This is a genomic window from Lentzea sp. NPDC055074 (assembly GCF_053608005.1).
Genome location: NZ_JBSGUQ010000026.1, coordinates 1 through 56910, shown reverse-complemented (window position 1 = coordinate 56910; position 56910 = coordinate 1). Strand labels below are relative to the sequence as shown.

The window sequence follows — 56910 nt, the reverse complement described above, 5'->3', positions numbered from 1 at the left end:
GGTGCGGGCGAACACGAGCGCGACGTCGGCCCACGTGCCGTTGGTGATGAAGACCTTGCGGCCGTTGATGCGGTAGCCGTTGTCCGTTCTGGTGGCTTTGGTGACGAGGCTGCCGGCGTCGCTGCCGGTGCCGGGCTCGGTGAGGGCGAAGCAGCCGAGCTGACTGCCTCGGGTGAGACCCGGCAGCCAGCGTTGCTTCTGCTCCTCGGTGCCGTGCTGGGCGATCGACTTCGCGACCAGGCCGAGCGACACGGAGATGATCCCCCGGACCGCGCTGTCGCCTCGGGCGATCTCCTCCAGCACGAGGCAGTAGGCGAGGTTGTCGCCGCCGCTGCCGCCGTAGCGCTCGTCGATGCCGAGCCCGAGGAACCCGACCTCGCCCAACGCCGGTACGAGCTCCTTGTCGATCGCCTCGTCGCGGTCCCAGCGCTGGGCGTGCGGCACGATGCGGTCGTCGGTGAACCGCCGGGCCAGCTCCCTGAGCTGCCGGTGTTCGTCCGAAAGCGTTAGATCCACTGCCCCTCCCGACTTACCGAACAGTGTTAGGTTAACTCACATGCCCCGGCCGAGCACCCCCCTGCTGAGCCCCGACCGCATCCGGTCGGTCGCCCTGGCCATCATCGACCGCGACGGCCTCGACGGCCTGTCCATGCGCAAGCTCGCCGCGTCCCTGGGAGTGCAGGCCGCCTCGCTGTACGGGCACGTCCGCACCAAGGACCAGCTGCTGAACGACATCGCGTCCTCCGTTCTGTCCGCGGTCGACGTCTCGGGCTTCTCGGTGGACTGGCGCGAAGGCCTGATCAGGTGCGCGCGCTCGTACCGTGCGGCCCTCTCGACGCACCCGAACATCGTGCCGTTCCTGGCCTACGGCCCGGCCGGCCGCGAGGAGTCACTGCAACGCCTGGACCTGCTGCACGGCGCGTTGGTCGACGCGGGCTGGTCGCGCCGCGAGGCCACGATGATCGCCGCGGGCCTCATGTACATCGTGTTCGGCTCGGCCCTGAGCTCGTTCTCGAGCGGCTTCTCCTCGGACCCCGCCGACTACACCGACCGCTACCCGCACCTCGACCGCGCCCACCTGCTGCCGGGCGTCGCGCGCGAACTGGACCGCGACAGCTTCGAGCTGGCGCTCGCGGCGTTCGTGCGCGGCCTTTAGTGTGCTGGCGTGGCTTCCAAGGCGATCGAGCTCGAGGTCGGTGACCAGCTGGTGCGGGTGTCCAACCCGGACAAGCCGTACTTCCCCGCGCGGGGCATCACCAAGGGGCAGGTGGTCGAGTACTACCGCACCGTGGCGCCGCATCTGCTGTCGGTGCTGCGCGACCGCCCCGTGGTCCTCAAGCGCTACGTGGACGGCGTCGAGGGCGAGGCGTTCTACCAGAAGCGCGTGCCCAAGGGGGCCCCTTCCTACGTGGAGACCGTGCAGGTCAAGTTCCCGTCCGGCCGTCCCGCCGACGAGATCTGCCCGACCTCCGAGGCCGTGATCGTGTGGGCCGCGAACCTGGGCACGTTCGACTTCCACCCGTGGCCGGTCCGCCGTGCCGACGTCGACCACCCGGACGAGCTGCGCATCGACCTCGACCCACAACCCGGCACCGACTTCTCCGACGCCGCACGCGTGGCCCTGGTGTTGCGCGAGGTCCTGGCCGACGCCGGTCTCGTCGGCTACCCGAAGACCTCCGGCGGCCGCGGCATCCACGTGGCCGTCCGAATCCGCCCCGAATGGGACTTCGTCGACGTCCGGCACGCCGTGATCGCCCTGGCCCGCGAGGTGGAGAAGCGGGCACCGTCGCAGGCCACCTCGGCCTGGTGGAAGGAAGAACGCGGCGAGCGCGTGTTCATCGACTTCAACCAGGCGGCCCGCGACCGCACCATCGCGTCGGCCTGGTCGGTGCGAGGCACCCCGCGCGCGACCGTGTCCACGCCGGTGCGGTGGGACGAACTGTCCACTGTGGACCCAGACGACTTCGACGTGCTGACGGTGCCGAAGTACCTGGAGGAGCGCGGCGATCCGCATGCCGCGCTGGACTCGGAGGCGTTCGGGATCGAGACGTTGCTGGAGTGGTACGCGGCTGATTCGCGCGGGGAGATGCCGTACCCGCCGGACTACCCGAAGATGCCGGGCGAGCCGTTGCGGGTGCAGCCTTCGCGGGCCCGCAAGCAGGAGTGACGGAGCCGGACGCCGAGTCGTACCGCGACCGGCTCGGGTTGCGCGGCGACGTGGTGCGGTTCGAGGGCGGGTCGCTGCCCGTCTTCGCCATCGGCGAAGACCTGGTGCTGAAGCTGTTCCCGCCCGAGTACCACTCCGAGGTGCCGGTCGAGGTCGTGGTCATGGAGGCGTTGCACGGCAGGCTGCCGGTGCCGACTCCGCGGCTGCTGGGCGTCGGGTTGCTCGACGACTGGGCGTACGTGCTGATGTCGCGGCTGCACGGTGAGGAGCCCGTGGTGCCGGACGTCGAGGTCGGTGCGCGGGTCGGGGAGGTGCTGAGGGCGTTGCACGCGATCGAGCCGCCCGCGGTGCTGGGGCCCGCGGACTGGGCGGCGTTCGTGGGGGAGCGTCGGGCGGTGTGCGTTGAGCAGCAACGGAAGCGCGGGCTGTCCGGGCGGTGGCTGGAGCGGATTTCGGTGTTCCTCGACTCGGTGGAGCTCGGGCAGGAGCCCTCGGTGTTGTTGCACACCGAGGTGATGAGCGCGCATCTGTTGCGGCGGAACGGTGTGTTGTCCGGGTTGTTCGACTTCGAGCCGGCCATGCGCGGCGCGTTCGAGTACGAGTTCGTCAGTGTTGGGCTGTTTGTGACGAAAGGCGACCGCGCGTGCTGGCGGGCCGTGGTGGAGGCGTACGGGCGGGTGCCTGATCCTCGGCGCGTGATGGCTTACGCGCTGTTGCACGTGTACTCCAACATGCCGATGTACATGCGTGAGATGCCTGAAGGGGACTCGTTCGACGAACTCGCTGTGCGGTGGTTCGGGGCGTGAGTGAGCCAACCGGCTGTATCGGGAACGGATCCAGTCCGCGACCTCGTAGAATGGACGAAACGCGAGAGGAGGTCGTCATGTCCCAGCCATATGTCGTGCGGTACGTCGGCGGTCCCCTCGACGGCAGGGTCGACTCGTTGCCGTCCACGCCCGACGACCCCAAGCAGACCGTGACGTACGTGCATCTGCACGGTGGCCCCAAGATCGTGCACGTGTACGACCTGTCGTACGCGGTCGAGTACGGGTGCGAGTACCAGTTGCGCGTCGAAGAGGTCGAGCGGGCCGAGGAGTCCTGAGAGCGCTCTCATGCGCCGTCCGCCCTGTTGTTGATCTTGTTGCCCACCCGGTGCTCAGAATTGTCGGGGGTGTAGGGCATGCTGGGGCACAGGTGTTCGATTGGGGAGGCAGCGCGATGGCGAAGAAGAGCGGGCTGTCGGTGGAGGACGTCGCCGATCTGCGCGCGCAGTTGGACGAAGGCACTCAGCCGATGGTGTGGTTCACGGCGGCCGCGGTCGGCATGGAGGAGGGCAGGTCGGCGAAGCTGCTGGCCGTCACGGATCCGCCCGAAGGTGATTTCATCCAGGTCCGGCCCACGGGGTCGAAGGACGAGATGTCGTTCTCCCTGGCCGAGCTGACGCTCGAGAAGCCGCCGCCGCGCAAGAAGCCGGCGACCCCGCCTCCTGCGCCGGTGGAGCCGCCGCGAGAGACTGAGATCATCCATCCCTACGTCCCGGAGGCGCCGGTGAAGCCCGCGGCCCCCAAGCCGAAGCCCGCGCCCGCAGAGCAGGCGCCGCCGCCGGCGAAGCCCGCCGCGCGCAAGCAGGCCGCGAAGGCCACGGTCCCCGAGGTCACCATCACGCTGGTGACGACGGGCGAGGGCGAGTGGAGCGTCGAGGTGCTGCAGGGCACCCGCAGGGCGGTCCGGCCGACGCCCGTACCACCGGCCGCCGTGGCCCAGGCCTCGAAGCTGCTGACGCCCGAGGTGGCCGAGATCGTCGAGGGCGTGCTGAACGCGGCGCGTGCCCAGCAGCTCGCCCGGGTGGAGCAGCTGCGCGCCGAACTGGAGGCAGCCCAGAAGGCCCTGGACGACCTGGGCGCATAGCGCGATCACGTGCTGCGACGCCCCGGTGGTTGTCCACACGCGTTCGGGTGAGAGGGGTTCCCAGCACTGGTGCCGGGGCGGACCGTGGGGTGCGCGGATGTCCCGCGCTGGTCCGGCTTAGGACGGGGAGGCCCTGATGGGTACGTGTGGGTGCTGTTCCGGGTGCACGGGGCCCGGCTGCGGCTGTTGTTCGAGCTGCTGACACGAAGATTCGGGCGGGGAGCCTCGTCGCGCCGTGGTCGCGCGAGAGGCTCCCCGTGCCATGTGCGGACCGTTTCTGTCAGACCCGCTGAGTACGGTGAGATGTAGGGGTTCCCGGTTCGGGGGGACGCCTGCGAAAGCACGCGCGCTCGTGCTGGACACGGCTCTGAACGCCTGCGAAAGCAGGCGGGCACGCGCTGCACCAGCCTGCGAACGCAAGCGCGTTCGCGCTCGGCCCAGCCTTGAACGCCCGCGAAAGTACGCGGGCACGCTCAGGCCCAGCCGTGAACGCCTGCGAAAGCAATGGGCGCGCGAGTACGGCCCCGACCCAGCCTTGAACGACTGGCGGCCGAACAGCGCCGCCTGCTGAGATCAGACCTCGGCGAAGCCGTGCCACTCGCAAGCGCGGCACAACACCCCCGCGCCGTCGCGGATCAGGGCGGGCAGACGGTGCCGTTCGACGGCACCTTCGCGTCGATCAGGTAGTCCCGCACCGCCGTGGTCGCGCACCCCGACAGCGTCAGCGCCCCGTGCCCGCTGCCCTGCCACCCGATCAACGACGACCCCGGCAGCCGCTGCGCCGTGTGCTCCGTGCCGGGCGCGGGGGTGGACGGGTCGTTGGCCGTGCTCAGGACCACGATCGGCGGCGCGCTCTTCAGGGCGTCCACCTTCTCGGCCTTGGGCGGCGGGAACGGGTTGCAGTGCAGCAGCATGCGGGCGAACAGGGCGCCGAACATCGCGTGCTTCGACTGCCAGTCCGCGGTGAGCGCCTTCACCCTGTCCGGCGGGATGCGGGTGGCGGTGTCGTTGCAGCCGACGATGAGGCCCGCGTCGAAGCGCGGCGGGTTCTCGTCCAGGTCGTTGACCAGCGGGTCCAGCAGGGTGAACAGGCCGCTGCCGTCGCCCGCGCGCGCCTTCACCACGGCGTCGGCCAGGGCCGGCCAGCGGTTGCGGTCCGAGAGGCCCGCCAGGATCGCGTTCAGGGCCGAGCCCGGGGTCAGGTCGACGTACTCGCCGCGCACGCGGGTGGTGCGGAGCTGGGTCAGGAGGGCGGTCACGTCCTCGCGCGGGTTCGAGAGGGCGCAGCCGCGGGTCTTGCAGTCCCGGGCGAACGCGTCGAACGTCGCCTCCGCCGCGACCGCGCGGGACTCCAGGACGCCCACCTGGTCGAGCGTCGGGTCCGGGGCGCCGTCGAGGACGGTGCGGCCGATGCGGTTCGGGTAGCGCTGGGCGTAGGTCGTCACGACGCGGGAGCCCTCGCCCAGGCCGATGGCGTTGAGGCGGTCGGTGCCCAGGTAGTCGCGGAGGCGTTCCATGTCGGCGGCGGCACGCCACGAGTCGAACGCGGTCAGCCTGCCTTCGAGGTCGAGCACGCACTCCTGCGACGCCTCGCCCGCGGCGACCACGAGGTTCGACTGCTCGGTCTCGGCCGGGTCGTACTCGACGAGCTGGGCGCGCGTGGCCGGCGGTACGCACGACATGCCGTCCGAACGGCCCGTGCCCCGCCTGTCCATGCCGATGATCGTGAACGTGCTGAGGAGGTCCTTCGGCAACGCCGCCGCGAGCCGCGCGGCCTTCAGGGTGCCGGGCTCGCCGCCGGGGTCGTTCACCACGACGAGTGCGCTCTTGCCGGTGCCGACGCGCGTCAGCGCGATGCCGAGGGTGCCGCGGCCGGGACGTCCCGGCGGGTCGAGCACGACGGTCATGCGCGCGCATTCGTACTTCTGCTCGCCCGCGGGAGCGTCGGCGCCGAGGCGGTCCTTCATCTGCTCGTTGCACGGCGACCACGGGAGCGAGTCCCTCTTGAACTCGCCCAGCGGGGGCACTGGCTGCGGCCCGGCGAGCGCGCTCTGGTCGACGGGCTGGTTCTCCTCGCCCCTGACCGCGATCACCGGCCTGTTCGAGGGACCCGCGCTGCACGCCGTCAGCACGCTCACTGCCAGTAGGGCCAAGGCAGCGCGACGCACAGATTTCCTCACTCTCGTTCACATACCGGGAGCCTGAGCCTCGCACGCGTCAGGTGAATTGAAGGTGAGTCAGGATGGGGGACATGGATCACGCCGATCGGCTCCCCGCCGCCCGTCTGATGGGCGGCGTACCGCCGACGGCGCTCGTCCTGGCGGGCATCGTCAGCGTGCAGGTCGGCGCGGCGTTCGCGAAGCAGCTGTTCACGGTCGCGGGCGCGGCGGGCACGGTGACGTTGCGCCTGGTCATGGCCGCTCTCGTCCTCGTCGTGATCTGGCGGCCCTCCCTCAGGCTCGACCGCCGCACGCTCCTCACGGTCGTGGTCTACGGCGCGGTGCTCGCCGCGATGAACCTCTGCTTCTACGCCGCACTCGCCCGCATCCCGCTCGGCGCGGCCGTCACGATCGAGTTCCTCGGGCCGCTCGCGGTGGCCGTCGCCGGGTCACGGCGCTGGCTCGACGCCGTGTGGGTGCTGCTCGCGGGCACCGGCGTGGTGCTGCTCACGGGGGTGCAGGGCGGTCTGTTGTGGACGGGCGTGCTGTTCGCGCTCGCGGCGGGCGCGTGCTGGGCCGCCTACATCCTGGTGACGGCCAAGCTCGGCAGCCAGACGAGCGACGGCAAGGGGCTCGCGCTCGCGATGGTGGTGGGGGCGGTGATCGCGCTGCCGTTCGGGATCGGGTCGGCCGGCACGGCGATGCTCGACCCGCTGGTGCTCGCGGCGGGGTTCGCGGTCGCGCTCATGTCGTCGGTCGTCCCGTACTCGCTGGAGCTGGAGGCGTTGCGCCGCATGCCCCCGCGCGTGTTCGGGATCCTCATGTCGATGGAACCGGCGGTCGCCGCGCTCGCGGGCCTGCTGCTGCTCGGCGAGCACCTCGCACCGGCGCAGTGGGTCGCCGTCTGCTGCGTCGTGATCGCCTCGGTGGGGGCGACGCGCTCGGCGAAGCCGGACGTCTAACGGGCCCGGAGCTCGCCCTTCAGCACCGACGCCACGTCGTAGCGGGCCGGGATCTCCAGCTGGTCGTAGCGGCACGACAGCGGCTCGCGGTCCGGCCGCCACCGCGCGAACTGGCCGTTGTGCCGCAGCCGCACCGGCTGCTCGCCCTCGGTCTGGGTGTAGTGGATCTCCAGCACCCGTTCGGGACGCAACGCCACGTACTCGGCCTGCTTGCCGCGCCACCGGTTGATCTCGCCCGGGATCCGTTGCCCCGGCACGGGATCCGCCCACGGGTGGTCGCCCGTGGTGATCAGCGGCGCCAGCTCGGCCGCCAGCTCACGGCGTTCGGCCGCCTTGAACGAGCCGCAGACCCCGATGTGGTGCAGCACGTCGGAGGTGTCGTAGACCCCGAGCAGCAACGAGCCGACGGCCGTGCCGGGTTCGGTGTCCTTGTGCCAGCGCAACCCGGCGAGCACCACGTCGGCGGTGCGCGCGTGCTTCACCTTGATCATCGAACGCTTGCCCGGCGTGTACGGCCCGTCCGACGGCTTGCCCATCACGCCGTCGAGCCCCGCGCCCTCGAACAGCGTGAACCACTGCCGCGCCGTCTCGACCGACGTCGTCGCGGGCGTCACGTTCAGCCCCGGCAGCTTCAGCAACGCCTCGCGCCGCGCGACCGTCGGCGACTCCAGCAGCACCTCGGACCCCAGTGCCAGCAGGTCGAACGCGACGAACGTGGCCGGCGTCGACTCCGACAGCATCGTCACCCGCGAGGCCGCAGGGTGGATGCGCTCGGACAACGCGTCGAAGTCCAGCTCGTCGTTCTTGGCCACGACGAGCTCACCGTCGACCACCACCCGGTCGGGCAGCACGTCGAGCATGGACGCGACGACCTCGGGGAAGTACCGGTTGAGCGGTTTCCCGCTGCGCGACTGCAGCAGCACCTCGTTACCGGAGCGGAACACCACGCACCGGAACCCGTCCCACTTCGGTTCGAAGAACAGGTTCGCGTCGTCCGGGATCCCGTCCACCGCGGTGGCGAGCATCGGCTGCAGAGGTGGCGTCAGCGGTAGGTCCACGCGCACATCCTGCCTCTTCAACTGGAATTTCGCCGCTGGTACCGCAGCAACAGCACGTCGTCCGCGCGCAGCACCGACGCCAGCGTCAGGTCCACGGGCGGGGTCGCGGTGCCGTGCGCGATCCGCGCCGAGTCACCCACCGCGAGCACCGGCGAGACCGTCAGGTTCAGCGCGTCCACCAGCCCGGCGGCCACCATGGACCCGAACAACCGCGGCCCGCCTTCGAGGTCGACGTGCCGCAGCCCGCGCGCCGCGAGCGCGGCGACGGCGACCTCCAGGTCGACCTCGGTCTCCCCGGCGATGATCACCTCGGCCGGCAGCGACGGCATCCGGGCGGCCTCGGTCGTGATCACGATCGGCGGCACGGCGGTGTCGGTGAACAGCGGGAGGTCCGGCGTGAGCGACCCGCGAGCCGTCACCACGGCGATCGGCAACGGCCGGGCGCGCCTCGCACCCCGGTACCCCTCGGTCAGCACGGTCGTGGCGCCCACCAGCACGACGTCGGCGAGCTCACGCCCCAGCAGGTAGATCTTCCGGTCGGCGGGAGACCCCAGGCCGGCGGACCGGCCGTCGACCGACACCGCGCCGTCCACGCTGGACACGAAGTTCGCCGTCACCCACGGCCGGTCCTCCGGGTAGCCGTAGAGCGACGCGAGGGCTGTGTCGGTCATCTCAACGCCCGGTGAGGGCCACAACATCTCCACCGAGCCATCCCATCACGCCGATAAGCTGCGGGCATGCGCTTGTCCGACCGGGATCCCCAGATCGGTGCCGACGAACTGATCGAGAGCCTGGTGCCGCCACCGAGGTTCGACACCGTCAGCTTCGACACCTACATTCCGAACCCGGACGAGCCCAGCCAGGCCGCCGCCGTCGAGGCCGGCCGCCTGTTCGCCGCGCGGGTCAGCGTCAAGCGCAGGAAGTGGTCGCTCTTCGGCTCCCGGGAAGAGGACGAGGGCAAGCTCGGCCTCTACCTCGACGGGGGCTTCGGCGTCGGCAAGACCCACCTGCTCGCCTCGCTCTGGCACGCCGTGCCGGGCCCGAAGGCGTACGGCACGTTCGTCGAGCTGACGAACATGGTCGGCGTCCTGACCTTCCCCGAGGCCGTGAAGCGGCTCTCGGGCCACAAGCTGCTCGCGATCGACGAGTTCGAGCTCGACGACCCCGGTGACACCATGCTCGTCACCCGCCTGATCAAGGAGCTGATGGCGGCCGGCGTCCACGTCGCCGCCACCTCGAACACGCTTCCCGACAAGCTCGGCGAGGGCCGCTTCGCCGCCGCCGACTTCCTGCGCGAGATCCAGTCGATGTCGTCGAAGTTCGACGTCGTGCGCGTCGACGGCCCCGACTACCGCCACCGCGGCCTGCCGGACGCCCCGTCACCGATGTCGGACACCGATCTGATCGTTAGAGCCTCTAACACGGAGGGCTCGACGCTCGACGACTTCGACGACCTGTGCAAGGCGCTCGCCCGCATCCACCCGTCGAAGTACGGGCGGCTGCTCGACGGGGTCACCGCGGTGCACCTCAAGGACGTCAAGCCCGCGCCGGACCAGAGCGTCGGGCTGCGGCTCGTCGCGTTCGGCGACCGGCTCTACGACCGCGACATCCGGGTCGCCGTGTCGGGGCAGCCGCTCTCGGACCTGTTCACCGACGAGATGCTGCGCGGCGGGTACCGCAAGAAGTACCTCCGCGCGGTCTCCCGGCTCGTCGCGCTGAGCCGCTGAGCCTGTCCGCGTTCCGGCAACGGCGTGAGATCCGGCTGAAGCTAGTTTGACTACAGCGGCGTTCGAGTATCCACTGGGTGACGGGCGGGAATGATGACGTCCCGACGTCCTCCGGAGGCACCGATGCTCAGTGAAGCCGAACGCCGCTCGCTCGAGGAGATCGAACAGCGGCTGCTCGCGGACGAGCCGAGACTCGCCCGCACGATGAACCGCCAGGTCCGCCCCTGGCTGATCTACGCCCTGCTGGTCGTCTTCGGCGGCCTCACGGTGCTGCTGACGGTGATCGGCGCGTTCGGCCCCGCGTTCCAGTGCCTGCTCGTCACCGCGGGTGTCCTGGTGTTCCGCAGGTACCCGCTGCGTCTGCGCTGACCCGAAACTCACTGGCTTTCCCACCCGGCGACCCCGACCATTCCCGGCGTGGGATATCTGGAAGCGAACGGGCTCGCGTACGCCCTGCCCGACGGCAGGGAACTGTTCCGCGACGTCTCGTTCAAGGTGAGCGGCGGGACCGTGGTCGCGCTCGTCGGTGCCAACGGTGCCGGCAAGACGACGCTGCAACGGATCCTGTCGGGTGAGCTCAGCCCGAAGCAGGGCAGCGTGCACGTGCAGGGCGGGCTCGCGGTGATGCCGCAGTTCATCGGCTCGGTCCGCGACGACAGCCTGGTGCGCGACCTGCTGCTCTCCGTCGCCCCCGAGGCGCTGCGGCGCGCGGCGCAGGAGCTCGACGACGCCGAGCTCGCGCTGATGGAGGTCGACGACGAAGCCGCCCAGATGCGGTACGCGACCGCCCTCACGAACTACGGCGAGGCCGGCGGGTACGACGTGGAGGTCCTCTGGGACACCGTCACCGTCGCCGCCCTGGGCCTGCCCTACGACCGGGCCCGGTTCCGCGAGGTGCGCACGCTCTCCGGCGGTGAGCAGAAGCGCCTGGTCCTCGAAACGCTGCTGCGCGGCCACGAGCAGGTCCTGCTGCTCGACGAGCCCGACAACTACCTCGACGTCCCCGGCAAGCGCTGGCTCGAAGAACGGCTGAAGGCCACCGACAAGGCCGTTCTCGTCGTCAGTCACGACCGTGAGCTGCTGGCCACCGCCGCCACGCACGTCATCACGGTCGAGGCGCATTCCGCGTGGACGCACGCGGGCTCGTTCGGGACGTGGCACGGCGCGCGGGCGAAACGCATCGAGAGGCTGCTGGAGGACCACCGGCGCTGGAACGAGGAGCACGAACGGCTCAAGGACCTCGTCCGCACGCTCCAGCAGCTGGCCAAGTCCTCCGAGGTCATGGCTCAGAAGTACCGGGTGATGGCCGCGCGCCTCGAACGGTACGAGCAGGCGGGACCGCCACCGGAGATCCCTCAGGACGAGAAGGTGCACCCGAGGCTCAAGGGCGGCCGCACGGGCGTTCGCGCGATCACGTGCGAGCAGCTGGAGCTGACCGGGCTGATGGAGCCGTTCTCCCAGGAGATCTTCTTCGGCGACCGGGTGGCGGTCCTCGGCGCGAACGGCTCCGGCAAGAGCCACTTCCTGCGGCTACTCGGCGGGGACGACGTGCGCACCACCGGCAGGTGGAAGCTCGGGGCACGGGTCGTGCCGGGCCTGTTCGCGCAGACGCACGAGCACCCTGAGTGGCTCGGGCGCACGCTCGTGGACATCCTCTGGCACGGCGAGGGGCAGCGGGCCGGCAAGGAGCGCGGTGCCGCGATGTCCGTGCTGGGGCGCTACGGGCTCGACAAGGCGGGCGACCAGCGGTTCGAGAACCTCTCCGGCGGCCAGCAGGCGCGGTTCCAGATCCTGCTGCTGGAGCTGTCCGGAGCGACGTTGCTGCTGCTCGACGAGCCGACGGACAACCTCGACCTCGCTTCCGCGGAGGCGTTGCAGAACGCGCTGAACGACTTCGAGGGCACGGTCGTCGCGGTCACGCACGACAGGTGGTTCGCGAAGTCCTTCGACCGGTTCCTGCACTTCAGGGCTGACGGCAAGGTGTCCGAAGTGGACGAACCCGTCTGGACCTAGACCAGTTCCCAGCTGACGAAGGCGCCGTCGTCGATCGACCCGCCCGCCTTCTTGTACGTGGCCTGCGCCGCCGTGTCGCCCGCGGCGGTGCCGGTCCACATCGCGTAGCAACCCCGTTCCACCGCAAGGGCTTTCAACGCCTCCACCAGCGCCGTGCCGATGCCGCGGCGGAGGAACGCGTCGTCCACGCCGAGCTCGTAGAGGAACATCTCGGTGCCCTTGTCCGGGTGAGTGGTCTCCACCCCGGACACGAACCCGGCGGGCTGGTCGCCGACGTACGCGATCAGCAGGTGGCTGTGATCCTGCGCCAGGAACCGAGCGGTCGCGTCCGGTCGCGGCGGCGCGTCGAACAGGTGCGCGGCGGCGAACACGTCGTCGGGGGAGGCGGCGCGGCGGATCTTCATACCCGCCAGGCTAGGTCAACTTCGCGGGAGGAGCCCGAAGGCGCGTCAGCGGTCCTCGTGGATCGCGGGCAGCTTCCCGTTCCTGACCAGCTTCGTCAGTTCCTCGTGGTCGGCCTCGGTCTGGTCGGCGTAGTCGAACGCGTACTTCGCGAACGCCTCGTCGAGGTCGTCGCCGCCGCCGTTCTGGAAGTACCCGGCGAGCAGCCGCGGGTCGAGCGAGCGCGTGTGCGCGCGGGCCAGCAGGGCGCCGGCGAACCGGCCGTAGTCGTCGAGGTCGTCGCGCTTGAGCGTGGTCGCGTCGATCTCACCCTTGCGGTTGCGGAACTGCCGCACGATGAAGTGCCGGCCCTCGATCGTCGTCCAGCCCAGCAGGATGTCGGTCTCCGCCTGCACCAGCCGGGCGCCGTGCACGATCCGCTTGCCCTCGTGCTTCGCGGGCTCGACGGGCAGGAACGGCTGCAGCGCGGACGGCCTGGCCTCCTTGGCCTGCAGGACCAGGGCCTCGGAGCCGTTGCCGTGCAGCAGGATCAGGTAGTTGCGCAGGCCGACGCTGCCGGTGCCGACGACGCGGAACGCCACGTCGGACACGCCGTAGCGCATGATCAGGTTCCGCCGCGACTCGCGCAGGGTGTCCACGTAGGACGGCAGCGAGGCGATCACGGCCTCGGCGGTCGGCGGGGTGGCCTCCGTGAAGGTCGGCGGGTTCGTGATGAACCGCCACTTCTCGCCGTCGTGCGCGGTCCACTTCGCGGCGAACTTCGCGCTGGTGTTCTTGCGCGACTTCTCGGCGGCCTTGGAGAAGTCGTTGATCAGGTCGTCGGCCTTCACCTTCGACAGCGTCGACTCGTCGCCCAGAGCGGTCCACGAGTCGAGGAACGGGATCTCCGCGAGGTGCTTGATCGTGCCCCGGTAGGCGCTCACGGCGTCCTCGGCGGCGTCGCGGCAGCCCTTGTCCGACACGCCACCGACGCGTCCGGCCAGCACGAGCGAGGCGACGAGCCGCTTGAGGTCCCACTCCCACGGGCCGGGCAGCGTCTCGTCGAAGTCGTTGATGTCCATGACGATCTGGCCCTCGGGCGTGCCGTAGAGCCCGAAGTTCGCTGCGTGTGCATCACCGCACAACTGAGCGTGAAGACCGGTCGCGCACCCGGCGGCGAGATCGCCCGCCTGCAGCCCGGCCGCACCGCGGAAGAACGCGAACGGGTTCTCGAGCATCCGCCCGATCCGCAGCGGGATCAGGTTCTCCAATCGGCCCTTGTTGGTGGCGTGGAGGAACTCCAGCACCGACGGCCGCGAGGACGCCAGCGACATGGCGCGGTGCGCTTTGAAGTCCACTGAGGACCGCAACGCGCGCCCCTCGGCGTAGACCTCTTCCGGCTCAACCCATCTGCCCAAAGCGGCAGCGGCCTCAGCACGCACCCGTTCACCCATAAGAGTCATGATGCATGCGGCGGACGAACCAAGGGGCTCGTCCGCCGCATTTGTGACCTAGCCACGAATGAGAATCACCCTAAACGGGACGAACGACCTCGGCGATCGCCCGGACACCCAGGTCGATCTCGTCCCGCGTGATCACCAACGGCGGCGCGACGCGCAACGTGGACGCGTGCGTCTCCTTGCACAGCACCCCGCGCGTGGCGAGGGCCTCCGACGCGGCACGCCCGACCGGGCCGCCGGGCGCGATCTCGACACCGGCCCACAGCCCGCGCCCGCGCACCTCCGCCACCCCGTGGCCCACCAGCTTGTTCAGCTCCGCGTGCAGGTACGCGCCCAGGTCACGCGACCGCTGCTGGAACTCACCCGTCGCCAGCAGCCGCACGACACCGCGACCCACCGCGCACGCGAGCGGGTTGCCGCCGAACGTCGACCCGTGCTCGCCGGGCTTCAGCACGCCCAGCACCGCCCGCGACCCGACCACCGCGGACACCGGCAGGATGCCGCCGCCGAGCGCCTTGCCGAGCGTGTAGAGGTCGGCGCGCACACCCTCGTGGTCGAGGGCGAAGAGCTCACCGGTGCGGCCGAGCCCGGACTGGATCTCGTCGGCGATCATCAGCACGTCGTGCTCGTCGCACAGGCGGCGGATTCCGGCCAGGTACCCGGCGGGCGGCACGACGACGCCGGCCTCGCCCTGGATCGGTTCCAGCAGCACGGCGGCCGTGCGCGGGGAGATCGCGGACTCGATCTCGTCGAGGTTGCCGTACTTCACGACCTTGAAGCCGGGCGTGAACGGCCCGAAGTCGTTGCGCGCCGTGTCGTCGGTCGAGAACGACACGATCGTCGTGGTGCGGCCGTGGAAGTTGGACCCGGCGACGATGATCTCCGCAGTCCCCTCCGGCACGCGCTTGACCTGGTAGGCCCACTTGCGCGCGACCTTGATCGCGGACTCGACGGCCTCGGCGCCGGAGTTCATCGCGAGCACCATCTCGGTGCCGGTCAGGGCGGCCAGCTCCTGGCAGAACAGGCCGAACTGGTCGTGGTGGAACGCGCGGCTGGTCAGCGTGACGCGGCCGAGCTGCTCGACGGCGGCGGCCACCAGGGCGGGGTGGCGGTGCCCGAAGTTCAGCGACGAGTAACCGGACAGGAAGTCCAGGTAGCGGCGTCCCTCGACGTCGGTGACCCACGAGCCCTCGCCGTGCGAGATGACCACCGGAAGAGGGTGGTAGTTGTGCGTGCTCCATTCCTCGTCGAGGGCCACGAAGTCCGCGCTGGTGGTGGAGTTGTGCTCAGCGATGGCGGTCATCCTCCAAGGCTAGGGTCCTGGACAAGCGATTTCGACCGTGAAGCATTGCGTACTGCCTCAGTTCGTTGCGTAGATTCACCGATCAGTGGACGTTTCGTGCACAGCGGGCGGACTGGGCGGTGAATCGCTACGGTCAGTTGATGGCGAAGAAGTCGGTTCGTGACGCCCTGCGGCTCGACGAGGTGGATCTGTCCACCCTCGACCCGGCGGGCAGGCCCGTCGGCCCCAAGACCAAGAAGGAGGCGGCCGAGGACCTGGTCGGCACCGGGACCGAACTGGACGGTCTGCAGGAGGCGCTGTACGCGGAGGACTCTCGCGCGGTGCTGCTGGTCCTGCAGGGCATGGACACCTCGGGCAAGGGTGGCGTGGTCAGGCACGTCATGGGCCTGGTGAACCCGCAGGGCGTGCGCATCGCGTCGTTCAAGAAGCCGACCCCCGCCGAGAGCCGCCGGCACTTCCTCTGGCGTGTCAGGAAGGTGCTGCCCGAGAAGGGGCGCATCGGCGCGTTCGACCGTTCCCACTACGAGGACGTCCTCGTGCCCAAAGTAGAACGTCTGCTCACGGCCGCGGAGCTTCGCGGCCGTTACAAGGAGATCAACGCTTTCGAGCGGGAGCTCGCGGACTCCGGCGTGACGGTGATCAAGTGCTTCCTGCACATCTCGCCCGAGGTGCAGAAGGAACGGTTGCTCGCGCGCCTGGACGACCCGAGGAAGAACTGGAAGTACAACCCGGCGGACATCGACGTCCGCTCGAAGTGGTCCAAGTACCAGGACGCCTACACGCAGGCGTTGAAGAACTGCCGGGACACGCCCTGGTACGCCGTCCCGTCGGATCGCAAGTGGTACCGGAACTGGGCGATCGGCCGGTTGCTGCTGGAGACCATGCGCGAGATGGATCCGAAGTTCCCGCCGCCCGTCTTCGACCTCGAGGCCGAGAAGGCCCGGTTGATCTCGAACGATCCGTTGCGCTAGACGCAATCTTGATTGCACCTATTGCCTGGCCGTAGTGGTCTGGGCCAGTGTGGGCTGTGCCGCCGCCGCGAAGTCAGACCGGAGGTGTGCAGTCGTGGGTGTGGATCGGCGACGTTTTCTCGGAGCCATGGGCGTAGGAGCTGGACTGCTGATGACCGGAGGAACCGCTGAGGCGGCCGCCGCCACCCGGAGAGTGTTCTTCGGTGCCTACACGACGTGGAGCGGCGGTGCCAAGGGCATCGGCATCGGCACCTACGACACCGCGTCCGGGCAGCTCAGGACGACCGGCGTGATCAGCGGCGTGGTCAACCCGTCGTTCGTGATCGAGTCGCGGGACGGCAGGTTCCTCTACGCCGTCAACGAGAACACCAAGGGCGAGGTCACCGCGATCAACGCGGCCACGCTCAAGGTGATCAACAAGCGGGCGACCGGGGGCGCGGACCCGTGCCACCTGACGCTCGACCCGTCCGGGAGGTTCCTGATCACGGCGGACTACTCGTCGGGGTCGCTGAGCGTCTTCCCCGTCAACGCGGACGGCAGCCTCGGCGCGCGCACGCAGAAGGTGCAGCACAAGGGCTCCGGGCCGAACGAGGAACGCCAGGAAGGCCCGCACGCGCACCACATCGTGTTCGACCCGGCCGGCAGGTACGCCGCGGCCGTCGACCTCGGCGCGGACTCGGTGTTCGTCTACTCGTTCACCGGCGGGAAGCTGGTCCAGGTCTCGCAGGCCAAGGTCGAGCCGGGCGCCGGGCCGCGGCACATCGCGTTCCACCCGGACGGCAGGACGGCGTACTTCGCGAACGAGCTGAACTCGACGATCGTGACGTGCTCGTACGCGAACGGGGTGCTCACGCCGGGGCAGGTGCTCGACACCGCGCCGACCGGCGGCCCGACGAACTACCCGGCCGAGGTGCTGGTCTCCGCCGACGGCAAGCACGTCTACCTGTCGAACCGCGGGCACGACAGCATCGCGCACTTCTCGGTGAACTCCGGCGGGCTGACGCTGGTCGGCCACACGGCGGTCGGCGGCAGGTACCCGCGGCACATCACGTTCGACCCGACCGGGTCGTTGCTGTTCGCGGCCAACCAGAACTCGAACAACGTCACGTCGTTCAAGGTCGACGAGGTCACGGGCGAGCTGACCCCGTCCGGTACGGCCCTGCAGACCGCGATCCCGGTCTGCGTGCTGCCCACACGACTGGGTTAACGCACTTCAGCTCGACCGTCCACAGTGGTACTCCGGCCTCATGAGTCTCATGGCCGGAGTCCTCGCCGTCGCTTTGCTGGCACCCGCACCGATCGCACCGGAGTACGTCGCACTCGGCGACTCCTACGCGTCCGGGGCGGGTGCCGGTTCCTATGTGGACGGCTCGTGCCGCCGCAGCTCGAACGCCTACCCGGCGTTGCAGGGCGAGGAGTTCCCGTCGTCCAGGTTCGTCGCGTGCAGCGGGGCGACCACCAGGTCGCTCGAGTCCCAGTTCCGGGCGCTCTCGGCGAACACCACGTTCGTCACGATCACCATCGGCGGCAACGACCTCGGGTTCGCCGACGTGCTGACGACCTGCACGCTCAGCGGCGACCGGGTGTGCGCGAAGAGGGCCGCCACGGCCGTGGACTTCATCCACTCCGAGCTGCCCGGCCGGCTCGACACGACGTACGCCACGATCAAGGACACGGCACCACACGCGAAGCTGGTCGTCCTCGGCTACCCGCGGCTGTTCACGCCGGACGACGAGTGCCGCACCCTGTCCCGGTCCAAGCGCCAGGTGCTCAACGACGCCGCAGACCAGCTGTCCGACGAGGTCTCGCGGGCGGCCGAACGCGCTGGTGCGCGCTACGTGGACGTGAGGGAAGCGTTTGCGGACCACGGCGTGTGCTCGTCGCAGCCGTGGATCAACGGCCTGGTCAGCCCGACCGACGACTCCTACCACCCGAACCGGGCCGGGCAGGCTGCGTACTTCGAGGCGCTGACCTCCAGTCTCAGGTGAGGCCGGGTCGCGGGCGGTGGGGGAGGAGTCAAGACGGAGGTCAGGCGGTCCGTGCTGGTGAACGCGGGCGCGGACCACGCGTTCAAGGTGTTCACGGACGAGTTCGCCGATGTGGTGACCACCCGCGCACCACATCGGCGAGGGGGCCGGGGCGGAATTCTGGTCGGCTTCCGGCAGGTGTTCGTGTGATCATGCGCGGGTGAGTCTTCTGAGGGAGGTCACGGCCACCCGCTATGTGACGCCGTTCCGCGAGGGCGGATCGATGCCGGGACTGGTCGAGGCCGACGACCTGGGTATGTACGTGGTGAAGTTCCGCGGCGCGGGGCAGGGCGTGAAGGTCCTGGTCGCCGAGATCGTCGTCGGTGAGCTCGCGCGGCGGCTGGGCTTCCGGATACCGGAGATCGTCCTGGTGCACCTCGACCCCGAGCTCGCCCGGGCGGAACCCGACCAGGAGGTCCAGGAGCTGCTCCGCGCGAGCGGCGGCCTCAACCTCGGCCTCGACTACCTGCCCGGCTCGTTCGACTTCAACCCGGTCGTGCGCGACCCCGGCGTCGACCTCGCGACGCGGCTGCTCTGGTTCGACGCGCTGGTGCTCAACGTCGACCGCAGCTGGCGCAACCCGAACATGCTGCTGTGGCACCGCGAACCGTGGCTGATCGACCACGGCGCCGCGCTGTACTTCCACTACTCGTGGAGCGAGGAGCGCCCGGCCACCAAGGACTACCGGTACGACTCGTCGGACCACGCGATGCTGCCCAACGCGGGTGCTCTGTCCGAAGTGGACGGGCAGCTGGCCGCGATGGTCACGCCGGAGCTGCTCGACGAGGTCCTCGCCCTGGTGCCCGACGAATGGCTCGAGGGCGATCCGGTAGAACTGCGGCAGCGTTACAAGGACTTCTTCACCTACCGCCTGGACAACCGCGGCTGGGTCGACTCGCTGGAGGCCGCGCGTGCCGCACGTGTTTGAGTACGCGCTGCTGCGCGCCGTGCCGCGGCAGGAGCGCGGCGAGTTCATGAACGTCGGCGTCCTCGTCTACTGCGCGCCGCTGGACTTCCTGTGCGCCAAGACCTTCGTGGACGGTGACCGGCTGCGGGTGCTGGACCCGCACCTCGACGTCGAGATGCTCGAGTCGTCGCTCGCGCACCTGACCAACTCGTGCGACGGCAGCGACGCGGCCGGCCCGGTCAGCCGGACGACGATCGGGCAGCGGTTCCGCTGGCTGACCGCGCCCCGCAGCACGATCGTGCAGACCTCACCGGCCCACACGGGCTGGACCGACGACCCGTCGGCCGAGGCAGACCGCCTTTTCGAGGCGCTGGTGCTCCCACCCAGGTAGGTTTCCTCGCAACCTGAACGGACGAACGGCGTCCATAGGTGCAAAGCGAAACTAATGCGATCGGGGTTGGCGACACATGAGCGCTGGGTATCACCACGGCTACCAGCAGCCGCGGCGTCCCATGCCGCCGCAGCGGCCGATGAAGAAGAAGAGGCGTCCGGGACGCGTCATTCTGGTGCTGCTGCTCGTCCTGGTTCTGGGCACCGTCGGGTTCGGGTTCTACGTCGACTCGACGTTGACGCGGATCGACGCGCTGCCGGAGTACGAGGGCCGTCCCGCCGAGACGCCGGGCACCACCTGGCTGCTCGTCGGATCGGACGCGCGGGAGGGGCTCACCCAGGAGCAGAAGGACGCGCTCGCCACGGGTGACGCCGCAGGTCGGCGCACCGACACCATCATGATGCTGCACCTGCCGGACAACAGCGCGGCCAAGCCGGTGCTGCTGTCGATTCCGCGTGACTCCTACGTCGCGATCCCGGACAACGGCCGGAACAAGGTCAACGCCTCGTACGCGTTCGGCGGGCCGCAGCTGCTCGTCAAGACGGTCGAGGGCGCGACCGGCGTGCGGATCGACCACTACATGGAGATCGGCTTCGGCGGGTTCTCCGACATGGTCGACGCGGTCGGTGGCGTGGACATCTGCCTCGACGAGCCGATCAAGGACCCGCTGGCCGGCATCGACCTGCCCGCGGGCTGCCAGGAGCTCGACGGGCCGCAGGCGCTCGGGTTCGTGCGTACCCGTGCGTTCGCGACGGCCGACCTGCAGCGCGTGCAGAACCAGCGCCAGTTCCTGAACGCGCTCTTCACGAAGGTGAAGAGCCCGGCGACGCTCGCGAACCCGTTCCGCGCCATTCCGCTGATGAACGCGGCTTCCGGGTCGGTGTCGGTCAACCAGGACGACCACCTGTGGCACCTGCTCGGCGTCGCGCTCAACATGGGTGACGCGACGAGCGGGACCGTGCCGGTCGGGGGTACCCCGACGATCGGCGGCCAGTCGGTCGTGCAGTGGAACAAGGAGAAGGCGTCACAGCTGTTCGACCTGATCAGCAAGGACCAGCCGGTGCCCGCCGAGCTGATCGCCCCTCCGAAATAGCTCCCCCTGGAGCAGTTACGACTTGACGGGCTCGGGAGTGGGCTCCGAACTCGTCGAACCGGCCTCCTGCGCGATGCCTTCAAGCTCGCGCAGGAGGTCGTCGTAGATAGGCGTTGTGGACATGGTGTAGCCCCCTCGTGCGGATCTTCCCCCGTTCAGGTGACGGGAGCTTACGCCCCTTTACCCGATCTTCTGGCCACATATGCGTCAGAGACGCTAAATGTTCGCTAAAGCCATCTGATGACCAGGCGTTATGTGGGTGCACCACATGTCGATCACGCCGTGTGACGCCTACCGTTTCCGGACATGTCGAGTGTCACGGGTCACAGCGCGTTGGTCACCGGAGCCGCCAGCGGCATCGGCCTGGCCTGCGCCCGCGCACTGGCCTCAGCGGGTGCCAAGGTCCATCTGGTCGACCGCGACCCCCAGGTCCTCCCTCTCGCGGAGGAACTCGGCGGCGTCGGTCACGTCGTCGACCTGACCGGGTCCGTCGCCGCGTTGCCCGATGAGATCGACGTCCTCGTCAACAACGCCGGCGTGCAGCACGTCGCGCCCATCCACGAGTTCCCCGCCGAGCGCTTCTCGGCGATGGTCGAGCTGATGCTGGGGGCGGCGTTCCGGCTAACCCGGCACGTCCTGCCGCACATGTACGACCGCGGCTGGGGCCGGTTGGTGCACATCTCCAGCGTGCACGGGATGCGCGCGTCCGCGTTCAAGTCCGCCTACGTCGCCGCGAAGCACGGCCTGGAGGGGTTCTCCAAGGTCGCTGCCCTCGAAGGCGCCCCGCACGGCGTGACGTCGAACTGCGTGGCGCCCGGCTACGTGCGGACTCCGTTGGTGGAGAAGCAGATCGCCGATCAGGCGCGTCTGCACGGCATCTCCGAGGCCGACGTCTCGTCCCAGATCTTCCTGCAGCGCAGCGCGGTGAAGAGGCTGATCGAGCCCCCCGAGGTCGCGGACGCCGTGCTGTGGTTGTGCGGCAACAGTTTTGTCACCGGTACGTCGTTGGCCGTCGATGGCGGCTGGTCAGCTCAATGAGGAGTTGTCGATGATCAAAAAAGTGGTAGGCGCTTCGCTCATCGGGACAACTGTCGAGTGGTACGACTTCTTCCTCTACGGCTCGGCAGCCGCCCTGGTGTTCAACAAGCTGTTCTTCCCGACCGCGGACCCGTTGACGGGCACGCTGCTCGCGTTCACCACGTACGCGATCGGCTTCCTTGCACGGCCGTTGGGTGGTCTCGTCTTCGGTCACTTCGGGGATCGCCTGGGGCGCAAGAAGTTGCTGGTGCTGTCGTTGCTGCTGATGGGTGGCGCGACGATGCTGATGGGCGTGCTGCCGACGTACGCATCGGTCGGCGTCCTGGCACCGGTGCTGCTGACGCTCCTGCGGCTCGTGCAGGGCTTCGCGCTCGGCGGCGAGTGGGGCGGGGCCGTGCTGATCGTGTCGGAGCACGGTGACCCGAAGCGGCGCGGGTTCTGGGCGTCGTGGCCGCAGGCCGGTGTGCCGTGCGGGAACCTGCTCGCGACCGGTGTGCTGGCGGTGCTGGCGGCCGTGCAGTCGGACGCGGACTTCCTCGCGTGGGGCTGGCGGATCCCGTTCCTGCTCTCCGGTGTGCTCGTGGTGATCGGGTTGTGGATCCGGCTGTCGGTGTCCGAGTCGCCGATCTTCCTGGCGGCGCAGGCGAAGCGTGCCCAGGAGCCCGTGGAGGAGAAGGCGCCCGCACTGGAGCTGCTCAGGCACAACTGGCGCGAGGTCCTGATCGCGATGGGTGCCCGGTTCGCCGAGAACGTGTCGTACTACGTGATCACCGCGTTCATCCTGGTCTACGTCGTCACCGGGCTCGGGCTGTCGAAGTCGGTGGGGCTCAACGCGGTGCTGATCGCGTCGGCCGTGCACCTGGTGACGATCCCGGTGTGGGGTCATCTCTCCGACCGGTTCGGGCGGCGGTCGATCTACCTGGTCGGCGCGGTCGGCATGGCCGCGTGGATCTTCGCGTTCTTCGCGCTGCTCGACACCAGGGACCCGGTGCTGATCACCGTGGCGACCACGGTCGGCCTGGTGCTGCACGGCGCGATGTACGGGCCGCAGGCCGCGTTCTTCTCGGAGCTGTTCGGGACGCGGGTCCGCTACTCGGGTGCGTCGGTCGGCTACCAGCTCGCGTCGATCGTGGCCGGTGCGCTGGCCCCGCTGATCGCGACGGCGTTGCTGCAGGCCTACAAGTCCTCGTTCCCCATCGCCGTCTACGTGCTGATCACGTGTGTGATCACCGTGGTCGCGATCGCGTTCGCCAAGGAGACCCGTGGTGCGGATCTGGAGGAACGTGACAGGGTTGGGGTGTGACACGACGGCGTGAGGCCGAACTGGCGGCGTTGTTCGACACCGCGTCCGAGCTCGCGGGCATGCGAGACCCGGACGCGGTGCTCCGCTCGATCGTGCGCAGAGCGCGGACGCTGCTCGGCACCGACGTGTCCTACCTGTCGATGAACGACCCGGCCGGCACCTACATGCGGGTGACGGACGGGTCGTTCTCGCCGTTGTTCCAGAAGGTCAGGCTCGGCCTCGGCGAGGGCCTCGGCGGACTGGTCGCGCAGACCGCCCGCCCGTACGCCACCGCCGACTACTTCGCCGACGCCCGGTTCAACCACACGAACCCGATCGACTCGGCGGTGCACGACGAGGGCCTGACGGCGATCCTGGGCGTGCCGCTGAAGCTCGACTCGAAGGTCATCGGCGTGCTCTACGCGGCCGACCGGACCTCGCGCGAGTTCCCCGCCGAGGAGGTCGCGTTGCTGCAGTCGCTGGCCGACCACGCGGCGATCGCGATCGACACGGCGTCGTTGTTCGCGACCATCCAGTCCCACAACGAGGCCATGAAACGGGCCGAGGAGGCGCACGACCGGCTCACGGACCTGGTGCTGCGCGGGGGTTCCTCGGCCGAGGTCGCCGCCGCGGTGGGGGAGCTGCTCGGCGGACCGGTCGAGGTGCTGGACGCCGTGCCTCCCGCAGCCGTGCGCGCCAACGGACGTGCTGTGCTGCTCTCCGGGGTGTGGGTGTGCGCGGTGCTGGCCGGCTCGGAGCTGCTGGGAGGGATCGCGCTGTCGGGCCGTCCGGACCTGACCGACGCGGACAGGCGGGTGTTCGAGCGGTCGGCGGCGGTGACGGCGTTGTTGTTGCTGCTGCGGCGAACCGTGGCCGAGGCGGAGAACAAGGTCCGCGGCGAGCTGATCACCGACATCCTGGACGGGCGGGACGCCACCGGGCTGCTGGCGCGAGCGCGGCGCGTGGGTGTCGAGCTGAGCGACCCGCACGTCGTGCTGGTCGCCGACGGAAACCTCTCCGGGGCGACGCACTACGCGTCCGTCCACAGGGGACTGGCCGGGTCACGTGGCCGGGACGTCGTGCTGGCGCTGCCCTCGTTGTCCACGCACGTCGCGCGCGAGGTGGCGAAGGCGCTGGACGCGACGGTGGGCGCCTGCGGGCCCGTCGCGGGACCGGTGGCGATCGCGGCGGCCTACGAGGAGGCGCGGCGGTGCCTCAAGGCGTTGCGGCAGCTGGGCCGCGAGAAGGACGCCGCGACGATGGACGACCTCGGGTTCGTCGGCGTGCTGCTGGGCGACCGGGCCGACGTCTCGGGCTACGTGCGGTCGGTGCTCGGCCCGGTGCTCGACTACGACACCGAACGCGGCACGGACCTGGTGCACACGCTGGAGGTCTACTTCCGCTGCGGCGCGAACCTCAGCCGTGCCAAGGCGGAGCTGCACCTCCACGTCAACACGGTCACGCAACGGCTCGACCGGGTCACGTCGCTGCTCGGCGACTGGCAGTCGCCCGACCGCGTGCTGGAGGTGCAGCTCGCCCTGCGGCTACTTCGTCTGCAGGGCTAGGTCGTCCTTGGCCGGCACGGCGTCGCCCGCCGCCGCGTCGGAGTTGCCGAACGGCTTGGCGATCAGCATGTAGACGAGGCCGATGCCGACCACGAGCGTGCCGCTCAGGATCACGACGTAGTTGTCGTACCAGGGCGCGCCCGGGGTGCGCGGCCACACCATGTTCACCATGGCGGCGACGCCGTACGCGAGCGCCAGCACGTTGACGACCAGGCCCCACCGGCCGAGCGTGAACTCGCCCGACGGCGTCCAGCCCTTGAGCCTCGCCCGCAGCGCCGCGAACACGACCATCTGGAAGCCCAGGTAGATGCCGAGCGTCGCGAACGACACGATCTTGTCCAGCGCGTTCGTGGACAGCATCGACGCGACCACGATGACCGCCGGGACGATCCCGGCCAGGGCCAGCGCGTACGGCGGGATGTGGCGCTTCCTGTTGAACTTCGCCAGCGCCTTGTGCCCGAAGATCATCTTGTCGCGGGCGTAGGAGTACGTGAGCCGGGAAGCCGCCGCCTGCAACGACATCGTGCAGGACAGGAACGAGATCAGCACGACGCCGATCACGATCTTGTAGCCGACCGGGCCGAACGCGTTCGTCAGGATGTTCGTGACCGGGTCGGCGTCCTCGCCGCTGATGACCCTGCCGAAGTCCGGCACCGCCAGCAGCAGCGACAGGCACGCGAACGTGGCCGCCGCGCCGCCGATGTAGATGGTGCGGCGCATGGCCTTCGGGATGACGCGGCCGGGGTCCTTGACCTCTTCCGCGGTGTCCCCGCACGCCTCGAAGCCGTAGTACTGGTAGAGGCCGATGATGCCTGCCGCGAAGAACGCGGGCAGGTAGCTGCCGGAGCCACCCGCGCCGAAGCTGTCGAACAGCACGCCCAGGCCGTGCACGCGGTTGTCGACGAGCAGCCAGATGCCGACCACGAGCGCACCGATGATCTCCGCGGCGAACCCGAAGATCGCGGCCCAGCTCAGCACCTTCGTGCCGGCGTAGTTGATGAGCGTCGAGACCACGATGATCGCGATCGCGCACAGCACCGTGTTGCCGACGTTGGCCGTGTAGCCCAGGAGTGTTGCCAGATAAGGGCCGGCGCCGTAGCTGACGGACGCGATGGTGACCAGCAGGGCGATCATGTACACCCAGCCGGTCATCCACGCCCAGCGCTTGCCCCACAGGCGGCGCGCCCACGGGTACACACCGCCCGCCACCGGGTACTGCGCCACGAGCTCGCCGAAGATGAGCGCGACCAGGAACTGGCCGATGCCCGCGACGACGAAGCTCCAGATCATCGGCGGGCCGCCCAGGGCGAGTGCCACGCCGAACAAGGTGTACGTGGAGACCACGGGGGAGAGGTAGGTGAAGCCCAGCGAGAAGTTCGCCCAGGGACTCATGTCCCGCTTGAACTCCGAGGTGTAGCCGAGATCCTTGAGCCTGTCTTCCGCTGTGGCGGTCATGTCACGCCTCCTTGATCAGGTCCGCGGCGCGTTCTCCCATCATGAGCACCGTGACCATGGGGTTCACGGTGGGCATGGTCGGGAACACGGACGCGTCGACGACCCGGAGGCCTTCGAGTCCGAGAACCTTCAGGTCACCGTCCACAACGGATCCGATGGCACAGGTGCCCGCCGGGTGGTAGACGGTGTGGGCCGCGCGCCTGCCGTACTCCGACAGGGCCTCGTCGCTCGTGACGTCCGGCCCCGGCGCGATCTCCCGCTTGAGCCAGGACTTGAGCGGCTCCTGCTCGGCGATCTCGCGCGCGATCCTGAAGCCGTCGACGAGCGTCTGCTCGTCGTAGCCGTCGGGGTTCATGAAGTAGCCGAAGTCGAGCTCCGGCTTCTCGGCGGGGTCGCTGGACTTCAGCCACAGCCTGCCCTTGCTGTGCGGGCGCGGGATGTTCGGCGTCATGCAGACCCCGTGCTCCACCGCCGGGTAACCGAGGCGTTCCGTGTTGGTGGTGAACGGGATCTGGTAGAAGTGGAACATCAGGTCCGGCCTGGGGTCGGACTCGTCGCGCCGGATGAACAGACCGGCGTCCGAGTCCATCACCGAGTTCTCCGGCAACGGTTTCGTGGTCTCCCAGACGATGACCGACTCCGGGTGGTCGAGCAGGTTCTCGCCGACACCGGGCAGGTCGTGCTTGGGCTCGATGCCGATGCTGCTCAGGTGCTCGGCGTCGCCGACGCCCGAGAGCATCAGCAGCCGCGGGGTGTCGATGGCACCCGCGCAGAGCAGAACCTCTTTGTTGGCCTCGACGTAACCCTTGTCGGTGTGCACGCCGATCGCGCGGTCACCGTCGAACTCGATCTTGCTCGTCCAGGTGTTCAGGAGCAGCGTGAGGTTCCTGCGCTCCAGGATCGGGTGCACGTAGGCCGTGGACGCCGACGAACGCTGGTTGTTCTTCTCCGGGTGGTACGCGATGGAGAAGAAGCCCACGCCGTCCTGGAACGGAGCGGCGTTGAAGTCGTCGATCTCGGGGACGCCCGTGGCCTGCCGCGCGGCGGCGACGAAGTCCTCGGCGATCGGGTTCCTGTCCTTCTCCGCCACCGGAATGATGTTGAGCTGGACCTTGTCCCAGTACGGGCTGAGCGCGTCCCACGTCCAGCCGTGGCCCCAGCCGTCGAGGTCCTGCGGCAGCGGCTGGAAGCAGATCAGCGTGTTGTGGCTCGAACACCCGCCGAGCACCTTCGCGCGGCTGTGCCGGATGTGCGAGTTGCCGCGCGGCTGCTCGACCGTCGGGTAGTCGTAGTCGTACTCGGTCTCGAGCAGGTTGATCCAGTTGCGCAGGTTCAGGATCTTCTCGTCACCGACGTCGGACGGGCCGCCCTCGATGACCGCGACCGTGACGTTCTCGTCCTCGGTGAGCCTGGCCGCGAGCACGCAGCCCGCCGTGCCTCCGCCGACGATCACGTAGTCGTATGCGGTCACTTGGCGTCCCCCCGTGCGAACCAGTTCTGGGCTTGTGGCTTGAGGTTCTGGTACACGTGCTTGGGCTCGGTGTACTCGTGCAGGCCCGCGGTGCCGAGCTCGCGGCCGACACCGGAGCGCTTGAACCCGCCCCACTCGGCCTGCGGCAGGTACGGGCCGAACTCGTTGATCCAGACCGTGCCGTGACGCAGCTTCTTCGCGACGCGCTGCGCCTTGTCGAGGTCCTGGCTCCAGACGCCGCCGGCGAGGCCGTACTCGGTGTCGTTGCCGAGCCTGATCGCCTCGTCCTCGGTCTCGAAGCGCTCGGCGGTGATGATCGGGCCGAACGTCTCGTCCTGGACCAGCTTCATGTCCCGGGTGCAGTCCGCGTAGACGGTGGGGCGGAAGAAGAAACCGTTCTGCAGCTCGGGTTCGTCGGGACGCCCGCCGCCGGCCTTGAGGGTCGCGCCCTCCTGCCTGGCGACCTCGACGTAGCTCTCGACCTTCGCGCGGTGCTCGGCCGAGACGAGCGGTCCGGACTCGGTGTCGGGGTCGAAACCGTTGCCCAGCTTGATGAGGTCAGCACGGCGGGCGACCTCGTGCACGAAGTCGTCGTAGACGCTGCTGTGCACGATGAGCCGCGTGCCGGACGAGCAGACCTGGCCTGCGTGGAAGAACGCGGCGGTGAGCGCGTAGTCGACGGCGACGTCGATGTCGGCGTCCGCGAAGACGATGTTCGGGTTCTTGCCGCCGAGCTCGAGCGCGACCTTCTTCACGGTCTTCGCGGCCGAGGCCATGATCCGCTGGCCGGTCGCGAGGCTGCCGGTGAACGAGACCAGGTCGACGTCCGGGTGTTCGGACAGCGGCGCGCCGACCTCGGGCCCGGTGCCGAGGACGAGGTTCGCGACGCCGTCGGGCAGCCCGGCCTCCTCCAGGAGCTCGAACAGCTTGATCGTCGACAGCGGGGTGATCTCGCTGGGCTTGGCCACCAGCGTGTTGCCCGCGAGCAGGGCCGGCGCGATCTTCCACGACATCTGCAGCAGCGGGTAGTTCCAGGGAGCGATCAGGCCGCAGACACCGACGGGCTCGTAGTCGACGCGGCTGATGACGTCGTCCGGGACGCCCGGCACGATCTTCGGGTGCAGCAGCCCGGCGAGGTTGCCGTAGTAGCGGAACACGGCGGCGACGTCGTCCACGTCGATGCGGCTCTCGACCAGCGTCTTGCCGGTGTCGAGCGTCTCGGTGCGGGCGATGTCCTCCTTGTCGCGGTCCAGGAGGTCCGCGACGCGGTTCAGCACGGCGGCGCGGTGCTCGGGGCTGGAGTGCTGCCAGTCGCCGTGGTCGAAGGCTTCTCTCGCTCGGGCGATCGCCGCCACGGCCTGGTCGCGGGTCTGCTCCTCGACCTCGGTGATGACGCTCTGGTCGAAGGGGTTGATGATCTGCCGCACCGGCGACACGGACTGCCTCCCTGAATCATGTGTCCACGAAGGACACTCGGGTATATCCGATCGCCGGTGGCGGTAAACCGTGACGACCGTTACTTCAGAGTCCGGCGGAGCCGGGTGAAGAGTCGTGCGTTGCTCATGGCCACGATGCCGACCACGTCGTCGGGGTTCTCATCGTCTCGATAGGTCGCCACGAACTTCCTGTCCTCGATGGACCCATCTTCGACGCGAACGTCGTTCGTCGCTCGCCCGATGAACTGGATTCGCACTCCGTACTGATCGGACCAGACGTATCCACCGCTGGTGTGCGTCGCGACGGTTTCACCCGCGAGGAGGTTGCACGCGGCGACCTGTGCCTGTTCGGTCGCGCTCGTCCAGTGCTCGGCGCGGTGTCCCGCGCAGTTCGCGACGTCGCCGACCGCGACGATGTTCCGCACGTTCGTCACCCCGCCCGCGTCGCACAGGACGCCGTTGCCGATGTTGACGGGTCCACCCGTCAGCCAGTCCGTCGCCGGGCGCGCGCCGATGCCCGCGACGACGACGTCGGCGTTGACGATCCGTCCATCCGCGAGGTTGATTCCGCCGTCCACATTGACCGAGTCAACGTTGATTCCGGTGATCAACGTTGATCCGTGGTCGCCGTGCAGATGTCCACATGCGGCACCCATCTCGGCGCCGAGGACACGCGTGAGAGGCGTGGGGAGTGCCTCGACGACGGTGACGTCCTTGCCCAGAGCGCGCGCACTGGAGGCGATCTCGGCCCCGATGAAGCCGGCGCCGATGATGCCGACGTGGTGCGCGGTGCCGAACGCCTCGCGGAGCTTGATCGCGTCGTCGAGCGTGCGCAGGACGTGCGTGCCGGGGATCGTGCGCGGCAGGCCACCCGTCGCGATGACGATGCCGTCGGCCTCGATCGTCGAGTCGTCGCTGAGCGAGACCTCGCGGCTGGACGGCAACCCGGTCGCCCGCACGCCGAGGCGCCACTCCGCGTTCAGCGCGTCGAGGTCCTCCTGGTCCGCGAGCGGCACCGCCTCGACCTTGCCGAGGAGGAAGTCCTTCGAGAGAGGTGGCCGGTCGTAGGGGAGGTGGACCTCGTCGCCGACGACGACGATCCGTCCGTCGAACCCCTGCTGGCGCAGTGCCTGCGCCGACCTCAGACCGGCGAGTGAGGCGCCGATGATCGCGATGGTCTTCACGCCACGTCCTCGTTCACTTCGACATCGACATAGACCACTCCATCTTCCACACGCACCGGGTGAGTCCTCACCGGTCGTTTGGCGGGCAGACAGGTGGGCTCGCCGGTGCGAAGGTCGAAGCTCGCGGCGTGCAGCGGGCACTCCACGAAGCAGCCTTCGAGCCAGCCCTCGCTCAGGGACGCGTCCTGGTGGGTGCAGGTGTCGTCGATGGCGTAGATGACGCCGTCGGCGTTGAACACGGCTATCGGCGCGTGAGGGCCGACGATGCGAACCGCCTCCCCTGGGGGCAGGTCCATGAGAGCGCAGGCGCGGATCATCGTCGGCCTCCGTTGCGTGACGCGCTACACGTTCCGAATGACGCAACACAATGTGCGGCTCTGGAGACCTGCCGTCAATAGTCCAGCAGGTTGTTTTGCCTGTCGATTACTGTTGCGCGATGAGCAACTCCGACTCGGCAGCTCAGGTGCAGTCCGTGGACAGGGCCATCAGCGTGCTCGAGCTCCTGGCCCAAGGCGAGGCCGGTATCACCGAAATCGCCGGTGAGCTGGGCGTGCACAAGTCCACGGTGTCCAGACTCGTCTCCGTGCTGGAGTCGCGCGGCCTGGTGGAGCAGCTCGGTGAGAGAGGCAAGTACGCCATCGGTTTCGGGGTGGTCCGGCTGGCCGGTGCCGCCACCGGCCGCATGGACCTCACCAAACTGGGCCAGCCCGTCTGCCAGACCCTCGCGGACTCCTTCGGCGAGACCGTCAACATCGCCGTGCACGACGCCGGCGTCGCCATCAACATCACCCAGGCGCGCGGCTCCGCCGCCGTCTCCGCCGTGAACTGGATCGGCCAGCGCACGCCCCTGCACGCCACCTCGTCCGGCAAGGTCCTGCTCGCATACCTGCCGTCGGACGAGCGCGCGCGCCTCGCGTCGTTGCCGCTCGACTCCTACACCGAGAACACGGTCGTGGACGCGTCACGGCTGCTCTCGGAACTGGAGGAGGTCGCGTCGCAGGGGTACGCGGCGTGCTTCGAGGAACTGGAACTGGGCCTGCACGCCGTGGCCGTGCCGGTGCGCGGGCACCGCGGTGAGGTCGTGGCGGCGATGAGCGCGTCCGGGCCGTCGTACCGGTTGTCGCGGGAACGGGTCGGCCAGATCGTGCCGACGATGTCGACGGCCGCGGCGGACCTGTCGTCCCAGCTCGGTTACTTCGCGGGGTAGGTGTGCGGCCAGGCCGCCCTCGGGCGGTCTGGCCTCCTGATCTCGCGCACTCACCTCCGGCGCACCCTCGGCGGTGAGTCCCGTTTGCCCGGTTCCGCGGACGCCCGGCCACTGATCGCGCGAACGGCGGTATTGACAGCCGGACCCGCGAGCCGCAATTTGTTGCTGATAGCGGAACGAGTTCTGTTACTCGCAACTGCGGCGAAGGGGTGTCCTGATGCCTGGTGCAGTGCCTCGCGTGGTGCTCGTGGGGGCGGGGATCGTCGGGTGCGCGCTGGCCGACGAGCTCACCGAACGGGGCTTCACCGACGTCACGGTCCTCGACCAGGCCGCGGGACTCGCGGTCGGCGGCTCCAGCTCCCACGCCCCCGGCCTGGTCTTCCAGACGAACTCGTGCCGCAGCATGACCCAGTTCGCCCGCTACACCGTCGACAAGTACACCGCGCTCGGCTGCTTCGACCAGGTCGGTGGCCTGGAGATCGCGACCTCGCAGACCCGGCTCGCGGACCTGAGCCGCCGGCACGGCTGGGCCACGTCGTGGGGTGTCCACAGCCGCCTGGTCGACGCGGACGAGGTCGCGCGGCTGCACCCGTTGCTGGACCGCGACCAGGTGCTCGGCGGGTTCCTGATCCCGAGCGACGGCCTCGCGAAGCCGGTGAAGGCCGCCGAGGTCCAGGCACAGCGCGCGATCGACCGCGGCGCGCGGTTCGAGTTCGGGCAGAAGGTCGTCGCCGTCGAGACCACGGGCGACCGTGTCACCGGGGTGCGGACCGAGACGGACGTCTTCCCCGCCGACGTCGTCGTGTCGTGCGCCGGGATGTGGGGGCCGGTGCTCGGCGAGATGGTCGGGCTGACCGTGCCGCTCGTGCCCATGGCCCACCAGTACGTGTTCACCGGCGACCTGAACGCCGACGCGGAAGCGTTGGCGCGTCAGCCGATCCTGCGGCACCAGGAAGCCGACCTGTACTTCCGCTCGCACGGCCAGGCGCTGGGCATCGGCGCGTACGGGCACAAGCCCATGCCCGTCGCGGCGCGTGACATCACCGGGTCGGAGCTGCCGTTCACCAAGGAGGACTTCGAGCCGTCCTGGGAGTCGGCGGTGAACCTCGTCCCGGCGCTGGCGGAGGCGGGGGTCTCGAGCGGGTTCAACGGGCTGTTCTCGTTCACCAGCGACGGGATGCCGTTGCTGGGCGAGCACCCGGGCCTGAAGGGTTTCTGGGTCGCGGAGGCCGTGTGGATCACGCACTCCGCCGGCGTCGCGCGGTCGGTCGCCGAGTGGATCGTCGACGGGCAGCCGGAGCTGGACCTGCACTCGAGCGACCTCAACCGGTTCGAGCAGGTGCAGCTGGCGCCGGACTACGTGCTCGAACGCAGCTGCCAGAACTTCGTCGAGGTCTACGACGTGCTGCACCCGTTGCAGCCCATGGAGAGCCCGCGGCCGATCCGCACGAGCCCGTTCCACAGCAGGCAGCAGGAGCTGGGCGCGTTCTTCCTGGAGGCGTCCGGGTGGGAGCGTCCGCACTGGTACGAGGCCAACGCCGGCCTGCCCGAGGTCGCGGAGGTGCCGGCACGGGGGGAGTGGGCGAGCCGGTTCTGGTCGCCGATCTGCGGGGCCGAGGCGCTGGTGACGCGCAAGCGGGTCGCGTTGTTCGACATGACGCCGTTGAAGCGGCTGGAGGTCGGCGGGCCGGGAGCGCTGGGGTTCCTGCAGCACATGACGACCAACAACCTCGACCGCAAACCCGGCGCGGTCGTCTACACGCTGCTGCTCGACGAGCAGGGCGGGGTGCGCAGCGACCTGACCATCGCCCGCCTCGGCGCGACGACGTTCCAGGTCGGCGCCAACGGCAACCTCGACCTCGACTGGCTCACCCGGCACGCGCCCGACGACGTCTTCATCAAGGACATCACGGCCGGAACGTGCTGCATCGGCCTGTGGGGTCCTCTCGCACGAGACCTGATCAACGACATCCCGCACACCCTGGACACGCGGAAGGGCTACTTCACCGCGCAGAAGGCGTTCGTCAAGAACGTCCCGGTGACCGCGTTGCGACTGTCCTATGTGGGCGAACTCGGCTGGGAGCTCTACACCACCGCGGACCTCGGACCGAAGCTGTGGGACACGCTGTGGGAGGCAGGGCAGCGGCACGGCGTCATCGCCGCCGGGCGCGGCGCGTTCAACAGCCTGCGCCTGGAGAAGGGCTACCGGTCGTGGGGCACGGACGTGACGACCGAGCACGACCCGTTCGAGGCGGGACTCGGGTTCGCGGTGCGCCAGGACAAGGAGTTCCTCGGCAAGGGGTCGCTGCACAACCTCACCTCGACCAAGAAGCTCACCTGCCTCACGATCGACGACCCGCACAGCGTCGTCCTCGGCAGCGAGCCCGTGTTCCACCAGGGAGAACCGGTCGGCTACGTCACCAGCGCCGCCTACGGGTACACGACCGGCCTCAACATCGCGTACGCCTGGCTGCCCAGCGAGATCGACGACGAGGTCGAGATCGAGTACTTCGGGCAGCGGGTGAAGGCGCGCCCGGCGCGGGAGCCGCTGTTCGACCCGGAGATGAAGCGGCTCCGCGGGTGACGTACGACGTCGTCGTCATCGGGCTCGGCGGCATGGGCAGTGCCGCCGCGTACCGGCTCGCCCAGCGCGGGAGACGCGTGCTGGGACTGGAGAGGTTCACGCCCGCCCACGCCCTGGGGTCGAGCCACGGCGGGTCGCGCATCACGAGACAGGCCTACTTCGAAGACCCCGCGTACGTGCCGTTGCTGCTGCGCGCCCACGAGATGTGGGACCAGATCGAGCGCGACAGCGGCGAGCGGATCTTCCACCGCGTCGGCGGGCTCATCGTCGGCGACCAGGACAGCGGCGCCATCACGGGTAGCCGGGCGAGCGTCGAGCAGTTCGGTCTGACACACGAACTGCTCGACGCGTCCCAGCTCCGCGAGCGCTTTCCCGCTTTGCGGCCCGCGGACGACGAGATCGGGCTGTACGAACCCGGCGCGGGCTTCGTCGTCCCGGAGACGTCCGTCGGGGCCCACCTCGCCCTCGCCGCGCGTGCGGGTGCCGACCTGCGCTTCGAGGAGCCGGTGACGCACTGGGAACCGGGGAGGGTCACCACCACCCGCGGCACCTACGAGACCGGGCACGTCATGGTGTGCCCCGGCCCGTGGGCACCGGAACTGGTGGCAGGGCTGGAAATCCCGTTTGAGATCGAACGTCAGGTCCAGTTCTACTTCGAGGCCCGCGACGACCTCCGGGACCTGCCGATCTACATCTGGGACCGCGCGGACGGCACGAACTTCTACGGCTTCCCCGAGATCGGCGGCGAGGTGAAGGTCGCGTTCCACCACGGTGGCGAGATCTGCACGCCCGAGACCGTCGACCGCACGGTGCGCAGCCACGAGGTCGAGGCGATGGTGAAGGCCACCAGCGCGCCGATGCCCGGCCTCGCCGGCACGTTCCGGCGCGCCGTGACCTGCATGTACACCAACACCGCCGACCGGCACTTCGTCATCGCGCGCGAGAACGACGTGACGGTGGCGTGCGGCTTCTCGGGGCACGGCTTCAAGTTCGTGCCCGTCGTCGGGGAGATCCTCGCCGACCTCACGATCGACGGGGCCACGCGGCACCCGATCGCCCTGTTCGACCCTGCTCGCTTGAGAGGCGGAGCATGACCGGGAGCCTGATCAGGACCCTCGAGGGCCGCTACTACACCGACCCCGCGATCTTCGCGCGGGAGCAGGAGGCCATCTTCGAGCAGATGTGGTTCTGCGCGGTGAGGTCCGGCGACCTTCCGAACGCCGGTGACTTCCGCACGGTGCAGGTCGGGCGGGAGAGCGTGCTCATTGCCCGCGACCGCAAGGGCGGCCTCAACGCGTTCCTGAACGTCTGCCGGCACCGCGGCGCGCGAATCTGCGTCGACGAGGCCGGCAGCGTCAAACGGGCGTTCCAGTGCCCTTACCACGCCTGGACCTACGCGTTGGACGGAAACCTGATCGCCGCACCCAACCTCACCTCGATGCCGGACGTCGATCGCGTTGCGTATGGACTGACGAAGGTGCATTTGCGCGAATGGCTCGGCTACGTGTGGGTGAATCTCGCCGAGAGTCCTCCGAGCTTCGAGGACGACGTTCTCAGTGCCGTGACGGAACGTTTGGGCTCACTCGACGGCATCGACGGCTACGAGATCGACCAGTTGTCCGTGGGCAGGCGGATCGTCTACGACGTCAGGGCCAACTGGAAGCTGATCATCGAGAACTTCATGGAGTGCTACCACTGCGCGACGATCCACCCCGAGCTCACCGAGGTGCTGCCCGAGTTCGCCGACGGCTACGCGGCGCAGTACTACGTCGGGCACGGCGCGGAGTTCGGCGACGGGATCCAGGGTTTCACCGTCGACGGCGGCGAGGGGTTCGGGAAACTCTCCGCCCTGGAAGAGGAACGCGACCGGAAGTACTACGCGATCACCGTCAAGCCGCAGGTGTTCATCAACCTCGTGCCGGACCACGTGATCCTGCACCGCATGTACCCGCTGGCCGCGGATCGAACGGTCGTCGAGTGCGATTGGCTCTACGCCAAGGAAGTGGTCGACACCGGCCGTGACGTCTCTCGCTCGGTCGAGCTGTTCCACCGGGTGAACGAACAGGACTTCGAAGCCTGCGAGCGATGTCAGCCGGCGATGGCCTCACGCGCTTACGCGCATGGTGGGGTGCTGGTGCCCTCGGAGCACCACATCGGCGGTTTCCACGACTGGCTCGTCCGCAAACTGGAATCAGCCGACTAGGGGATCGACTGCTCACCCGTGCACGCGAAAGCTTGCACGGGTGATGGAGCAGACCGATTTCCTGCTCCCCAACGGGGAGCACGAACACCTGCGCCGCATCCGGCTTCTGGCCGAGCGCGCGGAGCGGACGGCGCACGACAGGTCCAACTTCGTAGGACCTCCGCCGTCGCAGGAGCACCTTGACATCCTCGCGGAGATCAAGAAGCTGACCGACGAGATGACGGCGGCGTCCACGGCGCCCAGAAACGTCAGACGGGCCGAGACGTTGCCCCGGCCCGCCAGACCTGCGGACGACCTCGTCGTCCCCAGGAAGATGTAGCTGTCAGCGGCGCTGCCCGCGCACCATCTTCACGAGCCCCTTCATCGTCTCCTCGAGTCCGGAGCCGAAGGGGTTGTCGTGCACCAGGTAGGTCCACGTCGAGCTCGGGCGCTTCACCCCGGCGTCGGTGAGGTCGTAGCCGTCGTCGGTGATCTTGGCCGCCTCGTACTTCTCCTTGGTGAGCTCCCACGACTCCGGCACGATCTTGTTGAACGCCGGGATGGCCTCGCGGTGGAACTCGTCCAGCGGGTTCTGCCGGGCCAGGGCGCGCAGGTGGATGCCCTCGCGCAGGTCCGACAGGAACGTCAGGTGGTGCGTCCACAGGTCGTCGAGGAAGAACAGCGTGATCTTGCGGGCGGCCTCGGCGGCCACCTCGTCGGACACGCCTTCCTTCTCGCCGACCTTCTCGTACGCCGCGTCGCCGCGCAGCACCACGTCGCGGTGCTTGAGCAGCAGGTCGCGCTGGTGCTCGATCAGCTTGTTGTAGCGCCAGGTGTTGCGGTGGATCTCCAGGTTCACGCCCTCGGCCACGCGCTGAGCGTGCTCGAAGGTGTGCAGCAGGCCCTTGTCGTGCACCCGGCCGTCGTCGTCCACTTCGGACGGGTCCTCGGCGTCCGGTGCGTACTGGGTGATCAGCTCGTCCTGCATGGACGAGAAGAACACCGAGCCGCCGGGGTCGCCCTGACGGCCCGCGCGGCCGCGCAGCTGGTCGTCCAGCCGTGAGGACGAGTGGCGGCCGGTGCCGATCACGTACAGGCCGCCGAGCTCGGCGATCCGGTCGTGGTCCTCGCCCTCGTGGCCGCCGAGCCGGATGTCCGTGCCGCGACCGGCCATCTGCGTCGAGACGGTGATGCGCTGGTACGAGCCGGCGTCCGCGATGATCGTCGCTTCCTCGGCGTCGTTCTTCGCGTTGAGCACCACGCACTCGATGTCGGCGGCGCGCAGCTTGGACGAGATCCGCTCGGACTCGGCGACGTCGAGCGTGCCGACGAGGATCGGGCGGCCCGTCTCGTGGGCCTTCTTGATCTCCTCGACGATCGCGTCTTCCTTCTGCTCCAGCGTCGCGTAGAGGCGGAAGTGCTCGTCCTCGCGGATGTTCTCCTTGTTCGGCGGGATCACGAGCACCTCGAGCTCGTAGAACTCCCGCAGCGTCTCGGCGACGGCGACGGCGGTACCCGTCATGCCGCAGCGCGTCGGGTAGCGCGAGAGCAGCGCCTGCACCGTCATCGAGTCGAGGATCTCGCCGGACTCGGTGGTCTGGACGTTCTCCTTGGCCTCGACCGCGGCCTGCAGGCCGTCCGGCCACCGCTGGAGCTTCGCCACACGGCCACGCGTGTCGTTGATCAGGTGCACCTTGCCGTCACGCACGATGTAGTCGACGTCGCGGTGCAGCAGCACCTGGGCGTGCAGCGCCACGTTGACCTTCGACAGCGTGGACGTCACGTGCTCCTGCGAGTACAGGTCGATCTCGCCGAGCGCGCGCTCGACGGCCTCGGAGCCCGCACCCGTGAGGAAGACGTTGCGCTCCTCGTCGTCGATCTCGTAGTGCAGGTTCTGGCGCAGCCGCTTCACCAGGTCGGCGATGACGGGGTCGGCCGCCTCCGCGCTGGTCGAGCCGGCGAGCACCAGCGGCACGCGGGCCTCGTCGACGAGCACCGAGTCGGCCTCGTCGATCAGCGCGACCTCGGGCTCGGGCACGATCAGGTCGTCGGGGCTCGTGACGATGCGGTCGCGCAGGATGTCGAAGCCGATCTCGCTGACCGGCGCGTACGTGACCTCGCACTGGTAGGCCTCGCGGCGCTCCTCGGCCTTCGAGCTGCCGTTGATCCAGCCGACGGTGACGTCGAGCAGCCCGTACAGCGGCCGCATCCACTCCGCGTCGCGCTGGGCGAGGTAGTCGTTGACGCTGACCACGTGGACGCGCTTGCCCTTGATCGCGAACCCGGCCGCGGCCATGGCGCCCGCGAGCGTCTTGCCCTCACCGGTCGCCATCTCGACGACGAGGCCGCTGAGCAGGCCCAGGGCGCCCAGCACCTGCACGTCGAACGGTCGTTGCCCGATGGCGCGCTCGGCGGCCTCACGCGTGAGAGCCACGAGCTCGGTGTCCGTGCTCTTCTCGCGCAGCTTCTTGGCGTGGGCCGTGAGCTCCTCGTCGCTGAACGCCTTGAAGGCGTCCGCGTGTTTCTCCACGTCCGCGAGCATTGCCTGGAACGGGGCGAGGTCGATCGAGCCCGGTTTCTGCGCGAACCTGCGCATCCGCTGCTTCAAGCGCGCCATGAGAGTGGTCACGACGCGCCAACGTACGGCATCGGCTCCAGGTTCCGCAGAGGTCTTGACTGTGAAGGCCCGATTTGTCCCTCTGGTCGGGCCTTCACAGCCTCTGATCAGGCCCGTTCCGGCTGGTGGGTCTCCGGCAGCTTGATCACCGACACGAGCGTGCACAGGCCCATGACCAGCAGGAACGCCGACACGGACATCGACGTCCCGGTCGCGCCCAGCAGAGCCGTCATCACGAACGGCGTGCCGCCGCTGACCAGGATGGACGCCAGTTGGTACGCGAGAGAAGCACCCGAGTACCGGACGTGCGCCTCGAACAGTTCACCCAGGTAGGCGGCGATCGGCCCGTACACGAGAGAGGACGCGATGCCTCCGACCGTGTTCGCGACGAACAGCAACAGCAGCGAGCCCGTGTCCACGAGCAGGAAGTACGGGAACGCCCACACGATCAGGCCGACGGTGCCCGCGATGATCAGCGGACGCCGTCCCATGCGGTCCGAGAGGTGTCCGGCGTAGAGGATCACCGGGACGCTCACGAGAGAGGACAGCAGGCTCACGACGAGCACCGACTCACGGCTGAGACCGAGCGTGGTGGTCGCATAGGACAGGACGCCCGCGATCGACACGTAGAAGATCGCGTTGGACGCGAACATCAGGCCGGCGCCGTACAGGATCGGCTTGCGGTGCGTCCGGAGAGCCTCCTTCAGCGGTGCGTGCTTCACGGCCGGTGCGTCCGCACGGCGTTGCTGCATCTCCTTGAAGACCGGGCTGTCCTCGACCTTGAGCTGAATGAACAGCACCACGGGGAAGAGGAGCGCGCTCGCAAGGAACGGCACGCGCCAGCCCCACGACGCGAACGCCTCGGGCGAGAGAGACGTCGTCGCGCTGATGAAGGCGATGTTGCCCAGCAGCACGCCGATCGGCACACCCGCCTGCCCGAACGTGCCCGCGAACCCCCTCTTGCGGGGTCCGGCGGACTCGGTCAGCAGCAGGACCACGCCGCCCCACTGCCCGCCGACCGCGATGCCCTGCAGGAAGCGCAGCAGCACCAGCAGCAGGGGAGCGCCGACGCCGATGGTGGCCGTCGTCGGCAGCAGGCCGATGAGGAACGTCGCCGCGGCCATCAGCGCGAGGCAGATGACCAGCGCCGGCTTGCGGCCGACCTTGTCGCCGACGTGCCCGAACACCAGGCCGCCGATCGGGCGCGCGATGAAGCCCGCCCAGAACGTGCTGAACGACAGGAGCAACGCCACGAGCGGCGTCGCCTCCGGGAAGAACAACTTGGGGAATACCAGGGCCGCGGCTGTCGCGTAGATGAAGAAGTCGTACCACTCGAGACTCGAACCAACGAGTCCGGCTGCCATGAGCCTGCGCAGGGTCTTCTTTTCCGCAGGGGCGACGCTGACCACGGAATCTCCTCACCAGGTGTCGATGAACGGGCGTTTCTTCCCGGCGGGGCGGGAAGTCGAGGGGGCCAGCGCCGTGGCGATCCAGCGGCGCGTGTCGGCCGGGTCGATCACGTCGTCGATCTCGAAGACCGAGGCGACGTTGAGGGCTTTGCCGTGCTCGTAGGCCATCGCGACCATCTGGTCGTAGCGCTGCTTGCGCTCGTCCGGGTCCGCGATGGCGTCGAGCTCTTTCTTGAAGCCGAGTTTGATGGCGCCTTCGAGGCCCATCGGCCCGAACTCGCCGGTGGGCCAGGAGAGGGCGAACTGCGGGACCTTGAGGCTTCCGCCCGCCATGGCCTGGGCGCCGAGGCCGTACGCCTTGCGCAGGACGACGAGTCCGAAGGGGACGGTGAGGTTCGCGCCCGTCACGACCATGCGGGTCAGGTGTCGGACGGTGGCGGTGCGTTCGGCGTCCGGGCCGACCATGAAGCCCGGGGTGTCGGTCAGCGAGACGACCGGGATGTCGAACGCGTCGGCGAGCTGGAGGAAGCGGGCGCACTTGTCGGCGGCGTCGGCGTCGATGGCGCCGCCGTTGACCTTGGGGTCGTTGGCGATCAGGGCGATCGGGCGGCCCTCGACGCGGACCAGGGCGGTGATGATCGCTTTGCCGAAGCCTTCGCGGAGCTCGAGGACCGAGTCGGTGTCGGCGAGGGTCGTGATGAGGGAGCGGACGTCGTAGGCGCGGAGGCGGTTCTCGGGGATGGCGTGGCGGAGGAGGCGCTGGTCCGCGCAGGCCCAGGAATTGTCGGTGCTGTCTGGGATAATTGAATCCAGGGGTCCCCCAGGGCGCGCGGGCGAAGGCTGCGCACTCGTCGAGGGGACGCCTGCGGGAGCCTGGAAGTACGAGAGGTACTTCTTGGCGACGGCCACCGCCTCCTCCTCCGAGGCCACCGCGATGTCCACCACGCCGTTGGGCACCTGCACGTCCAACGGCCCGATGTCCTCCGGCCGGAACACGCCGAGCCCGCCGCCCTCGATCATCGCGGGCCCGCCCATGCCGATGTTCGCGCCCTCGACGGCGATGATCACGTCGCAGGTGCCCAGCAGCACCGCGTTGCCCGCGAAGCACCGCCCCGCGACCACGCCGACCAAGGGCACCTGCCCGCTGAGCTGCGCGAACGCGTGGAACGAGCCGCAGTCGAGGCCGCTGACCATGCTGTGGTCGGTGTCGCCCGGCCGTCCGCCACCACCCTCGGCGAACAGCACCACCGGCAGGTTCTCCTGCTGCGCCAGCGCGAAGAGCCGGTCCTTCTTCTGGTGGTTGCGCAGGCCCTGAGTGCCGGCGAGCACGGCGTAGTCGTAGGACATCGCCACGACCCGCGAGCCGTTGACCACGCCGATGCCCGCCACCATGCCGTCGGCGGGCGTGCGTTCGATCAGGTCCTCCAGCGAACGTCGCTGCCGCTGCGCGGCGATCGCCAGGCCGCCGTACTCGACGAAGTCCGAACAGAGGTCCGCGATGTTCTCGCGCGCGGTCCGGCCACCCCGGGCGTGCCGGCGAGCGGCGGCATCGGGGCGCTCGAAGTCGTGCCGCACCAGCACTTCGGCCAGGTCCGGCCGCACGTGTTCGAGGTCGACGGCAGAGACGTCCTCAACAAACTCCCCGACGCCGGACGCCAGCACCTGGCCCTCGGCCACGGTGTCGCCCACCGACACCAGCACCTCGCCGGAGATCCGCACGACGTGCTGCATCTTCATCGCTTCGAGCACCACGGAGTCGGCGTCGACGGCCACCACCGTGCCGGCCAGCGGGGCTCGCATGCCCGAGGTGGGCTCCTCGACGATGAAGTCGGTGGTGGCGCCGACGATGTCGCGCGTCAGCAACGACCGCAGGAACTCGAGGTTCGTGGACACGCCCTCCACCCGGAACTCGCCCAGCGCCCGCCGTGCCCGGTTCAGGGCGATGTCCAGGTCCTCGCCGTGCACCACGAGTTTCGCGAGCAGCCCGTCGTACCGGGTGCCGACCCGGTGACCGACGTACCCGTGCGTGTCGACGCGGATCCCGGGCCCGGACGGCAGCCCGAACGACGACAGCACGCCGCCCGAGGTCTGGTTCAGGCGCACCTGCACGGCGGCACCGCGGTCGTGGGGCGTGTAGTCGACGTCGCCGCCCCACGCGAGCAGCAGCTGCGTGCGCACGAGGTCCACACCGGACACCATCTCGGTCACCGTGTGCTCGACCTGCAGCCGCGGGTTGACCTCCAGGAACGCGAACGAGTCCCCGGACACCAGGAACTCCACCGTCCCGACGCCCTTGTAGTCCACAGCGGACGCGATCGCCACCGCCGCCGAGTGCAGGGCCTTGCGCAGCACCGGGTCCAGCAGGGGAGCGGGCGCGATCTCCACGACCTTCTGGTGCCGCAGCTGCAGCGAGCAGTCGCGGTCGCCGATCACCGAGGTCCCGACGAGCTGCACCTCGATGTGCCGGGCGGAGGGCATCAGGCGTTCGAGGTAGACGTCGCCGACCCCGAACGCCGCCAGCGCCTCCGCCCGGCACGCCTCGACCGCGCTGTCGAGGTCCTCCGCGCGCAGCACGGCGCGCATGCCCTTGCCGCCGCCCCCGGCGACCGCCTTCACCATCACCGGGTACGAGCCGGGTTCCGCGTCCAGCACCGGGATCCCCAGTGAGGCGGCCAGTTCCCGTGCTCGCCGCTTGTCACCGAGCAGTTCCAGAACGTCAGCGGACGGCCCGACGAAGGCCAGTCCGCGCGCGGAACACGCCCGAGCGAACTCGGCGTTCTCGGACAGGAATCCCCACCCCGGATGCACCGCGACGCAGCCCTGCGCCGCGTCCAGCAGTTGATCGACGTCGAGGTACGGAGAGGGCCCGTGCAGCGCAACGGCACGGTCCGCGAGGGTCACGTGGAGCGAGGAAGCGTCGTCCTCCGCGTACACCGCCACGGTACGAATCCCCAGGTCGGCGGCTGCGCGCAGAACGCGGACAGCCACCTCACCCCGGTTGGCGACGAGCAGCACGGGAAACCTCCTGAGCGACCGCTTAGTATGTGACGGCGGTCGCATGTTGCCATCTGAAGTCAACGGAAGTCCATACGGAACCGATCGGGGTACTGAGGCGTCAACGGAACACTTCCCCGCAAACGGGCGATCCAGTTGGCAGACTCCCCGCAAACATGCAAGGGCTTCAGGAGGCCGCAGTGGTGTTCAAGAGGATGATGCGCGCGTTCGGTGTGGGCGGGCCGACTGTCGACACGGTGCTGACCAACCCCAACGTCAGGCCCGGCGAGGTGCTGTCCGGTGAGGTGCGCATCGCCGGCGGCGATCACCCTGCCGAGATCGACCACGTCACGCTCGCGCTGCTCACCCGCGTCGAGGTCGAGAGCGGCGACAACGAGTACAACACCAACATGGAGTTCCACAAGTTCTCCGTGGGCCAGCGGATCGTGGCCCAGCCGCACCAGAACCTCTCGCTGCCGTTCCAGGTCCCGGTGCCGTTCGAGTGCCCGCTCAACGTCGTGGGCGGCACGCAGCTCAACGGCATGCAGCTGGGCCTGCGCACCGAGCTCGAGGTCCGCGGCGCCGTCGACCCCGGTGACCTCGACCCGATCTGGGTGCACCCGCTGCCGTCGCAGGACGCCGTGCTCCAGGCGTTCGGGCACATGGGCTTCCGCTTCACCAAGGCGGACAACGAGAAGGGCCGCATCCACGGCGTGCCGCAGCAGCTGCCGTTCTACCAGGAGATCGAGTTCTACCCGCCGCCGCAGTTCGCGGGCCGCGTCAAGCAGGTCGAGCTGACCTTCGTCACGACGCCGGGTGAGCTGCACGTGATCCTCGAGGCCGACAAGCGCGCGGGTCTCCTCCGCGCGGGCGGCGACGCGTACGGCCGCTTCGCCGTGTCGCACCAGCAGGCCGTCGGCACGGACTGGACCGCGACGATCAACCAGTGGATGAGCCAGGTCTCCGGCAGCCGCTGGTAGCACCCGAAAGGTCGAACGCACTACTCCTCACGCTGCACGGACCGTCCTCTGAAGGGATGATCTCGGCCTAGTTCCGAAATCATCGCGGAGGAGGCGGTCATGGGCATCGGCAGCATCATCGGTGCGCTCGTCATCGGACTGATCCTGGGCGTGCTCGGCCGGTTGTTCGCGCCGGGCAAGCAGGGCATCCCGATCTGGCTGACGATCATCGTCGGCATCGTGGCCGCGTTCATCGGCACGTGGATCGCGCGCCTGCTCGGCGTGGAGGACACGCCCGGCATCGACTGGATCGAGCTCATCGTCCAGATCGTGGTCGCCGCGATCGGCGTCTCGGTCGTCGCCGGGATGTACGGCAGGAAGTCGGTCAGCTAGCGGGCCGGACCATCCTCAGGACGAGGTCGGCGTACATCGCGCCGATCTCGTCCGGGGTCCGCTTCCCGCTCGGCTGGTACCAGCGCGCGACGTCGATGCACAGCGACAGCACGGCCAGGGTCGCGCCCTTGAGGTCCGGGACGTCGAACACGCCCTCCGCGACGCCGTCCGCGATGTAGGACCGCATCCGCCGCTCGATCTGCCGGCGCAGCCCCGCCACCTGTTCGTGGTGTTCTGGAGAGAGCGCGCCGAGCTCGTACTGCACCACCCGCGCCGTCGTGTGGAACTCCGCGTGCCACCCCGCGAACGCCGCCACCGCGTTCTTCAGCCGGTCCGTCGCGTCGTTGCCCTCGATCGACGACAGCAGTGCGAGCGAGGTCTCGTGGCCGACGAGCGAGATGTTGAAGAGAAGCTCCTCTTTGGACCGGTAGTGGATGTACACGGCCGCCGGCGACATTCCGGCCAGTGAGGCGATGTCGCGGGTCGTCGTGGCGTGGTATCCCTTGCTCGCGAACGCCTGGACGGCGGCGATGAGCATCCGGCGGGCGGCGTCCGGGGTGACGGCGCGCCAGGTCTCGTCGAGCAGTGAGAACCCGTCCAGTCCGGTCGTCGTCATCGGGTCGCTCCTCGCGTGTTGACAGGTGGTGGATAGTACTGCACGCTAAGCGGGCGCTTAGCTCTAAGCAACCGCTTAGTATGGAGGTAGTCGTGCAGCGGACGCTGTTCAACGAGGATCACGCCGCGTTCCGGGAGTCGGCGAAGGCGTTCGTCGAGCGCACGATCACGCCGAACGTCGAGAAGTTCATCGAGCAGCGGGTGATCGACCGGGACGTGTGGCTGGAGGCCGGTCGCCAGGGCCTGCTGGGCCTCGAGATCCCCGAGGAGTACGGCGGCAGCGGAGCGAACGACTACCGCTTCAACACCGTCTTCGCCGAGGAGCTGTGCCGGGTCAACGCCGCGGTCGCGTCATCGCTCGGCATCCACGGCGACGTCGTGGCGCCCTACCTCGTCGACCTGTGCACCGAGTCGCAGAAGCAGCGCTGGCTGCCCGGCATGTGCACCGGTGAGATCAAGACCGGCATCGCGATGACCGAACCGTCCGGCGGCTCCGACCTCGCGGCGCTGAAGACCAACGCCGTGCGCGACGGTGACGACTGGATCCTCAACGGCTCCAAGACGTTCATCACCAACGGCTACACCGCCGACATGATCGTCGTCGCGGCCCGCACCGACCCGTCCAAGGGCGCGCGCGGCATCACGCTGTTCGCCGTCGAGAACGGCATGCCCGGCTTCGAGCGCGGCCGCAAGCTCGACAAGGTCGGCCAGCACCCGTCCGACACCGCGGAGCTGTTCTTCTCCGACGTGCGCCTGTCGCAGGAGCACGTCATCGGCGAGGAGGGCCAGGGCTTCATCTACATGATGGAACGCCTGCCGCAGGAGCGGATCGGTGGCGCCATCTCGAACCTGGCGCACGCGCAGGGCGTCTTCGAGGAGACGCTGGAGTACGTCAAGGAGCGCAAGGCCTTCGGGCAGGCGATCGGCAAGTTCCAGCACAACAAGTTCCTGCTCGCCGAGCTGCGCACCAAGCTGGACGTCTCGCAGGCGTTCATCGACACGCTGACGATGCAGCACGTGCGCGGCGAGCTCAGCCCGGTCGAGGCTGCGCAGGCGAAGTACTGGAGCGCCGACATCGAGAACGAGGTCATCGACGCCTGCGTGCAGCTGCACGGCGGCTACGGCTACATGACCGAGTACCGCGTCGCCCGCGCGTGGATGGACGCCCGCGTCACGAAGATCTGGGCGGGCTCCAACGAGATCATGAAGGAACTCATCGGCCGCGACCTGGGCCTGTAAGGAGAACGGCATGCCCGAAGCAGTCATCGTCTCCACCGCCCGGTCGCCGATCGGCCGTGCCCGCAAGGGTTCCCTGGTCTCGCTGCGCCCGGACGACCTGGCCGCGCAGGTGATCTCCGCGGCGCTGGGCGACATTCCGGCGTCCGAGATCACCGACCTGCACCTCGGGTGTGCCGAGCCGCAGGACGAGCACGGCCAGAACATCGCGCGTCGCGTCGCCGTGCAGCTCGGGCACGACGGCCTGCCCGGCACGACGGTCAACCGGTTCTGCGCGTCCTCCGTGCAGACCGCGCGGATGGCCTTCCACGCCATCAGGGCGGGGGAGGGCACCGGGTTCGTTTCTGCCGGCGTCGAGTGCGTCTCCCGGTACATGCACGCGGGCGCGCCGTCGTTCAACCCGCTGTTCGACGAGGCACAGCAACGGACTCTGGACACGGCCGCGTCCAACGCGCCGTGGACCGACCCGCGCCTCGACGGGCGGCTGCCCGACTACTACATCGCGATGGGCCAGACGGCCGAGAACGTCGCGACGCAGATGGGCATCTCGCGGCACGACCAGGACGAGTTCGGCGTGCGGTCGCAGAACCTCGCGGAGAAGGCGATCGCGGACGGGTTCTTCGCCCGCGAGATCACGCCCGTGACGCTGCCCGACGGCACGGTGGTCTCCACGGACGACGGCCCGCGCGCCGGCGTCACGTACGAGTCGGTGTCCTCGCTCAAGCCCGTCTTCCGGCCCGAAGGCACGATCACCGCGGGCAACTGCTGCCCGCTCAACGACGGCGCGGCCGCTGTCGTGATCATGAGCGACGTGCGGGCGCGGGAGCTCGGGCTGACCCCGTTGGCGCGCATCGTGTCCACCGGTGTCTCGGGTCTCTCACCGGAGATCATGGGCCTCGGCCCCGTCGAGGCCACGAAGCAGGCCCTGGGTCACGCCGGTCTGTCCATTTCGGACATCGACCTGGTGGAGATCAACGAGGCGTTCGCCGTGCAGGTGCTCGGATCCCAGCGCGCGCTGGGCATCGACATCGACAAGCTGAACGTGCACGGTGGCGCGATCGCGTTGGGCCACCCGTTCGGCTCGACCGGCGCGCGGATCATGACGACGCTGATCAACGGCATGCAGGCCCGTGACGCCCAGTTCGGCCTCGAGACGATGTGCGTCGGCGGCGGTCAGGGCATGGCGATCATCCTGGAAAGGCTTTCGTAGTGGGAATCCTCGACAAGTTCCGCCTCGACGGGAAGGTCGCGATCGTCACCGGCGCGTCCTCCGGTCTGGGTGTCGCGTTCGCCAAGGCACTCGCGGAGGCGGGCGCGGACATCGTGCTCGCCGCCCGCCGCGCGGACAAGCTGAAGGACACGGCCGCGCTCGTCGAGGCCACCGGGCAGCGCGCGCTGGTCGTGCAGGCGGACGTGTCGAAGCCCGAGGACTGCCGCGAGGTCGCACGTGCGGCGGCGGAGTTCGGCACGGTCGCGGTGCTCGTGAACAACGCCGGTGTCGCGTCGGCCGTCCCCGCCTCGCGCGAGACGCCGGAGGAGTTCCGAGGTGTCCTGGACGTGAACCTCAACGGCGCCTATTGGATGGCGCAGGCGGCCGCGTCGGTCATGAAGTCCGGCGGCTCGATCATCAACATCTCCAGCGTGCTCGGCCTCGTGACCGGCGGCATCCCGCAGGCCGCGTACTCGGCGTCGAAAGCCGGTCTGCTCGGCCTCACGCGGGACCTGGCGCAGCAGTGGACCGGGCGCAAGGGCATCCGCGTCAACGCGATCTGCCCGGGCTTCTTCGAGTCGGAGATGACCGACCAGTACCCGCCGGGGTACCTGGAGAAGATCCAGGCGACGCTGCCATCCGGGCGAATCGGTGATCCGGAGGAGCTCGCTTCGGCCGTTTTGTTCCTGGCCTCCCCGGCGGGCGGTTACGTTACGGGCGAGACGCTCGTCGTCGACGGTGGTGCTGTGATCGTCTGACATCAGGGGGAGCCGTGCGGGAGCCCGAGTTCAAGGTCGTCGACCCGCGAAGACGGTTCCTGCTGTGGTTCGTGCCGCCGCTGGCGGTGTTCGTGTGCGGGCTGGTGGTGCTGCTGGTGTCAGGGCACATCACCGGCCCGTTCCGCTCTGTCACGGTGGTGCGGGCGCTGTTCGCGTCCAAGCGCGACTTCTTCCAGGACGAGCAGGTCAAGCGCATCCTGATGGCGCGCGGTTACCAGGTGCACGTGACGCCGATCGGGTCGCGCGACCTGGCCGACAAGCCCGACCTCGACTCGTACCACTTCGTGTTCCCGTCCGGCCACGTGGCGAACGAGCACGTGAAGACCCGCCGGGCCGGGAAGCACGTCGTGCCGTACCGGCCGTTCTTCACCCCGGTCGTGCTCGCCACGTTCCGCGAGTACGCCGAGGCGCTGAAGAGCGAGGGAGTCGCGACACCGCACGACCAGACCGAGAAGCCGCTCTACTACACCCTCGACATGGTCAAGCTCAAGCGTCTGGCCGACGCGGGCAAGCGGTGGAACGACCTCGGCCTGAGCAACGGCAACCGGGTCATCGTGCAGTCGCCGGACCCCTGCAAGGCCTACTCGGGCGCCACGCTCGTCGGGTTCTTCGGCACCGCCTTCGGTGACGAACCGCCGCAGACCCTCGAAGCCGCGGAGAAACTGGCACTGGACGTCAAGCCGTACGTCGACGCACAGGGCCAGGCCGGCGAGGACATGGCTCCGAAGTACTTCGTCCCGGAGGGCCGCACGCACGCCGTCATCGCGGTGATCTACGAGCACCAGTACATCGCCTACCAGTTGCGGCAGAAGAGCGTCGACACCGAACGCGTGCTGCTCTACCCGACGAAGCAGCACCAGAGCACGCCCGAGCTGATCTCGTTCACGCCCGAGGGCGACCGCATCGGCGAGCTGATGATGAACGACCCCGAACTGCGGCAGCGCGCGGTCGAGCTGGGCTTCCACTCACTGGGCTGGAACGGGGAGACCGGCACCGACTTCGGCAGCTACATCGCCGGTCGCGGGCTGCCGGAACCGCCGGAGGGTGCGGAGGGCAGGGTGCAGCTGCCCAAGGCGGAGCTGTTCGAGCGCATGCTCGACGTCGTCGGCGACTGCAAATGAGGGCTCTGGCTCTGGTGGTGCTGCTCCTGCTGGCGGCGTGCACGCCGAGCACACCGCCGCCGGTCCGGCTGAAGGTGCTGGCGAGCGCCGAACTCGCCGATCTCGGGCCGGTGCTGGCGGAGCTGAGGAAGGCCACCGGGGTCGAGCTGGCGGTGGAGCACCGCGGCACGGTGGAGGCGAGCTCGTCGCTCGCCGGGTTCGACCTGGCCTGGCTGTCCACGGCCCGGTTCCTGCGGCTGCGCGGCGCCGAACCGGAGCTGGCGTCGAGCATCATGACGTCCCCGGTGGTGCTTGGCGTGACGAAGTCGAAGCGGGCTGTGCTGGGCGAACGGCCGACGTGGGCGGACGTGGCGGACCAGGCCGCGCAGGGCCGGTTCCGCTACGGCATGGCCGATCCGCGGGTGTCCGGTGGCGGGATGGCCGCGTTGATCGGCGTGGCGACGGCGGCCGCGGGCACGGGCGCGCCGCTGAAGCCCGGGGACGTGAGCTGCGACCGCCTGCAGGGGTTCCTCGCCGGACGCGCGTTCGACGTGCCGGACCCGGTCGGTGAGTTCGTCCGCAGGTCCGATGTGGACGGACTGGTCGCGCACGAGTCGGAGTTGTTGTCGCTCAACGCCTCGGGCAAGCTGCGGGAACCGCTGGAGATCGTCTACCCGCGCGACGGAATCATCCTGTCGGACTACCCGTTGATGCTGCTGGAACCCGCGCACCGGGCCGCGTACGACCGGGTCGTGGAGTGGCTTCGGTCGCCCGCGGCCCAGCAGATGATCGCCGACCGCACCTGGCGCCGGCCCGTCGAACCCTCCGTGGTGCGCCACGAGAAGCTGCGCGCCGACCTCGGCACCGCGCTCTACTTCCCGGACAGCCCCGAGGTGATCGACCGGCTGCTGCTGTTCCACGACCGCGCGGGCGACGGTCGTCAGGTGGTCTTCGTGCTGGACTACTCGACGTCCATGCGGGGCGCCCGGCTCGCCGGCCTGAAGGAGGCTTTCGCGTCGCTCAACGGGTTCGACCGCTTCTACGTCGGCGAGACCGTGACGATCATCCGGTTCGCGGGCGCCGTGCTGGAGGAGCGCTCGATCACCGTGCGCGGCCGCGAGGACCTGGACGCGTTGCTGTCCGTCGTGGCGTCCGAGGACCTGCGGGACAACACGGCGATCTGGGCCGCGCTGGACCGAGCGTTGCAACTGGCCCGCGGCGAGACGGCCGTGGTGCTGATGACCGACGGTGAGAACAACGCGGGCCCGTCGGTGGACGAGTTCCTGCGGGTCGGCAGGGGAGAGGTACCGGTGTTCCCGATCCGGTTCGGCGAGGCCTCGACGGCGGAGCTGGACCGGGTCGCGCAGGCGAGCGGCGGCCGACTCGTGGAGGCGGGCGCGAAGTCGTTGCTGGAGGCGGTGAGGGAGATCCGTGGCTGTCGATAGAGCTCTCTGGTGGTCCGTCTCGTGGGGCTGGATCCTGCTGTGGGCGGCGACGCTCGTGTCGCTGGTCGTGGCCGTCGTGCTGGCGTGGCAGTGGATGCGCCGCCGCGAGCCGGAACCCGAGGTGCCCGGCCTGCTGTTCTACGTGCACGGTCAGCGGATGATCAACCTCTGCAAGATCGGCCGTTACGACGACGCCGTCACCCGGCAGTTCGTCAAGCAGATCACCGTCACCAAGAACGGCAAGCTGCAGGTGGGCCCGAGCGAGTTCGGCATCGGCGTCGACGGCTCGGTGGTCGAGCAGAACACCGACACCTACGAGAAGCCGGCCACGGAGATCGACGTGATCGGCGTCGTGCTGGCAGGTCTGCGTGCGGGCCACGGCGTGGTCGACGTCGACCTGACGACCGCCACGATCCGCGCGGACGAGGCGTGGCGGCGGGGAAAAGCCAAGCGTCTCAACGACATCCGCGACTACGTGTCGTTGCGCGGCCGTTTCGAGGTCGGCGACGGGGACGATCCGGCGGTGCTGCTGGCGCCCGTGGGTGAGCACCGTGTGCGGGTGGAGTGCGACCGGGGGAGCCTGCGCGACACGCTGCCACCCGGCCAGTTCAACGCGCGCTGCCTGGGCAAGGTCCAGTCGTGGAACGCCGCCACCGGCGAGATCGTGGTGCTGCCGGTCGTCGTATTCCAGTAGACGCGTGGGGGACGATCAACGCGTGATCGCGTTGGACGAGGTGCTGGTGGTCGACGTGGAGTCGACCTGTTGGGAGGGCTCGCCGCCGCCCGGTGAGGTCTCGGAGATCATCGAGATCGGGATCTGCCCGCTCTCGGTGGCGTCCGGGACGCGGGGCGAGCGGCGTTCGGTGCTGGTGCGGCCTTCGCGGTCCGCCGTCAGTCCTTTCTGCACGGAGCTGACGACGCTGACCGCTTCGCAGGTCGCGGACGGTGTGTCGTTCGCCGAGGCTTGTGCCCTGCTGCGCAAGGAGTTCCGGTCGGATCGCCGGGTGTGGGCCTCGTACGGCGACTACGACCGGAAGATGTTCGAGCGGCAGTGCGCGGACTTCGGGGTCCGGTACCCGTTCGGGCCCCGGCACCTGAACGTCAAGACGTTGTTCGCGCTGGTGCACGCGCTGCCGCGGGAGGTCGGGATGGCCGAGGCGGTGCGGCTCGCCGGGCAGAGGCTCGACGGCACGCACCACCGCGGCCACGACGACGCGTTCAACATCGCGGGGCTGCTGGGCGGCCTGATCCGGCGGTGAGATCACCTGTTCGGAGGACTCCGGTCGATCTCGACCGTGCAGACCCGGACGGCGTCCCGCCGCGAAGTCAGAAGGTGATCACGTCGGCGCTGTCCGGGCTCGTCCTGCCCGCCAGCACCGCCTGCCACACCTCGGCCAGCTCCTCCGGCCCGCTGTGCTCGACCACGCCGACCCAGCCACCGGCCTGGGCCGTGAAGCCCCGCCACGCCTCGCCGAACCGCTGGGCCAGCCCGTCGGAGCCCCAGTCCGCGGTCCGCTTGCGCAGCTGCTCCGGCGCGAAGAAGAACTCCGAGCGCGGGTCCTGCGACGCCGTCTTGTGGGTCAGCCCGATCGAGACGTCCTTCTTCAGCTCCGCACCGAGGCGGTCGTGCAGCGCCGACCGCACGTCGGCCGACCCGCTGAAGTCCAGGTAGACCGACGGTTCGACGTCCACCGAAGCGTCGTAGGGGAGCACGGTGTCGTAGAGGCCGAGGCCCTCGGTGAACTCCACGTTTCGGGGCGAGGTGAGCCCCACGACTCGCACGCCCTGACCGCGAAGGCACTGCGCGGTGCCGAACGCGGTCTTGCTCGACGCCGACGAGATCACCACGGTCCGGGCGCCGTGGAAGTCGTTGTCCACCAGCTGGTCGGCCAGCAGGAACGACGTGAGGAACAGCGGCCGGTACAGGACCTGCAGGTTCTCGAGCGACTCGTCGTACGCCGGGTCCTGCGAGGTGACCAGGTAGCTGTTGTAGACGGCCGGCAGGTCGGCGCGGTGGTCGGCGGTGTCCACGAAACCGGACGAGGTCAGGCGAGCGCGCACGACGAGGTGGCTCGCCATCGGCAGGTAGCCGTAGACGCGCGTGCCGGCGGGCAGTGCGTCCACAGTGGAGTCGACGACGTCGGCGAAGCCCCACACCGGCACCACGCCCTGGCCGTCCCCGCCCGCGGGGAAGAAGCGCCAGTAGCCGATCAGGTCGCCGATCACGCCGTACGTGACGTTGTTGGCGGTGAGGCCCACCCGGCTCACGCGGAGCAGCACCTCGCAGTCCGACAGGTCGGACGACGGGGAAGTTTCGTCGTGCAGCACTTCGGTTTCGGTGAGGTTGCCGCGGTCGACGACCACGGTCCAGCCGCTGATCATTGCCTGGATTCTCCTTGGTCGGGAGGTACGCTCCGAACGTGACCGTGCCTGAAAGACTGATCGACGCCGCCACCCGCCTGTTCGCGGACAAGGGGTACGAACGCGTCGCCGTGCAGGAGATCGTGGAGCACGCCGGTGTCACCAAAGGCGCTATGTACCACTACTTCGGGTCGAAGGACGACCTGCTGCACGAGATCTACGGGCGGTTGCTGCGCTTGCAGACCGAGCACCTGGAGAAGATCGCGTCGAGCACCGGCTCGGTCACCGAACGCCTCCGCGAGGCCGCGATCGACGTCATCGTCACGAGCGTCGACGACTTCGACGCCGCCAAGGTGTTCTTCCGCTCGATGAACCACCTCTCGGCCGAGAAGCAGAAGGAGGTGCGGGCCGAACGGCGGCGCTACCACGAGCGGTTCCGCGCTCTGATCGAGGAAGGGCAGCAGGGCGGCATCTTCCGCGCCGACGTGCCCGCCGACGTGGCCACCTACTACTTCTTCGGCTCGTTGCACCAGCTCGGCACCTGGTACCGCCCGGACGGCGACATGCCGCCCGGACGGCTGGCGGAGCACTACGCGGACCTGCTGATCCACAGCCTCAGGCCCTGATCAGGGCACGATCACGCTGACGATCTCGGCGACGCACGCGGGCTTGTCGCTGCCCTCGATCTCGATGACGACCTTGGTCACGAGCTGCTTGCCCAGCGCGATGTCCGTGACGTCGAGCAGCTCGACCCCGCCGCGCACCCTGGCGCCGACCAGCACCGGCTGCGGGAAGCGGACCTTGTTGCTGCCGTAGTTCACGCCCATCTTGATGTTCTTGACGGTGTAGACGTCCCGCACCAGGTACGGCACCAGCGACAACGTCAGGTAGCCGTGCGCCACCGGTCCGCCGAACGGGCCCTTGGCGGCCTTCTCGACGTCGATGTGGATCCACTGGTGGTCGAGCGTCGCGTCGGCGAACAGGTTGACCTGCTCCTGCGTGACCTCGTGCCACTCGCCGAACCCGAGGTGCTCGCCCTTGGCGGCGACCAGCTCGTCGATGGTCTCGAATGCGCGCATGGCCCTCAGTCCTTCGGTCCGCCGGCGACGTAGATGACCTGGCCGGACACGAACCCGGCGCCCTCGCTCACGAGGAACGACGCGGTGTGCGCGATGTCCTCGGGCTGGCCGACGCGCGCGACCGGGATCGCCTGCGCCGCACCAGTGAGGAAGTCCTCGAACGGGATCTTCATGCGCTCGGCCGTCGCCTTGGTCATCTCGGTGGCGATGAAACCGGGCGCGATCGCGTTGACCGTGACGCCGAACTTGCCGAGCTCGATCGCGAGGGTCTTCGTGAAGCCCTGCAGACCGGCCTTGGCGGCGGAGTAGTTCGCCTGGCCGCGGTTGCCGAGGGCGCTCGTGCTCGACAGGTTGACGATGCGGCCGAAGCCTTCCTTCGTCTGGAACGCCTGCACGGCCTTGCTCATCAGGAACGCACCGCGCAGGTGGACGTTCATGACGGTGTCCCAGTCTGCGGAGGTCATCTTGAACAGCAGGTTGTCGCGCAGCACGCCCGCGTTGTTGATCAGCACGGTCGGCGCGCCGAGCTCCTCGGCGACCTTCGCGACCGCGGCGTTGACCTGCTCCTCGTCCGCCACGTCGACCTTGAGGCCGATGGCGCGCCCACCGCTCGCGACGATCTTGTCGGCGCCGTCGAGCACGCCCTGCTCGTCGAGGTCGAGCAACGCGACGGCCAGGCCGTCCGCGGCAAGACGCTGCGCGACCGCGGCGCCGATGCCACGAGCCGCGCCGGTGACGATCGCAACCCTGTCGGCCACGGGTCCTCCTTCGGTTTCGGTGAGAGGTGGTGAGCTAAGCAAGCGCTTAGTAACGTACCTATCAGTCCGCTTGACGTCCAGGTCTGTGCGGACGACCATACCGACTGGTCGGAATGTGGCAATACGAGGAGGCAGGTGCCCGTGGACTTCACCGGCAAGGTCGCGCTCATCACCGGCGGATCCAACGGCATCGGCGCCGCGTCCGCCCGGCGTCTGGCATCGCTCGGCGTGCACGTCGTGGTCGCGGACGTGGACGCCGACCAGGGCAAAGCCGTAGCCGATGAGATCGGCGGCGTGTTCGTGCGGTGCGACGTGACCCAGGCCCAGGACTCGGCCGAGGCCGTCGCCGTCGCCGTGCGCGAGTTCGGCGGGCTCGACATCGCGTTCCTGAACGCCGGCATCGGCACCGGGTGCTCCCTGGGCGACGACTTCGACGTCGAGACCTACCGCCGTGCGATGGCCATCAACCTCGACGGCGTCGTCTACGGCGCGCACTACGCGTTGCCCGAGGTGCGCAAGCGCGGCGGCCAGATCATCGCCACGGCGTCGATGGCAGGCCTCATGGCCATGCCCGGCGACCCCGTCTACGGCGCGAACAAGGCCGCCGTCGTCGGTCTCGTGCGTTCGCTCGGTGGCGCTTATCCCGACGTGCGCGTGAACGCGCTGTGTCCCGGGTTCGCCGACACCAACATCATCGTGCCGCTGCGGTCGACGCTGGAGGAGATCGGCATGCCGATCATCCCGGTGTCCGACGTGGTGGACGGCTTCATGTCCATCGTGGAGGGGACGGGGACGGGCGAGGCCTGGTTCGTCCAGGCCGGTCGCGCGTCGGAGCCGTTCGGCTTCCGCAACCCGCCCGGCCCGCGCGCCGCCGACGGCTCGCGCATCGGTGCCGCCTCCCTGGACCCCGTTTCCATCGCGCTTGAGGAGAACTGACCGTGCGTGCCATCCAGATCACCGAGTTCGGCGGGCCCGAGGTCCTTCAGCAGGTGGAGCTGCCCGACCCCGTCGCGGGCGAGGGCGAGGTGCTGATCAACGTTTCACGTGCTGGACTGAACTACGCGGACACGCACCAGGCGGAGAACTCCTACCTGGCGAAGATGGAGCTGCCGCTCGTCCCCGGCGGCGAGGTCGTCGGGTCGACCGCCGACGGACGCCGTGTCGTGGCGCTGACCAAGAACTCCGGCGGCTACGCGGAGAAGGCCGTCGCGCCTTTGCTGACCACCTTCGACGTTCCCGACGGTGTGGACGACCTGACCGCGCTGTCGTTGGTCGTGCAGGGCGCCACGGCGTGGTTGTTGCTGCGGAAGTCGACCCACATGGAGGCCGGTGAGTCGGTCGTCGTTCACGCCGCCGCCGGTGGTGTGGGCACGATCGCCGTGCAGCTGGCCAAGCTGTGGGGTGCCGGGCGGGTCATCGCCACTGCTTCTTCCGAGGAGAAGCGGAAGCTGGCGCTCGATCTCGGGGCGGACGTCGCGATCGACTCGCGTGCCGAGGACATGACCGCTGCTTTGAAGGAAGCCAACGGTGGCCGTCGGGTCGATGTTGTGCTGGACATGACCGGAGGAACGACCACTGACCAGTCGTTGGTGGCGCTGGCTCCGTTCGGGCGCCTTGCGTTTTACGGCATGGCCTCGCGCGAAAGGCCGAAGCCGGTCGACCTCGGGGCACTGCTGGTGCACTCCACGGCCGTTGCGGGTATGTGGCTGCCCCACGCGCTGAAGGTTTCTGATGCTGAGCACGGGACGTTGGCGCATCGGGCTATGGCCGAGCTGTTCCAGCTTGTTGTGGATGGTCGGTTGAAGGCTGTTCCCGGTGGGGAGTACGGGCTGGGTGAGATCCGGCAGGCGCATGAGGATCTGCGGTCGCGTCGGACTGCGGGCAAGCTCGTTTTGGATCCTTCGCGCTGATCTGCGTGGGGTGGGTTGAGGGCGGCGTGGTTGCGTTGCGTGCTTCCCCTGGGGGCTCTGCCCCCAGACCCCCGGCAATCTGATCAGGGGGCCAGCGCTGTTCGCGGGTTGATG

Annotated in this window: 55 protein-coding genes (1 of these 55 only partly in view); 36 read left to right on the top strand and 19 right to left on the bottom strand. The window is 69.1% G+C overall.

What is annotated here, in order from left to right; all coding sequences use genetic code 11:
* Window positions 1-516: the beginning of an acyl-CoA dehydrogenase family protein gene (locus ACWF7A_RS39505; RefSeq protein WP_452255622.1), read on the bottom strand. 630 nt of this gene lie to the left of the window's left edge; only the first 516 of its 1146 coding nucleotides appear in the window; the start codon lies at window positions 514-516; the stop codon falls past the left edge of the window.
* A 40-nt stretch (window positions 517-556) separates the two neighbouring features.
* On the opposite strand from ACWF7A_RS39505, the gene ACWF7A_RS39500 reads away from it, so the two are divergent.
* The 5 genes from ACWF7A_RS39500 (at window position 557) to ACWF7A_RS39480 (ending at window position 4075) form a co-directional block, all read left to right on the top strand.
* Entirely contained in the window at window positions 557-1156 is a 600-nt protein-coding gene (locus ACWF7A_RS39500; protein ID WP_452255621.1) for a TetR/AcrR family transcriptional regulator, read from the top strand.
* Between the two features lie 9 nt (window positions 1157-1165).
* Window positions 1166-2167 (top strand): non-homologous end-joining DNA ligase, encoded by a 1002-nt coding sequence (gene ligD / locus ACWF7A_RS39495; protein ID WP_452255620.1) that lies wholly within the window; start codon window positions 1166-1168, stop codon window positions 2165-2167.
* Window positions 2164-2973: an aminoglycoside phosphotransferase family protein gene (locus ACWF7A_RS39490; RefSeq protein ID WP_452255619.1), complete on the top strand. Its 810-nt coding sequence runs from the start codon at window positions 2164-2166 to the stop codon at window positions 2971-2973. Before ligD ends, ACWF7A_RS39490 begins: the two co-directional genes overlap by 4 nt.
* A gap of 77 nt (window positions 2974-3050) precedes the next feature.
* The gene (locus ACWF7A_RS39485; protein ID WP_452255618.1) at window positions 3051-3269 is read left to right on the top strand and encodes a hypothetical protein; all 219 of its coding nucleotides are present in this window, start codon (window positions 3051-3053) and stop codon (window positions 3267-3269) included.
* A 116-nt stretch (window positions 3270-3385) separates the two neighbouring features.
* A complete protein-coding gene (locus ACWF7A_RS39480) occupies window positions 3386-4075 on the top strand; it encodes a DUF6319 family protein (protein WP_452255617.1) in 690 nt (229 codons plus the stop codon).
* Between the two features lie 635 nt (window positions 4076-4710).
* Here the strand turns inward: ACWF7A_RS39480 and ACWF7A_RS39475 are convergent.
* Window positions 4711-6213, bottom strand: a complete 1503-nt coding sequence (locus ACWF7A_RS39475) for an alpha/beta hydrolase (RefSeq protein ID WP_452255616.1) — start codon at window positions 6211-6213, stop codon at window positions 4711-4713.
* 113 nt (window positions 6214-6326) lie between these two features.
* On the opposite strand from ACWF7A_RS39475, the gene ACWF7A_RS39470 reads away from it, so the two are divergent.
* Window positions 6327-7196 (top strand): EamA family transporter, encoded by an 870-nt coding sequence (locus tag ACWF7A_RS39470; protein WP_452255615.1) that lies wholly within the window; start codon window positions 6327-6329, stop codon window positions 7194-7196.
* Here ACWF7A_RS39470 and ACWF7A_RS39465 read toward each other — a convergent pair.
* Window positions 7193-8254, bottom strand: coding sequence for an ATP-dependent DNA ligase (locus ACWF7A_RS39465; RefSeq protein WP_452255614.1), 1062 nt, complete (start codon window positions 8252-8254; stop codon window positions 7193-7195). The genes ACWF7A_RS39470 and ACWF7A_RS39465 overlap by 4 nt on opposite strands.
* Window positions 8255-8271: 17 nt before the next feature.
* The gene (locus tag ACWF7A_RS39460) at window positions 8272-8925 is read right to left on the bottom strand and encodes a dihydrofolate reductase family protein (RefSeq protein WP_452255613.1); all 654 of its coding nucleotides are present in this window, start codon (window positions 8923-8925) and stop codon (window positions 8272-8274) included.
* Window positions 8926-8991: 66 nt separating this feature from the next.
* Between ACWF7A_RS39460 and zapE the strand changes: the two genes are divergently transcribed.
* The 3 genes from zapE (at window position 8992) to ACWF7A_RS39445 (ending at window position 11994) form a co-directional block, all read left to right on the top strand.
* The gene (gene zapE / locus ACWF7A_RS39455) at window positions 8992-9981 is read left to right on the top strand and encodes a cell division protein ZapE (RefSeq protein WP_452255612.1); all 990 of its coding nucleotides are present in this window, start codon (window positions 8992-8994) and stop codon (window positions 9979-9981) included.
* A 123-nt stretch (window positions 9982-10104) separates the two neighbouring features.
* Window positions 10105-10350: a DUF3040 domain-containing protein gene (locus ACWF7A_RS39450; RefSeq protein WP_452255611.1), complete on the top strand. Its 246-nt coding sequence runs from the start codon at window positions 10105-10107 to the stop codon at window positions 10348-10350.
* A 48-nt stretch (window positions 10351-10398) separates the two neighbouring features.
* Complete coding sequence (locus ACWF7A_RS39445; RefSeq protein ID WP_452255610.1) at window positions 10399-11994, top strand: ABC-F family ATP-binding cassette domain-containing protein; 1596 nt, start codon at window positions 10399-10401, stop codon at window positions 11992-11994.
* Here ACWF7A_RS39445 and ACWF7A_RS39440 read toward each other — a convergent pair.
* From ACWF7A_RS39440 to rocD, 3 genes are all read right to left on the bottom strand, one after another.
* On the bottom strand, window positions 11991-12398 hold the full coding sequence (locus ACWF7A_RS39440) for a GNAT family N-acetyltransferase (RefSeq protein WP_452255609.1): 408 nt from the start codon (window positions 12396-12398) through the stop codon (window positions 11991-11993). The genes ACWF7A_RS39445 and ACWF7A_RS39440 overlap by 4 nt on opposite strands.
* 45 nt (window positions 12399-12443) lie before the next feature.
* Window positions 12444-13829, bottom strand: a complete 1386-nt coding sequence (locus ACWF7A_RS39435) for a DUF2252 domain-containing protein (RefSeq protein ID WP_452255608.1) — start codon at window positions 13827-13829, stop codon at window positions 12444-12446.
* A 79-nt stretch (window positions 13830-13908) separates the two neighbouring features.
* Complete coding sequence (gene rocD, locus ACWF7A_RS39430; protein ID WP_452255607.1) at window positions 13909-15138, bottom strand: ornithine--oxo-acid transaminase; 1230 nt, start codon at window positions 15136-15138, stop codon at window positions 13909-13911.
* Window positions 15139-15278: 140 nt separating this feature from the next.
* Between rocD and ACWF7A_RS39425 the strand changes: the two genes are divergently transcribed.
* The 10 genes from ACWF7A_RS39425 to ACWF7A_RS39380 all read left to right on the top strand — a co-directional run bounded on the left by ACWF7A_RS39425 (window position 15279) and on the right by ACWF7A_RS39380 (window position 24412).
* Window positions 15279-16109 (top strand): PPK2 family polyphosphate kinase, encoded by an 831-nt coding sequence (locus ACWF7A_RS39425; protein WP_452255606.1) that lies wholly within the window; start codon window positions 15279-15281, stop codon window positions 16107-16109.
* A 151-nt stretch (window positions 16110-16260) separates the two neighbouring features.
* Window positions 16261-17316 (top strand): lactonase family protein, encoded by a 1056-nt coding sequence (locus ACWF7A_RS39420; RefSeq protein WP_452255605.1) that lies wholly within the window; start codon window positions 16261-16263, stop codon window positions 17314-17316.
* A 40-nt stretch (window positions 17317-17356) separates the two neighbouring features.
* A complete protein-coding gene (locus ACWF7A_RS39415) occupies window positions 17357-18097 on the top strand; it encodes an SGNH/GDSL hydrolase family protein (protein WP_452255604.1) in 741 nt (246 codons plus the stop codon).
* 51 nt (window positions 18098-18148) lie between these two features.
* Complete coding sequence (locus tag ACWF7A_RS39410; protein ID WP_452255603.1) at window positions 18149-18286, top strand: hypothetical protein; 138 nt, start codon at window positions 18149-18151, stop codon at window positions 18284-18286.
* A gap of 10 nt (window positions 18287-18296) precedes the next feature.
* Complete coding sequence (locus ACWF7A_RS39405) at window positions 18297-19064, top strand: HipA family kinase (protein ID WP_452255602.1); 768 nt, start codon at window positions 18297-18299, stop codon at window positions 19062-19064.
* Window positions 19048-19434: a DUF3037 domain-containing protein gene (locus ACWF7A_RS39400; protein WP_452255601.1), complete on the top strand. Its 387-nt coding sequence runs from the start codon at window positions 19048-19050 to the stop codon at window positions 19432-19434. Before ACWF7A_RS39405 ends, ACWF7A_RS39400 begins: the two co-directional genes overlap by 17 nt.
* A 76-nt stretch (window positions 19435-19510) precedes the next feature.
* The gene (locus tag ACWF7A_RS39395) at window positions 19511-20527 is read left to right on the top strand and encodes an LCP family protein (protein WP_452255600.1); all 1017 of its coding nucleotides are present in this window, start codon (window positions 19511-19513) and stop codon (window positions 20525-20527) included.
* 306 nt (window positions 20528-20833) lie between these two features.
* Window positions 20834-21565: an SDR family NAD(P)-dependent oxidoreductase gene (locus ACWF7A_RS39390; RefSeq protein ID WP_452255599.1), complete on the top strand. Its 732-nt coding sequence runs from the start codon at window positions 20834-20836 to the stop codon at window positions 21563-21565.
* 10 nt (window positions 21566-21575) lie between these two features.
* On the top strand, window positions 21576-22868 hold the full coding sequence (locus ACWF7A_RS39385; RefSeq protein ID WP_452255598.1) for an MFS transporter: 1293 nt from the start codon (window positions 21576-21578) through the stop codon (window positions 22866-22868).
* Window positions 22865-24412 carry a helix-turn-helix domain-containing protein gene (locus ACWF7A_RS39380; RefSeq protein WP_452255597.1) on the top strand — a complete coding sequence of 516 codons (1548 nt, stop codon included), beginning with the start codon at window positions 22865-22867 and terminating at the stop codon, window positions 24410-24412. Before ACWF7A_RS39385 ends, ACWF7A_RS39380 begins: the two co-directional genes overlap by 4 nt.
* On the opposite strand, the gene ACWF7A_RS39375 is transcribed toward ACWF7A_RS39380, so the two are convergent.
* The 5 genes from ACWF7A_RS39375 to ACWF7A_RS39355 form a co-directional block, all read right to left on the bottom strand.
* Window positions 24392-25867 carry an APC family permease gene (locus ACWF7A_RS39375; protein ID WP_452255596.1) on the bottom strand — a complete coding sequence of 492 codons (1476 nt, stop codon included), beginning with the start codon at window positions 25865-25867 and terminating at the stop codon, window positions 24392-24394. The two genes, ACWF7A_RS39380 and ACWF7A_RS39375, sit on opposite strands and share 21 nt — an antisense overlap.
* A gap of 1 nt (window position 25868) precedes the next feature.
* Window positions 25869-27338, bottom strand: coding sequence for a GMC family oxidoreductase (locus ACWF7A_RS39370; RefSeq protein WP_452255595.1), 1470 nt, complete (start codon window positions 27336-27338; stop codon window positions 25869-25871).
* Complete coding sequence (locus ACWF7A_RS39365) at window positions 27335-28774, bottom strand: aldehyde dehydrogenase family protein (RefSeq protein ID WP_452255594.1); 1440 nt, start codon at window positions 28772-28774, stop codon at window positions 27335-27337. Before ACWF7A_RS39365 ends, ACWF7A_RS39370 begins: the two co-directional genes overlap by 4 nt.
* Window positions 28775-28854: 80 nt before the next feature.
* Window positions 28855-29958 carry an NAD(P)/FAD-dependent oxidoreductase gene (locus ACWF7A_RS39360; protein ID WP_452255593.1) on the bottom strand — a complete coding sequence of 368 codons (1104 nt, stop codon included), beginning with the start codon at window positions 29956-29958 and terminating at the stop codon, window positions 28855-28857.
* The gene (locus tag ACWF7A_RS39355; RefSeq protein WP_452255592.1) at window positions 29955-30275 is read right to left on the bottom strand and encodes a bifunctional 3-phenylpropionate/cinnamic acid dioxygenase ferredoxin subunit; all 321 of its coding nucleotides are present in this window, start codon (window positions 30273-30275) and stop codon (window positions 29955-29957) included. Before ACWF7A_RS39355 ends, ACWF7A_RS39360 begins: the two co-directional genes overlap by 4 nt.
* Window positions 30276-30394: 119 nt before the next feature.
* On the opposite strand from ACWF7A_RS39355, the gene ACWF7A_RS39350 reads away from it, so the two are divergent.
* From ACWF7A_RS39350 to ACWF7A_RS39330, 5 genes are all read left to right on the top strand, one after another.
* On the top strand, window positions 30395-31165 hold the full coding sequence (locus ACWF7A_RS39350; RefSeq protein ID WP_452255591.1) for an IclR family transcriptional regulator: 771 nt from the start codon (window positions 30395-30397) through the stop codon (window positions 31163-31165).
* Between the two features lie 217 nt (window positions 31166-31382).
* Window positions 31383-33749 carry a GcvT family protein gene (locus tag ACWF7A_RS39345; RefSeq protein WP_452255590.1) on the top strand — a complete coding sequence of 789 codons (2367 nt, stop codon included), beginning with the start codon at window positions 31383-31385 and terminating at the stop codon, window positions 33747-33749.
* A complete protein-coding gene (gene solA, locus ACWF7A_RS39340; RefSeq protein WP_452255589.1) occupies window positions 33746-34843 on the top strand; it encodes an N-methyl-L-tryptophan oxidase in 1098 nt (365 codons plus the stop codon). The genes ACWF7A_RS39345 and solA overlap by 4 nt, the downstream gene beginning before the upstream one ends.
* Window positions 34840-35952, top strand: coding sequence for an aromatic ring-hydroxylating oxygenase subunit alpha (locus tag ACWF7A_RS39335; RefSeq protein ID WP_452255588.1), 1113 nt, complete (start codon window positions 34840-34842; stop codon window positions 35950-35952). The genes solA and ACWF7A_RS39335 overlap by 4 nt, the downstream gene beginning before the upstream one ends.
* A 43-nt stretch (window positions 35953-35995) precedes the next feature.
* Window positions 35996-36271 carry a hypothetical protein gene (locus ACWF7A_RS39330; protein WP_452255587.1) on the top strand — a complete coding sequence of 92 codons (276 nt, stop codon included), beginning with the start codon at window positions 35996-35998 and terminating at the stop codon, window positions 36269-36271.
* A gap of 3 nt (window positions 36272-36274) precedes the next feature.
* Here ACWF7A_RS39330 and secA2 read toward each other — a convergent pair whose 3' ends face one another.
* From secA2 to ACWF7A_RS39315, 3 genes are all read right to left on the bottom strand, one after another.
* Window positions 36275-38560, bottom strand: coding sequence for an accessory Sec system translocase SecA2 (gene secA2, locus ACWF7A_RS39325; protein ID WP_452255586.1), 2286 nt, complete (start codon window positions 38558-38560; stop codon window positions 36275-36277).
* Window positions 38561-38655: 95 nt separating this feature from the next.
* Window positions 38656-39957, bottom strand: coding sequence for an MFS transporter (locus ACWF7A_RS39320; RefSeq protein ID WP_452255585.1), 1302 nt, complete (start codon window positions 39955-39957; stop codon window positions 38656-38658).
* Between the two features lie 9 nt (window positions 39958-39966).
* On the bottom strand, window positions 39967-42972 hold the full coding sequence (locus ACWF7A_RS39315; protein ID WP_452255584.1) for a carboxyl transferase domain-containing protein: 3006 nt from the start codon (window positions 42970-42972) through the stop codon (window positions 39967-39969).
* A 179-nt stretch (window positions 42973-43151) separates the two neighbouring features.
* On the opposite strand from ACWF7A_RS39315, the gene ACWF7A_RS39310 reads away from it, so the two are divergent.
* Complete coding sequence (locus tag ACWF7A_RS39310; RefSeq protein ID WP_452255583.1) at window positions 43152-43931, top strand: sporulation protein; 780 nt, start codon at window positions 43152-43154, stop codon at window positions 43929-43931.
* 99 nt (window positions 43932-44030) lie between these two features.
* Window positions 44031-44303, top strand: coding sequence for a GlsB/YeaQ/YmgE family stress response membrane protein (locus ACWF7A_RS39305; RefSeq protein ID WP_452255582.1), 273 nt, complete (start codon window positions 44031-44033; stop codon window positions 44301-44303).
* Here the strand turns inward: ACWF7A_RS39305 and ACWF7A_RS39300 are convergent.
* A complete protein-coding gene (locus ACWF7A_RS39300; RefSeq protein WP_452255581.1) occupies window positions 44296-44919 on the bottom strand; it encodes a TetR/AcrR family transcriptional regulator in 624 nt (207 codons plus the stop codon). The two genes, ACWF7A_RS39305 and ACWF7A_RS39300, sit on opposite strands and share 8 nt — an antisense overlap.
* 92 nt (window positions 44920-45011) lie before the next feature.
* Between ACWF7A_RS39300 and ACWF7A_RS39295 the strand changes: the two genes are divergently transcribed.
* The 7 genes from ACWF7A_RS39295 to ACWF7A_RS39265 are packed head-to-tail and all read left to right on the top strand — an operon-like array spanning window position 45012 to window position 51947.
* Window positions 45012-46157: an acyl-CoA dehydrogenase family protein gene (locus tag ACWF7A_RS39295; RefSeq protein ID WP_452255580.1), complete on the top strand. Its 1146-nt coding sequence runs from the start codon at window positions 45012-45014 to the stop codon at window positions 46155-46157.
* A 10-nt stretch (window positions 46158-46167) separates the two neighbouring features.
* Window positions 46168-47364 carry an acetyl-CoA C-acetyltransferase gene (locus tag ACWF7A_RS39290; RefSeq protein WP_452255579.1) on the top strand — a complete coding sequence of 399 codons (1197 nt, stop codon included), beginning with the start codon at window positions 46168-46170 and terminating at the stop codon, window positions 47362-47364.
* A complete protein-coding gene (locus ACWF7A_RS39285; protein ID WP_452255578.1) occupies window positions 47364-48122 on the top strand; it encodes an SDR family NAD(P)-dependent oxidoreductase in 759 nt (252 codons plus the stop codon). Before ACWF7A_RS39290 ends, ACWF7A_RS39285 begins: the two co-directional genes overlap by 1 nt.
* Before the next feature lie 14 nt (window positions 48123-48136).
* Entirely contained in the window at window positions 48137-49264 is a 1128-nt protein-coding gene (locus tag ACWF7A_RS39280; RefSeq protein ID WP_452255577.1) for a hypothetical protein, read from the top strand.
* Window positions 49261-50688: a substrate-binding domain-containing protein gene (locus ACWF7A_RS39275; RefSeq protein ID WP_452255576.1), complete on the top strand. Its 1428-nt coding sequence runs from the start codon at window positions 49261-49263 to the stop codon at window positions 50686-50688. Before ACWF7A_RS39280 ends, ACWF7A_RS39275 begins: the two co-directional genes overlap by 4 nt.
* Window positions 50675-51382 (top strand): hypothetical protein, encoded by a 708-nt coding sequence (locus tag ACWF7A_RS39270; protein WP_452255575.1) that lies wholly within the window; start codon window positions 50675-50677, stop codon window positions 51380-51382. Before ACWF7A_RS39275 ends, ACWF7A_RS39270 begins: the two co-directional genes overlap by 14 nt.
* 22 nt (window positions 51383-51404) lie before the next feature.
* Window positions 51405-51947: an exonuclease domain-containing protein gene (locus tag ACWF7A_RS39265; protein ID WP_452255574.1), complete on the top strand. Its 543-nt coding sequence runs from the start codon at window positions 51405-51407 to the stop codon at window positions 51945-51947.
* A 67-nt stretch (window positions 51948-52014) separates the two neighbouring features.
* Here the strand turns inward: ACWF7A_RS39265 and ACWF7A_RS39260 are convergent, their stop codons facing one another.
* Window positions 52015-53070: a DUF2855 family protein gene (locus ACWF7A_RS39260; RefSeq protein ID WP_452255573.1), complete on the bottom strand. Its 1056-nt coding sequence runs from the start codon at window positions 53068-53070 to the stop codon at window positions 52015-52017.
* A gap of 38 nt (window positions 53071-53108) precedes the next feature.
* Here ACWF7A_RS39260 and ACWF7A_RS39255 point away from each other — a divergent pair, with 38 nt between their 5' ends.
* On the top strand, window positions 53109-53675 hold the full coding sequence (locus ACWF7A_RS39255) for a TetR/AcrR family transcriptional regulator (protein WP_452255572.1): 567 nt from the start codon (window positions 53109-53111) through the stop codon (window positions 53673-53675).
* Here ACWF7A_RS39255 and ACWF7A_RS39250 read toward each other — a convergent pair whose 3' ends face one another.
* Both ACWF7A_RS39250 and ACWF7A_RS39245 read right to left on the bottom strand, forming a co-directional pair.
* Window positions 53676-54128 (bottom strand): MaoC family dehydratase, encoded by a 453-nt coding sequence (locus ACWF7A_RS39250; protein ID WP_452255571.1) that lies wholly within the window; start codon window positions 54126-54128, stop codon window positions 53676-53678.
* Window positions 54129-54133: 5 nt separating this feature from the next.
* The gene (locus ACWF7A_RS39245; RefSeq protein ID WP_360046760.1) at window positions 54134-54886 is read right to left on the bottom strand and encodes an SDR family oxidoreductase; all 753 of its coding nucleotides are present in this window, start codon (window positions 54884-54886) and stop codon (window positions 54134-54136) included.
* A 135-nt stretch (window positions 54887-55021) separates the two neighbouring features.
* Here ACWF7A_RS39245 and ACWF7A_RS39240 point away from each other — a divergent pair, with 135 nt between their 5' ends.
* Together ACWF7A_RS39240 and ACWF7A_RS39235 are read left to right on the top strand one after the other, a co-directional pair.
* On the top strand, window positions 55022-55822 hold the full coding sequence (locus ACWF7A_RS39240) for an SDR family NAD(P)-dependent oxidoreductase (RefSeq protein ID WP_452255570.1): 801 nt from the start codon (window positions 55022-55024) through the stop codon (window positions 55820-55822).
* A gap of 2 nt (window positions 55823-55824) precedes the next feature.
* Window positions 55825-56796 (top strand): quinone oxidoreductase family protein, encoded by a 972-nt coding sequence (locus tag ACWF7A_RS39235; RefSeq protein ID WP_452255569.1) that lies wholly within the window; start codon window positions 55825-55827, stop codon window positions 56794-56796.
* Window positions 56797-56910: the final 114 nt, after the last annotated feature.

What these genes read in the sequence shown, in the direction of transcription:
- ACWF7A_RS39375 (WP_452255596.1), bottom strand. Translation starts at nt 25,867, where the DNA reads ATGACCGCCACAGCGGAAGACAGGCTCAAGGATCTCGGCTACACCTCG.
- ACWF7A_RS39425 (WP_452255606.1), top strand. Translation starts at nt 15,279, where the DNA reads ATGGCGAAGAAGTCGGTTCGTGACGCCCTGCGGCTCGACGAGGTGGAT.
- rocD (WP_452255607.1), bottom strand. Translation starts at nt 15,138, where the DNA reads ATGACCGCCATCGCTGAGCACAACTCCACCACCAGCGCGGACTTCGTG.
- ACWF7A_RS39450 (WP_452255611.1), top strand. Translation starts at nt 10,105, where the DNA reads ATGCTCAGTGAAGCCGAACGCCGCTCGCTCGAGGAGATCGAACAGCGG.
- ACWF7A_RS39275 (WP_452255576.1), top strand. Translation starts at nt 49,261, where the DNA reads ATGAGGGCTCTGGCTCTGGTGGTGCTGCTCCTGCTGGCGGCGTGCACG.
- ACWF7A_RS39420 (WP_452255605.1), top strand. Translation starts at nt 16,261, where the DNA reads ATGACCGGAGGAACCGCTGAGGCGGCCGCCGCCACCCGGAGAGTGTTC.
- ACWF7A_RS39485 (WP_452255618.1), top strand. Translation starts at nt 3,051, where the DNA reads ATGTCCCAGCCATATGTCGTGCGGTACGTCGGCGGTCCCCTCGACGGC.
- zapE (WP_452255612.1), top strand. Translation starts at nt 8,992, where the DNA reads ATGCGCTTGTCCGACCGGGATCCCCAGATCGGTGCCGACGAACTGATC.
- ACWF7A_RS39345 (WP_452255590.1), top strand. Translation starts at nt 31,383, where the DNA reads ATGCCTGGTGCAGTGCCTCGCGTGGTGCTCGTGGGGGCGGGGATCGTC.
- ACWF7A_RS39260 (WP_452255573.1), bottom strand. Translation starts at nt 53,070, where the DNA reads ATGATCAGCGGCTGGACCGTGGTCGTCGACCGCGGCAACCTCACCGAA.
- ACWF7A_RS39385 (WP_452255598.1), top strand. Translation starts at nt 21,576, where the DNA reads ATGATCAAAAAAGTGGTAGGCGCTTCGCTCATCGGGACAACTGTCGAG.
- ACWF7A_RS39250 (WP_452255571.1), bottom strand. Translation starts at nt 54,128, where the DNA reads ATGCGCGCATTCGAGACCATCGACGAGCTGGTCGCCGCCAAGGGCGAG.
- ACWF7A_RS39300 (WP_452255581.1), bottom strand. Translation starts at nt 44,919, where the DNA reads ATGACGACGACCGGACTGGACGGGTTCTCACTGCTCGACGAGACCTGG.
- ACWF7A_RS39470 (WP_452255615.1), top strand. Translation starts at nt 6,327, where the DNA reads ATGGATCACGCCGATCGGCTCCCCGCCGCCCGTCTGATGGGCGGCGTA.
- ACWF7A_RS39305 (WP_452255582.1), top strand. Translation starts at nt 44,031, where the DNA reads ATGGGCATCGGCAGCATCATCGGTGCGCTCGTCATCGGACTGATCCTG.
- ACWF7A_RS39460 (WP_452255613.1), bottom strand. Translation starts at nt 8,925, where the DNA reads ATGACCGACACAGCCCTCGCGTCGCTCTACGGCTACCCGGAGGACCGG.
- ACWF7A_RS39355 (WP_452255592.1), bottom strand. Translation starts at nt 30,275, where the DNA reads ATGATCCGCGCCTGCGCTCTCATGGACCTGCCCCCAGGGGAGGCGGTT.
- ACWF7A_RS39500 (WP_452255621.1), top strand. Translation starts at nt 557, where the DNA reads ATGCCCCGGCCGAGCACCCCCCTGCTGAGCCCCGACCGCATCCGGTCG.
- ACWF7A_RS39440 (WP_452255609.1), bottom strand. Translation starts at nt 12,398, where the DNA reads ATGAAGATCCGCCGCGCCGCCTCCCCCGACGACGTGTTCGCCGCCGCG.
- ACWF7A_RS39415 (WP_452255604.1), top strand. Translation starts at nt 17,357, where the DNA reads ATGAGTCTCATGGCCGGAGTCCTCGCCGTCGCTTTGCTGGCACCCGCA.
- ACWF7A_RS39395 (WP_452255600.1), top strand. Translation starts at nt 19,511, where the DNA reads ATGAGCGCTGGGTATCACCACGGCTACCAGCAGCCGCGGCGTCCCATG.
- ACWF7A_RS39350 (WP_452255591.1), top strand. Translation starts at nt 30,395, where the DNA reads ATGAGCAACTCCGACTCGGCAGCTCAGGTGCAGTCCGTGGACAGGGCC.
- ACWF7A_RS39290 (WP_452255579.1), top strand. Translation starts at nt 46,168, where the DNA reads ATGCCCGAAGCAGTCATCGTCTCCACCGCCCGGTCGCCGATCGGCCGT.
- ACWF7A_RS39390 (WP_452255599.1), top strand. Translation starts at nt 20,834, where the DNA reads ATGTCGAGTGTCACGGGTCACAGCGCGTTGGTCACCGGAGCCGCCAGC.
- ACWF7A_RS39435 (WP_452255608.1), bottom strand. Translation starts at nt 13,829, where the DNA reads ATGGGTGAACGGGTGCGTGCTGAGGCCGCTGCCGCTTTGGGCAGATGG.
- ACWF7A_RS39335 (WP_452255588.1), top strand. Translation starts at nt 34,840, where the DNA reads ATGACCGGGAGCCTGATCAGGACCCTCGAGGGCCGCTACTACACCGAC.
- ACWF7A_RS39480 (WP_452255617.1), top strand. Translation starts at nt 3,386, where the DNA reads ATGGCGAAGAAGAGCGGGCTGTCGGTGGAGGACGTCGCCGATCTGCGC.
- ACWF7A_RS39330 (WP_452255587.1), top strand. Translation starts at nt 35,996, where the DNA reads ATGGAGCAGACCGATTTCCTGCTCCCCAACGGGGAGCACGAACACCTG.